Raw genomic sequence first — 47,959 nt, forward strand, 5'->3', positions numbered from 1 at the left:
GACAGGTCCCAGCCGATGAATTCCGGGCGACATTTGCCCAACCGAAGACGAATATTCCTTACGATTTAGGTGTGTAAGCTCTGAAAGCGATAATGGCCAAGACCCGCTTTCATAAAAAAGAAACCCGGCGTCCGGAAAGAACGCTGGGTCTCTCGATTCGCGCGCCCGCCTCGATGGCCGGCCGCTTTGATAGTCCATTCGGTTAAACGCCGTATTCGTCGTGCAGCCTCCACCACTGGTAGGGAGGGGTCTGCGGCCAACCCGCCGGAGAATCCTCCCAATCTTCTTGTCGGCCGTAAGGCGTGAGGTCTAGGAGATTGAAGTCGATTCGCAGTCTGTCGACGCCTCGAGACGTCGTGTAGTAGGTGCGATAGACGTCGTCGTCGTCGCGGAGGAAGACGCTAAGGCCGAATCCCCTGCCCGCGCCGCAGTCGTCATTGAAGCCGTCTCCGTTCGAGGAATACCAGGGTATCGTCCAGCCCATCCGTTCCTTGTAAGGTTGAATCTCCGACAGCGGCGCCGGAGATACCAGGACGAACGACGTATCGCGCGCGCGCAGATGGGCCAGATGTCCGATATTGTCTGCGAACGAAGAGCAGCCCCGGCAAAGGTGGCCGGATCCAGGCGCCAGCATGAAGTGATAGACGATGAGCTGGCGACGTCCGTCGAACAGATCCAGCAGATTAGCCTTGCCGTTCGCGTTCTCGAAAGCATAGTCCTTGCCGAACCGGACCATCGGCAGTCTACGGCGCTCCGCGGCCAACGCGTCCAGTTCGCAGGTGAGTTCCTTCTCTCGGATCAGCAGCCGTTCCCGGGCGATCCGCCACTCGTCTTCCGTGGCGATCGGGGGAAGCGCCGTCGGATCGGGTTTCATCTATATTCCTCCTTGCGTTATTGTCGAATTAATCCAAGAGGAGGCCGCCGTTCAAGTTGACGATCGCCCCGGTTATCGCGCCCGCGCGATCCGACGCCATGAATGCCGCCGTGTCCGCCACCTCCGCAAGCGTCGGGAGCCGCTTCAAGAGCGTCCCGCCCGCCGCGCCGCGCAGCCTCTCCTCGACCGTCATGCCTTCGCGCGAGGCAGCCATTTGAAAGACTTCCCTGGTATGGGAACCTTTCTCCACCGCCTCCGGAATCATATGCGGCCTGAGGCAGACGACGCGAATGCCGTTCGGCGCCAGCTCGCCCGCCAAATGGCGGGAGAAGCCTTCGATTCCCGCGCACGCGAAGTTATGCCCCATATATCCGGGACCGGGCATGCGCGAGACGGGCGTCGAGAGGGTGAAGATAACGCCGGCGCCCAACGGTGCCATATGCCTGGCCGCGGCCTTGGCGGTGATAAAGTTCGTTCGCGCAAAGGCGCTGACGGGGAAGAAATAGTCTTCCAAGCTCAGCTCCGCGATAGGCGTACCTTGGACGTGAACGAATCCGACGGCGTTCAGCGCAATATCGATGCCGCCCGTCCGTTCCGCCACCGATGCCGCATGCCGGTTCACGGCCTGTTCGTCGAGCGCATCGACTTGCGCGATCTCGGCGAAGCCTCCCTCGGCGGCGATCTCCCCGGCTACCGCGTCCAACTTGGCCGGCGTGCGGCCCGCGATGAACACCTTCGCGCCCTCTCGCGCGAAGGTGCGCGCGACCGCGCCGCCGATCGCGCCTCCCCCTCCATAAATGACGGCTGTTTTATCTTTTAGCAACATAAAGACCTGCCTCCTTTACTTCAAGGATAGCAGGTCCTGCCACGCGAGATTTCTTCTCGATTGCTATATACTGGAATCCGCTCCGTCTCGCATCCGTCCGCCGATCCCGACCGGCCTGCCCGTTCGCGCGGACGCGTTCGCGGCCAGCGTGACTTCGACCGTCCCCAGGGCGTCCTCGTAGGGAGACCGGACGAGCGAACGGTCGCCGGTCAAGATCGCGTCGATGAACGCGCTGTCCTGCTCGAACCTCGCGTCCTTCGTCTCGCCGACAGGCTGCGCAGTTGAATGCCGCAGCCGTCCGCAAGCTTCTAGATCCGTTCCGCCTCGGCGGCCGTCGTCTCCATCGCGAGCCCGACGCCGCCAGCTTCGTACAGGTTGAGCTCGACGGCGTCGTACCCGGCATCGCTGCTGACCCTGAAGATCTCCTCCAGGCCGGCTCCTTCCGGGAAGCACCATTGGTTGATTCCTTTGCGCATGCGGCAGCCCCTCTCTTCTTAATGCCTATCAGAGAAACAGAACCATCAGAACGTCGTCGTAATAGGTTCCGTCGATCTTGAGCGCGCTCGGATTGGTTCCGTACCTGCGGAAGCCGAGCGAATCGTACATTCGCTTGGCGGTGACGTTGCTCGAAGTCACGCTAAGATACACTTGCTCGACCCCTTTGACGGCTTTAGCCTTCGCGATGGCATGCTGCATCAATCGTTTGCCGATCCCGAACCCGCGCGACTCCGGACGAACGTACATCGCGACGATATTCGCCCGATGCTTCAGCTTGGCCCTGCTCTCCAGCACCAAGGAGACGATGCCGATCAGCTGCTCTTGGTCGAACGCCCCGAAGGTGAACGACTCCTTCGCTTCGAGCCGTTTCTCGAAGTCTTCGCTCGACAAGCCGACCTCTTCCTCGTAGCTGGAGCTGAAGGCTTCGGTATGATACTGCAACGCTTCCAACCGAATCTTGCGATAACGGGCCGCATGATGGGATTCCAGCTCTCTGATTTCCATGACTAGCCTCCTGGGTTACGTGTTGCACGCATCGGCTTGTTCTCTCGAACGCACGCCATACGGGTATGTAATTCCACGCCGGACAGGGACATTCCTGTTCCCCTGCCAGATAAACGATAGGACTGCCTGGTTTGAGGCGCCAGACAGTCCACCGTTTCCTCATTCAACCGAACGGGACGCGAACATGAAATACGTTAGATACGCCGCGCAAACCAGAGCCAAAAAGCCAAACCCGCCGAAAATGTCCAAGCGGGACGAAAAATAACCAAAGCCGACGCCCACCGCGCTGAGCGCTGCATTCTCTCCCAACGATTGAAAGGATCCGATGGTCGCCCGCATCGACGAATCGTCGATACGATGATGAAGATAGCCTCTAGCTAGCGGTTCCACCAAACCGGCGAACAAACAAACCAAGCCAAGCGCGGCCAACCCGCCGAACTTCGGCAGACAAGCGAGACCGGCAAATCCCGCCGCCAGCGCTGCGATCACGATCGACAGGAGCCTTCTTTCGCTGATTCGCGTCTTCAGCTTGTGAATGCACAGATTGCCGGGCAGCCGGAGGACGAAAATGCCAGCCGATGCTAAGCCAAAGTATAGAACAGGAATGCCCAAGCGATCCAAATAGGTCTGCCAGAACTCATCTACGAAGTTGATCGCGGCCCCGGTGACGATCCCGGACAACACGACAAGCCGTACGCCCGGATGGTCCCGAAAAAAACGGACGGAGGCCGTCAAGTATGCGCGAAGCGGGATCGGCCGATCCTGTATCGCCTCCGGCTCGCCATGACGCGTCGGATCGACCAACAGCAGGCTCAAGGCGAACGCGGCCAACATACTCACGAGCGAGATCCCGTAATTCAACGCATAATCGAATCGCTGCGCCAGAAAGCTGCCGCACAGCGCAGCGATCATAATCGAGACGATATCGAGCGCGTTCAAGCGGCCTAGGTACCGTTCGAACAACCGCTCCCTGCCGCTCGCCTTTAAGGAATCGTATAACAAGGCATCCTCCGCGCCGCTGCTGGCCGATCTCCCGATCGCCGCCAGAACGACGACAAGGGCGAAATGCCAAAAATCCGAGGCGAATAACAGAACGAGGAACTCTCCGCAACCCATGAGCGCCGACAAAACGATCATGCGCTTGCGGCCCCAGCGGTCAGCGATAATACCCGACGGCACTTCAAGCCCTACGATCGTGAATGCGAATATCATCTCCGCGTACACGACCATCTGTATGGTCATGCCCCTCTCTTCCCAGTAAAGCCGTTCAATGACGTAAGCCGGGATGAGATTGGAGAAGAAGCGAATGACAAAAAGTATTCGGACATTTTGCAAAGGACCGGCCATCGTGCGAACCCCTCTCTCGGGAATGGAATAGGAGAACCCATTCCGATTCGGAGGCGCACGCGAACGATGGCAAACGAAGGATTAGCAGGGCGGCCTTGCGTAGGTCATAACCGCTTACCCCCTTGGCACGTAATATTTCTATATTAACACCGAAAGGCCGACATCGGAGCCATATTGATTGTTTTTGCGTCGTTTGTTACACTGGCGTAATACCCATTTTGATGGGTCCTTTCTCTTAGGAGTGATTACATTGACGTTATCCGCATTCGAATCCTTTTTGGAGACGACCAAGCGAGAGCTAAGCCGCGACGAGAGATTCCTGGCCCTCCTGGCCGGGGGATCCCTGCTAAGCGGGACCATGGACGAATTCAGCGACTTGGATCTGATCCTCGTGTATGCCCCCGAGCACCGGGAAGCGATCATGGCCGACCGCCTCTCCATCGCCGGACGATTCGGCAGCCTCCTATCGGCGTTCACGGGCGAACATGTCGGGGAGCCGCGACTTGTCATCTGCTTATTCGGCCCCCCGGCGCTTCATGTCGATCTCAAATTCGTCACGCCCTCCGAACTGGAACGGCGGATCGAGAACCCTTCAGTCTTGTGGGAAAGAGGGGCGGAGATCGGTCGGGTGCTGGAGCGGACATCGCCTGCCTATCCAGCTCTCGATCGGCAAGCGATCGAGGATCGGTTCTGGGTGTGGGTGCACTACGCTGCAACCAAGCTGGGACGCGGAGAGCTCTTCGAATGCATGGATACGATTACCTTCATCCGAAGCCAAGTGCTCGGCCCCCTGCTCGCGATCGCGAACGGGCAGCCTCCGAGAGGCGTTAGGCGGGTGGAACAATGGGGAGGACCGGCGGTCGAGGAACTGGCCGAGACGATCCCTCTTAACAGCCGCGAGAGCTGTTATCGGGCGCTCCTCGCCTGCATCGGAATGTATGTGCGGCTGCGCGAGCCTTCCGGAGACCTTGTCGTCCGCCGGGAAGCGGAAGAGATCGCTCTAGCCTACCTGAATGACGTGTATGTCCGGGCGCAGGCCAACTAGTCGTATATCGTCGCCGAACGGAACTTGCAACATGAGGCACTCTCCCTCTCCGATGCCTAATTTGACCGCAAAGAGGCGAACACGCGCGATGTGACGTACGGGGTACGTCTCTTTGACCGCAAAGCGGCGAGCATGCGCAAAAGAGACGTACGGGGTACGTCTCTTAGGCTGCAAAGCGGCGAACGTGCGCGATGTAACGTACGGGGTACGTCTCTTAGGCTGCAAAGCGGCGAGCATGCGCAAAAGAGACGTACGGGGTACGTCTCTTTGACCGCAAAGCGGCGAACATGCGCAAAAGAGACGTACGGGGTACGTCTCTTCGACCGCATAGCGGCGAACACGCGCGGCTTGGAAGTTGTCCCGCCGGTCTTAACCCTTCTCGGACGGCATCTTTCTGCGTGCTAGTCCAACCAATCCTCGCAAGTATCGGCCAATTGCTGCAAGCCGTTCATGAACAAGCTGGCATGATAGCCGTCGCACACCGCATGGTGAACCTGCAGCGAGACGGGCAGCCACGTATTCCGGCCATCCTCGAAGTACTTGCCGCCCGTGACGATCGGGAGCAGATACTCGCCCTCATTGTACAACTGCAAATGAAAGCCCGTGAAGCTCGTCCAGGGAATGGACGAGATCGAGATCGCATTCGCGGGCATATCCGGTCGAGCCCACAATCCCTTCGCGCTGCCGAATCGCTCCTGATCCCGGACATAGTTGGCGTGGAATAATGCGAAGTCGTCATCGAATGCCGTCCAGGTCGCGGAGAAGGTCCGATCCTCGGGATGGAAGATTGTATAGCACGGCATCAGTCGATCCCAATAGCCGAGCCGCCCTTGGTCGTCGAAGCTCGTTCGGAAAGCGGGATCTCCGTGCGCCGTCCGGACGATCATATAGAGAAATGCGGGATAAAGCTTCATATTCCGGGCCCGAAGCCGTTCCAGCAAGGTCGTCGCGTTCAAGTTCGCCGTCATGCTGAACGTGCATTTGCTTTGTTGCATGTAATGCATAAAATAAGGCTCACGATTCCATCGTGCGCGATCGATCAACTGAAATGCCATATTGTTAACCTCCTAAAATGTTCAAATCAGAACTTTTTAGGAGGTTAACTTCACTGCGAGCTCCATCCACCTCATCCCTTTCCGTCCAATCTGGAATTTAGAGGGTCAACGTTGCCGCGACCGGATAATGATCGGACGGATAGCGGCCCTCGAACGATTGGCGATCGACCGCGATCTCCGCAACCCCGAACGCCGGCGTCACGAAGATATAATCGATCGTCGGCCCTTCCGTTCCGCCTTGGAAGTCGTGGAACGTAGCCCCGACCGGTCCGCTCGTCGCTGAGAACGCATCTTGAAGTCCGGAGCGCGCCCCGTCCAGCTCCAGCTCGCCGCGCAAGAATCGCATCGGCGCGTCCCCCGGCTCGCTGTTGAAGTCGCCCGTCAATACCGCCGGCAAGCCGTCCTCGCGGCTATCTGCCGCCATGCGCCGCACGAGCAGGCGGGCGCTCTCGAGCCGGGCTTGCTCCCCCATATGATCCAAGTGCGTATTGTAGAAGCGGAATTCGCGGCCAGCGTCGCGCTCGCGGAGCTTCGCCCAAGTGCAGATGCGCGGCAGACTGCTGTCCCAGCTCTTCGAGCCGGCTAGCTCGGGCCGCTCCGAGAGCCAGAACTGGCCTTGCTCCCGCAGCTCCAACCTGCCGGCATCGTAGAAGATCGCGCAGTGTTCGTCCGCTCGTCCGCCCTGCCTCCCCTCTCCGATCCAGGCATAGCCGGGCATCCGCCCGGACAACGCCTCCAGCATGGCTTGCAGCCCTTCTTGGGTGCCGACGATCAGGGGACGATGGCTTTGCAGCGTCGCGGCGACGCGCCCGATTCGGTGCGTCCAGCTGTTCTCGCCGTCGCGCGGCTCATCGTATCTCAGATTCAAAGACACGACTCGAAGATTCATGCGTGCACTTCCCTTTCCCGCTAGATTAACAGGATTGCAGCCTGTCAGGCGCATGAAAGCGCTCCATAACCTTGCGCTCGTATGGCCTATTCTATCCCCTTGCGCCCGCGGAAGCAAGCGTCGGACAGTACGCCGACAGACCGCCTCGACCATATCGGGCGGTTCATCTAACGATTCCTCTATGAATCTATCGGTCTCTGTCGAATATGAACGAATGCGCAGCGGCATACCCCGCTGCGCATTCGAGCTTCAGTCACCGCGATGGGTCTTCGTCGCTGCCGAAGAGGCGAACGATCCGCAGCGCATGGCCGCGGCTTCGCGCGTCCCGCTGCCGGCTGGGCCGTACCGAGACGCGCGAGACGGCACCCCCTTCCGGCAGCGCGAACGTCGCGATGACCGGACGATAGACGTTCATGCACCAGTCGTCGAACGGATTCAGCGGCGCGTAAGCTTCTCCGTTCACCGCGTACTCCAGCATGCCGGTGTCGGGTCCGCAGAACATCAGCAAGCCGGCGCTCCGGCCGCGAACATGCCAGACGATCTCGGCGCCCTCGGCGTCTCCGGAGACGAGATGCGCCCCCTCGTACCGCCAATTGATCATCGGACCCGGCTGCGTCTCGCGCCGTTCGAAGCCGCGGATCTCCGCGGCCGTTTCGAAGCCCCTCATCCAGACGCGAGAGAGACTGTCTTCGTCGAGCGGCTGCGACCGCTCCGGCACACCCGGATGAAACGCGGACGCCGACTCTCCCTCTCTCGGAGGCCGCAAGGCATCCTCCAGAAAGGTCCGGACGCAGGCCGCATAGAGCGCATAGCCGGCGTCGTTCGGATGGACGCGGTCCGGCGCCAGCTCCTCCCACCGGCAAGCCCCGGCCAGGATCCGGTCGCGCGCCGCCGCCGCGGCATGGATCGATGGGATGCCGTAGCGTTCGGCGACCTCCTCGTGCAGCGCGATCGTACAAGGCAGTCCTTCCGCCAGATTATCGTCGTCCGCCGTATAGACGAAGACGATCTCCGTCTCCGGCGACCGCTTCCGGCATTGCCGCACGATCCCTTCCATGCCCCGGATGGTCGCCGTCCGGTCTTCGTCGTCGTTAACGGCGAACTCGACGAACAGCAGGTCGATCGGTCCCCGGTCCAGCACCTGCTCCCCCAGCCGATAGGCGCCGAAGGTCGAGTTCGTGCCGCCTACGCCCGCGTTGACGGAGACGAAGCCCGCCGGGCTCGATTCCCGCAGATAAGCCTCGGTTAGCGCCCGCCAGCTGGTCGCGTCCGGCTCGGAGGCGCCGTAGCCTTCGGTGATCGAGCCCCCGAGGAACGCGGCCGCGATCGGCATGCCGGCGGACAGGCGCGCTCGCAGGCGAGGCAGCCCTCCGCGCGGGACCGCATAGCGCAGCCCTCCGGTCATGCCCGCGCCAGCCGGACCGTCTCGCCCTTTGCGGTCTCGAGCTCGATCAACGTCCCTTCCATTCGCAGCGTCTCTCCGTTCTCCCGAATCCATTCAACCGCCCCCTCGCCCCATGGATGATAGATTCGCAGCCGCTCCCCCGCCTCGCTGTAGATCTCGACGTCCGCCGCCTCGCCCGATCGGACGGAGGCGCTGACGAGGAATCCGCCGACCGCTCGCAGCGTGGAGAAGGAGGCGTCCCGGTCGGACGGCCAGTTGGGGAACAGCCGGATGATGCCGGTATAACTTTGTATCAAGCACTCGTTCAATACGGCGGGCAGCGCGAAGTTCTCGAACCAGATGCCCATCGGCGCCATGTAGTCGAACGCGGTCGTATCGGAATAGCGGCCGCCGGCCTGCAGCACTTTGTCCGTGCAGGTGCCGTTGGGCAGCATGCAGTACGCGATCTGCCGCTTGAAGCGTTCCAGGTCGAGCTGTCCCAGCCGCGCGCCCGCCATCGGGTAGAAGACGAGATCATTGCCGCCTTCGTTGCGATGATTGCGGTACGACCGCTCGGCGACGGCATACGTCTCCGGCGGGGAATGCAAGCCGTGATCTTCGCCCGGAAATACCGTCGCGACGCCGTTCGGAACGTTGTAGACGACCTCCGGGTCTTCGCCGGCGACGGACACGAACACCGTGCCGAGTCGCGACTCCGCGGTCGGATAGTCCGGGAACGCGCGCAGAATCTCTCGGGTCTCGGCGAGCAGCTCCGACTCTTCCGCTTGCCGGCCGAGCGCGGCGCACGCCTCGCCGAACGCTCGGAACAGGAATTTCGTCAGCGTCAGGTCGACGATGCAGTCGCGGTTGCGCCGGAAGCCCGGCGTGAGCTCGTACAGCTCCGGCACGACCGTCGGGAAGATATGGTAGCGGTCGTCCCCCCAAGCCTCCCCGCGCGCGTCAGGCCGCTTCATGTAGTCGACCATGAAGAGGACCGCATCCTTCATCGGGACGAACGCCCGGTCGGCGAGGAAGCCCCGCTCCATCGTATACAGATAGTGCCACCAGAGGCTCTGAACCGTCCATGGCGTCTCGCACACCTCCCATCCCCAATGCGGCACGGGATAGGGCATCATGCTCATCTCGACGGGATACGCCGAATGCGGGAAGTACGCGCCGCGCAAGCCGTAGTATTCCCGCGCCCACTGGCGGCTGACGGGCAAGACATGATCGACCATGTTCGCATAGGCGAGATGCTTGTCGGCGTGATTGCTGGAGAAGGCGACCCAGAATGGCTGCTGGGTGTTGTAGTTCATATGATAGTCCCCGTGCCATTCCGAGCCGATGCGGCCGTAGCTCCAGTTCGCGAACAATCCCGGGCAAGCCGCGTTCTCGGAGACGGCGCATTGGAAGAAATACAGGTTGCGATACCAGATCTTCTCCAGGAATTCGTCCCCGAGCGCGACGCCCGAGCGGGACCAATACGCCGCCCAGACGCGATCCGAAGCCTCGCGGGCGCGCGCGAAGGCAGCTTCGTCCGGACGCCCGGACTCCAGCGCGCCCTCATCGCCGTCGCTCGCCTTCGTCTCGCCCTGCGTTTCCGGCTCGGCGGCATCGGTCGCCGGCACTTCCGCGGCCGCCCCCTCCTCCAGCGCGGCGCAGACGACGAACGCGCCGGTCGCGGCGATTCGCGCCTCCAGCGCGTCGGCCGCGGGCCGTCCCCGAACGGCGGTCTCGGCGGAGCAGCACGCCGTCAGCCGGAACGCACGGTCCTGCGGCCCCGCGCCGTCGAGCGACCGCGGCAGCGACTGGCGGAAGCTCAGCCGCCGTCCGTCCGCGCTGCAGGCGGACGCATACGCCGGCAGCTCCTGCGGCGTGAGCGGATCCGGCAGGAGTTTGATCCGGTTGAACGGCGCGAGGGCAGCAGAGGAGCCGTCTGCCGCGTCTGCGCGCCATGCCGCCCACAGGCGGTCGCCGCGTTGATCTACGAACAGTTGCAGCACGGAGTGCCTGCCTTCCGTCAACAGCCGGATCTCGCACTGGCCGTCCGCTACGTCGAGCGTATGGCCAAGCACCTCCGTCGTCCGCGTATCGAAGCCCAGCAGCAGCGAGCCGCAAGGCATCGGACGCGGATAGGGCAAGCTGTAGTTCTCGCTGCTCATCTCCACGTAGGCGCGGTACCAGTCGTCGTCCATCAGCGATTCATGGCGTTCCGGTATGGCCCGGAGCCGTTCGAACACCGACTTGAAGGTGCCGATCTCCTGTCGATGATTCTCGGCGATCCGAATGTCCCATACGTTGTTGTGGCCGAAGTGAATGACCACCGCGTCGGGGCGGGTCGTGACGACCGCGCCCAATCTCCCGTTCCCGAGCAAGGCGCCTTCGAAGAAGTTCGCGGCCGGTCCTTCATGCCGAATGGCGTGTTTTCTTGCTTGCTGCTGCGTGTTCAAGATTCATGCCCCCCCGTGCTTTGTTCATCGATGTCGCGCAGCGCATGCTGCGCTCGGATCGGCGAAAGCGCTTGCCGTCCGATTCCATCTTAGAGAATTCCGCACCGTGGGCATAGGTACACTTGCTCCGCTTGGCGTACAGCTCTCCCGATCGGCGGGGCAATCGCGCGCCCGAAGGGCCACGCCCTCCGTTCGATGCTAGCGGGGGAACGGCAACAAGAAGTCGCGACACGCCGAGGGACCATCGGTTCCCGGTCTAGAACGAGCCAAGAACCGATCCCGCCCGCAGAACCGCCGCTCCCCGGACGCGTGTCAGGCGGTTACGGCGTCGACCTCGCCAGCCGATCGTCGTAAGCCCGCTGCATCGTCGCCACATATCGGTCCGCGCCGATGCGCTTCAGGCCTGCGACGTATTCGTCCCAATCCTTGGCCAGGTCCTTCGCGCCGGTAATGAACTGCAGCGCGCTCTGATCGATATAGCCCTTGATGATCGTCTGCAGGTTGTCGGCCTCGTCCGCCTGCGCGGCATCGATCCAAACGGACCAGAACGGATAAGGATCGTCCGGCTCGTGACCCTCGTACAGCTGCGTCGCTTTGTACAATCGCCGCTCGTAGCCGTCCGGAGAATAGATATCCATGCTTTGCACCCAGCTGTCCCGGTAGGTCTTGGGCATGTAGAAGTGACCCATTCCGCCCCAGCCCTGATTGCTCGGCGGCGCGCCCTCCCGCGCCGGGATACGCGCGAACGCCGGCGCCGCATCCGGTCCCAAGGCGTGTTCGCCCGGCGCGGGCTTGCGCCAATCGACGCCTTCCAGGCCCACTTCCGCGTTCGCCTGTCCCTCGGGGGTGAACATGTAATCGACCATCCGGATGAGCGCGATCCGCGCCGCTTCGCTCGCCTCGTTCGTAATGACGAACTTCGCCCCCGGCGAGATCCCGCCGCTGCCTTGATAGACGGAATTGTCCGCATGCGGCCCCTTCAGCGGCGGCACGGGACGGTAATCGCCGCCTCTCCGGTTATCCGCGCCCGTCCCGACGAAGATATCCGGATGCATCGCCGCCCCCGCGCCGAGAATCTGAGCGTCCGCGTTCTCTCCGATCTGCTTGAAGGCGTCCGCGTTCTGAGTGAACGCCCCCGGGTCGATGAGCCCTTCGTCATAGAGCGACTTAATATAAGCCAGCCCTTCCTTCCATTCCGGACGGTCGGCGACCAGGCCGGCCTTGCCGTCGGTCAGCCGCAGATAGGTGCGATCGTCGTCGTAGATAAAGCCGTTCATCAGGAAGGGGACGATACGAACGCCGAAGTCCTCGGTCGAACCGCTTAGCGACACTTCGTCGGCTTTCCCGTTTCCGTTCGGATCCCGGGTCTTGAACGCCCGCAGGACGTCCCGGAACGCCTCGGTCGTAGACGGCATGGCCAGATGCAGCCCGTCGAGCCACTTGGCGTTGATCCACATCTTGTACGGATAGGAGCAATGGAAGCATTCGCTGTAGTCGACGAGCCCGTAGATGTTGCCGTCCGGCGCGGTGCTTAAGGTCCGAAGCTCGGCGTTCTGCGCGAAGGCGTCCCGGATATGCGGGGCATCGCGTTCGATCAGATCGTTCAGCGGGTAGAGCAAGCCTTGCTGGCCGTAGCGGAGGACGTCCGCCTGCGAGAATTGGTCGATATAGGACGTCAAAATATACGCGTCGGCGTAGCGGTTGCCGGCCAGCGAAATCTGCCGCTTTTCCTTGGCGCCTTCGTAAGGCACCGTCAACCAGTCGAAGCGGACGTTGAACCGGTCCTCCAGCAGCTTCGAAAACCCGTTCGTCTTCAGATTCTGCGACGCGTCCTGCTGGGCGAAGATACGGATGACGAGCGGCTCCGGCTTCGCCGAACCTGGCGCGGACGACGCCGCGCATGCGGTCAGGAGCAGCAGATGGATGACGAGGATGGCAAGCCAAGGCCGCAAGTAACGCATCAAACTTTCTCCACTCCCTCTCATTCGTGCACGGTCTGCCTGTAAGCGCTCGGCGAGACGCCGGTGACGCGCTTGAACGCCCTGCGGAACGAGTGCGAGCTGTTGTAGCCGGTCGAGGCCGCGATATCGTCCACCGTTTGGTTGCTCTGCCGCAGCAGTTGCGAGGCGCGATCCATCCGGACGTGCTCCAGATGATCGGACAGGTTCGTGCCCGTGACTTCCTTAAACAGCTGCGAGATATATTTCTCCGGACGCTCGACCTGCTCGGCTACCCGGTACAAGGTGAGCTCCGGGTCCGAATAGCGCTCTTCGATGAACCGTTTGATCTGCTCCACGATGCGGATGTGCGCGTCGTTCTTGCGGCTGTTGATCCGTCCGCAGATCGCCGCGACGACTTCGTTCACTTCCGCCTGAACCGCTTCGAGCTTCTCCGTCTCCGGGATCTCGATGATTCGGTTCTTCGCCCGCTCGAACAACTCCGAATCCTGGAAAGCCTTCTGGTCCAGCAGCTTGAGCAGCGTCCCCTTCAGCTCTCCGACGAGCTGGTGCCTCATCTCCAGGGACAACTCCCGCCGCTCGGCGTTCTCCGCGACGATCGACTGCACGATCCGCTTGGCCTCCTCCAGTTCGCCCGCCCGGACCGTGCCGATCAAGCGGAGCTCGGTATCGAGCGGATAATAGTAGGTGCCGCTGTTGATGCGCGTCTCGCGATGCCACAGGATCCCGTTCCGGTTCCCGGCATGCGCGTATTCGAGCGTCTGCTTGGCCTGCTCGTAGGAGGCGCTGACCTCCGTATCCGTGCGGAAAGCGTCGCCCATCGCCACCGTCACGGAGATGCGATACGCTTCGAACACCGAATCCGAGAGCTCCTCCAAGAGACGGGCGATCGCTTGCCTCCCCGATTCGCCGTCCGCCGGCTCGTCGTCCGGGCGTACGAACAACAGCACGATCCTGTCCGAACCCAGGTCCGTCATATGGACGTCCTCCGTCCGCTCCGACAGCGCCCGCTTCAGGAGGAGCCGGGCCGCGCTCAGCTCGTTCAGGATCTCGACGCTGTCCATGCCGGAGTAACCGTCGATCTGCAGGATGCCCGCATATCCGGCTCCTCCGGCGAATCCGGCGCCCGCCTGCGAAGCCGCCGCCCGGATCTCGTCCCGCGACTGGAACTCGCCGGCGATCAACCGTTTGAGGAACGCGTCCCGAACGAGCGGCAGCTGCCGGTGCAGCTCCGTCTCGAGCCGCTTGTTGTTCACGATCATCTCGGATATGTTGCCATGAAGGAAGTCGTAGGCGTTGCGCTCCCGCTCGCCCTCCTGTCCGAACTGCTCCCGGACGACCGTAAGCAGCCGATGGATCGGCGCGCTGTTCCGGTACGAGAGCAGGAGGCCGACGATGAGACCGATCGCCAGCGCGGCACCGGTGACCGTCCAGGTGATGAATTTGATCTTGTTCGCGTTCTCCATCAGCACTTGCTTCGGGATTCCCGCCTGATAGATCCACCCGTTCGCGCCGGACGGGATGGTGATGACGAGATCTTCCTTGTAGAATTGGCTCTGACGCCGCTTGTCGAACGTATGGTCGGATGCGATGCGCGCGACTTCTTGCTCGCCGATCCCCTGCAGCGCGATCGTACGGCCTTCCGCGTCGCTGATGCGGACCCAACCGCCGTAGCGGTCCGTAATGCCGGACAAGAGGTTCGAGATCATCGAAGCGTCGATCATCACGACGACGGTCGCGGGCGACGTGTCGCCGAAGCTATCGAGCGGCAGCGACTGCATGTAGGTGACCACTTGCTTCTGCGCGCCCTTGTCCACGAACGGATGCATCGGCATAATCTCGCCCCGGTGGGTCCGGCCGAGCACCTGCCGCTGCCATTCCGCGAGCGTCATGTCCGCGTAACGGAAGTTCTCGTAGTAGTGCTCGGGGCGGAAATACGCGGACCCCGGCGACAGCACGACGTTGTAGTTGTTCAAATAGATGAAAAAATCCTGAAGGAAATCGTTCGTCTGCCCCATCGTCGAGACGCTCTTCATCATCTTCCAGATGCCGTACACGTTGGATTTGTCGCCTACGTTCTTCTCGTTCATGAGGACGGCCAGATCCTGGTTGATCGCCAGCTGCCTGGTAAAAGCCTGCACTTCGTCCATTCTCCGCTCCAGAATGTCCTGGCTCTTCTGCAGCTGCGTCACGCTGTTCTCGATCGAGACGGACCGCGTGACGGAGATCGAAGTCCGGTACGACATGTAGCCGGCGATGCTGGGGATGATCAGAATGAGGACGTACGAGAACATGAATCTCCGGAAAACGCTGGAATGTCTGGACACGAAAGGCCTCCCCTTATGACAGCGCTGTCAAAGCCGTATTCCTATTATCTACGAACGCGAACAAAAAGCAACAACCGGCATGCGGGATGCCGGCGTTGCTTGGGAGGAACGAGGACGGAATGACGATTACATCGCGAGAGGCGCGGCGACTACGATCGAACGGCAAGCAAGTCGGCGCCGAAGACATAAACCGCGCCGGGCGACAGCTCGAGCCGGATGGACGCGTCTCCGCAGCGCAAGACGGCGGAGCCCGCCGCGTGCGCCCGGATGACGGCCTCGGTCAGCCGGCCGCCCTTCCAGGCAAGGTCGACTCCCGCGCCGCCCTTCGCGCGCAGACCCGATGCCCTCCCCTCGGGCCAAGCGGCCGGGAGCGCGGGCAGCAGCTCGATCTCGCCGGGACGGCTGCGCAGCAGCATCTCGCCGATCGCGGCCGTGCCGCCGAAGTTGCCGTCGGCGACGAAGATGTTCGTCTCGGCCCCCGCGATGCCGGGCTTTGAATAAGTCAAGAGATTGTCGAAGCACAGCCGGCCGATCAGGTAGGTTAGGCTGCGCCATGCCTGTTCTCCGTCGCCCAGCCGGGCGAAGCTCGCCGCGAACTGCGCAAGCGTGAACTCGACGTCCTCCAGCCCTTCGCGCTGCATCCGGTTGGCCAGCGTCTTCCTCGCCGCATCGGCCAGCTCAGGCGTGCCGCGCGGCGTCACCTGATCGCCGGGGTACAGGGCGTACAGATGGGACAGATGCCGGTGATCGGGCTGGGCTTCGCCGTAATCCTCCAGCCACTCCTGCAGCTGTCCCCGGCTGCCGACCCGCAGTGTCGGCAGCCGGTCCAGCGCTTCCTCCAGCCGCGCCTGCAGCGCCGCATCCGTCTGGAGCAGCTCCGCCGACGACCGGCAGAAGGCGAACAAAGCGCGGATCAGCGCCTGGTCCATCGTAGGTCCCATCGACAGGGCGTGCGCCTTAGCCGCTCCGCTCCCCCCTTCTCTCCCCGGCGGGTAGAAGCTGTTCTCCGGCGAATTGGACGGCCCCGTGACGAGTTGACCCGTCTCCGGATGCGGCGTCATATAGTCGAGGAAAAAGATAGCCGCCGACCGGAGGACGGGATAGGCCGTATCCGCGAGGAAGCCGCGGTCCAGCGTGTATTCATAATGCTCTCGCAGCAGATCGGCGATCCACAGCCCTCCCGTGACGTTCATGCCCCAGGAGTAATGCCAGCCCGGATCGGTGAAGCCCCAAGCGTTCGTGAAGACGTGCGCGACCCATCCGTCGCAGCCGTAGAGTCCGCGGGCCGTCGCCTCGCCCGCCGCGGCCAGCCTCCGGACGAAGCGAGCGAGCGGCAGATGGCTCTCCGGCAGATTGGCCGCTTCCGTCGGGTAATAGTTCATCTGGGTGTTGACGTCCAGATGGTAGTCGCAGCTCCAGGCCATCCGATTGGCCTCGCCGTCGTTCCACAGCCCTTGCAGATTGAGCGGCAGCGGGGAATCTTCCCGCGAGCCCGCGATCGTCAGATAGCGGCCGTACTGGTAGAACAGCGCGTACAGCTGCGGATCGGCGTCCGGCTCGTCCGCGAGCAGGCGGACGCGCTCGTCGGTGGGCAGCGCCGCGCGAGTCGATTCGCCGAGCGATAGCCGTACCCGATCATAGAGCCGACGGTGATCGGCGACATGGTCCTCGCGGATGCGCGCGTAGCCTTTGGCAGCCGCGCGCGCCGCCCGGCCCTCGCCCTCGTCGGCCCAGCGCTCGTCAGCCGCCAGATAGTCGGTGTGCGCCGCGAAGAGGATCAGCGCCTCGTCAGCCCCGCGGACGATCAGGCAGCCGTCCGCGATGCGGACGCTGCCGCCGGTCGCGACCGCGCGAACGGCACCTTGGCACCGAACGCCGCACTCTCCGTCGCTATGAACGTCCTCCGTCGCTTGCCCCCGGAACGCGAGCGTATGCCCGTCCTTCGGGACGACCTCGAAGCGGTCCGTACGGCCCGCGAGCGTCAAGTCGAACGATACGCCGCCTGGCGCGGCGCCGCTTATCCGCGCGGCGATCACGCCGTCCGGGTGCGAAGCCAGCACTTCCCGGCTGAGGCGCAGCTCGCCGCCGGCCCGGACGTCGGTCCGGACGACGGCGCGATCCAGGCTTAGTTCGCGCTCGATTCCCGTCGCCTCCGCGTCCGGATCGCCGAAGCGGAGGCGCAATTCGCACAGCGTCAGGTGCGTGCCGAAGTTGCCTTTCTCCGGCTGCCAGAGCGCTTCGACCAGCGCCTCTCCGCGCGCGTAGTCTCCGGCGAAGAACGGCTCCCGGATCCGGGCCAGATCGTCCTTGCCCCGGGGCGGGTTGCGGCTCGGCTCCGTCCGGCCGGACCAATACGTGGACTCGGTCAGGCTCCAGGTCTCCTCGTCCGAGCCGCCGTAGACGACCGCGCCGAGCCGGCCGTTGCCGATCGGCAGTCCTTGCTGCCAGCCCGCGGCCGCGCGCGCGTAGCGAAGCATCATCTCGCTCGTCTGATGTACGTCATTCGTTGTCATCGTTCTTCCGCCTTTCGCTTGTCATCCGATTGCTCAGTTCGCCCAGCCCTTCGGTCTCGACCGTCACGACGTCTCCGTCCTTCAGATACGTCCGCTCCGCCTCCGGATTGCCGAGCATGACGCCTTCGGGCGTGCCGATGAGGATCAGGTCCCCTGGCTCCAGCGTCATGTAGCGGAAGATATAGCTCACCAGCTCGTCGCAACTGAAGATCATATCCGACGTGCGCGACTGCTGCCGGAGCTCGCCGTTCACGCGGCACCGGATGGCCTGATCGTTCGGGTCGGGAATCTCGTCCGCCGTAACCTCGGTTATCCAGCCACATGATGACGCCTCCTCGGTTGCCGAATGCTCCGCAAAGCTTCGAATCACTCTTCCGCTTTCGGTGCAATTATCGTATCATTTGTAGTGTTATTCGTATTTGATAACGCATCCATTCATTTGACGATTCATCCGGTTATTTCGTCGCATTGCATGCAAGAAGGAGGGGGATCCATGCGCCTTTTGAGCGAGATTACGCCGCACCTGGGGGATTCGATGCCTTATCTTTACGACGGCAGCGCCAACGAGAAATGGCGGGTCTGCAACGTCTACGCCCTCCATTTGTTCCCCGAAGGCCCGGGCGAGATGGAGATCGAAGGCAAGCGCTATCCGATCGATCGGCGGACGGTCGTCTTCCTCCGGCCCGAACAGCCTCACGCGTTCCATATCGACGCGTCGCACCCGCTCGCCTCGTACAATCTCTATTTCGATCTGTGGGACCGCGTTGATCCGATCTCGGTCAACCGGACCTTCATCTACGCGCCCGAGCCCTATCTTTTCCGCACGTCCTCGCCCGTTTTCCCTTGCGGAGAGCTGGACGCGCTGCCCGGGATCTTCTCCCTTCAACCCCACCCGCAGCTGTACGACGCGCTCGTCGCGGTCGCGAAGACTTACGTCGATTCGCTCTACTACCGAGACGAAGCCGTCAACAGCCTCCTCTACGCCTGGTTTTTGGGCTGGCACAACGCGATCCGCAACCGTCAGCCGAGCGATTATCGCATCGTACGGCTGCTGACGTATCTGGACTTTCATCTGGACCGGCGGGAACCGGTAGAGACCTGGTCGAAGATGTGCGGCCTTAAGCGGACGTACTTCCACGAGCTGTTCCTCCGGGAGACGGGGATGACGCCCAAGGCCTACCATCACAAGCTCCGGATGCGGCGCGCCGCTCATCTGCTCCAGGAGAGCGACCTCAGCGTCACGGCGATCGCCGAGAAGCTCGGTTACCTCTCTATCCACCCGTTCACCCGTCACTTCAGCGCGTATTACGGCGCCAGCCCCAAGCGCTATAGACTAGGACCGCCGACCGGCCCTTAAGCGGAAGTCGACAACAAAAAAGAGGCCGTCTCCAAGGTCATGAAACGGACCAGGGAGACAGCCTCTTGGGCGATGCTGCGGCGAAAACGCGACATGCGGCGAATTGGCTCCATGTGGCGTATTGGGTACGTCACTTGAGCTCATCTATGGCGAATTGGCTCCATGTGGCGTACCGGGTACGTCACTTGCGCTCATCTGCGCCGAATTGGCTCCATGTAGCGTACTGGGTACGTCACTTGCGCTCTGATGCAGCGAGATTGCACAATGTGTTGTACGAGGTACATCACATGAGCTCTGCAAGATTCAGAGACGCTCGGGCTCAGTATAATCTCTTGACGTAGCCTTCCTCCAAACGAAGAGCGATCGCCTCGGGCGTCATCCCGTCCAGCTTGGCATGATCGGACAAGATGCGCGCCGCCGAAGGCCGCTTCTCCGGCGCCGGCCAAGTCGCGGGATCCCACAGGCCCGATCTGCGCATCGCCTTGGCACAGTGGAGATAGCATTCTTCGACGGCGACGACGATGGCGACGGGCGGCATCTTCCCCTGGACGGCCATCGGCGCAAGCAGCCGCTCTTCCTTCGTGACGACGGCCCGGCCGTTGACGCGCAGCGTCTCGCCCATACCGGGCAGCAGGAAGAGCAGCCCGATCTCCGGATTGAGCATCAGGTTCCGCAGCGAGTCGATCCGCTTGTTCCCCGGCCGTTCCGGAATCGCGAGATGGCCATCGTCCAGCACGCGGACGAACCCCGCCGCATCCCTCTCGGCGATACGTCGCATTTGCCCGCCGCATCCGAGGTCGACAAAAGCACGAAGGGAGATAACGCGATGAAATCCCTGCAATGCCGATCAAGATGCGCGATAACCTTGCTGCGGACCAGCTCGCCCGGATAGCCGATCAGCGCGCGGAGCTCCTCCTCCGACGTGACGATACCCCGTTCATCTAGAGTCGTCATCCCGTCCCCCCTTGATCTCCGCATCCTTCCAAGCCCGCTCTCCCCTTCTCCATCCTCAATCGGCATGTCCATGGGCTAAGATATTAACGAGCTTGCCGAACGGATCACGGACGTAGAACCGCCGGACGCCCCAGGGCTCGTCCGCCGGTCCGTACACGATCTCGAACCCGGCGCTCCGCATGCGAGAAAGTGCTTCGTCGACGTCGTCGACTTCGATCGACAGATCCGGGGTCGCCGTGCCGGAGCCGCCTTCCAGGGATACGATGAAGGTCAATCGGATCGTCGCCAATATTGACGCGAGGAATGTCGCCGTAGCCCGGCGATTCTATGAGGAAGCGTTGGGTCTCGACCGGATCATGGATCACGGCTGGATCGTAACGTATGGCTCGGAAGCGAACATGGGGGTCCAGACGTAATCGTCCGATGGTCTCGCCTTGCCGACCCGGACGCGTACTCCCGATGATGATCGCGATATTGGCCATCGCGTTTTCCTCCTCGAAGATCGATGGATTGTGTTACTTGCAAGCTCATTATGTTGTATATAATAAAAGATGGGAAGTAGGCACAATAATGTGGTGTAGGATCAAATAGGGTACTGTCAATGAGGAGGCGACCCCGTGAGTCAACAACCGGCTACCTGTCAATACGTGCGGCTATGGACACGATCGTAGGCAAATGGAAGCTCGGCATTCTTCATTATTTGTTGCGGCATGAAACGCTGCGGTTCAATGAGATTCGCAGATTAATCCCAGATTAATCCCAGATATCACGCAGAGGGTGCTCACGCTCCAACTGCGCGACCTGGAGGAGCAGGATATCGTTCGGCGCGTAGTCTATCCGCAGATCCCGCCCAAGGTGGAATATTCGATCACGGAATACGGCAAAAGCCTAACGCCGATCCTCGCAGCCATGCATCAATGGGGAGACGCCCATCTCGAACATATGAAGAGCAAAGCGGTGCGGACGGATGAGCAAGCGAGGACGGACTGACAGGCTTCCGGACTCTCGCATCTTTCCGGTTCTGGAAAGCGAAAAGTCCGTTCTGCATGGCAGAACGGACTAGTGTGCTGGACCGTTTTTCGTAGCATCGACGCTTAGACCGTCCCGAGCACGACGATCACGATCATCCCCGTCAGGATGATCGCGGATGCGGTCAGTCTTCTGCGCCCTTGCCTCTCCTTCAGCAGGAACAGGCCGAACAGCGCGCCGAACACGATGCCAACTTCCCGCAGCGGCGCGATACTGGAGACCGGCGCGTGCTGCATCGCGAACAAGAAAAGCAAATACGACCCAGGGGACAGCACCGCCCCGGCGATCAGCACTTTCCAGTGCAACCGCACGGCCAGGCGGATGCGCGTCAGCGGCAGCGCTGCGCGCGTGATCCCCAACATGAACCCGATATTGGCGATGCCGAGCAGCGACAACGGCGACAAGTAATCCAGGAACAACTTGTCGATTAGTGTGTAGGTGGTCGTGCAGAGTCCGACGGACAAGGCCAACGCCACCGGCCTTAGCTCCATGTCCCTCCGTCCGCCGACCGGATTCCATCCGCTCATCAAGGCGAATCCGACGAGCATACAGCCGATACCAGCCCATCCCCAAACGTGGAGAGACTCCGACATGAACGCCACGCCGATCACGGGGACGAGCAGCGTAGATGTCCCTCTCATGATCGGGTAGACTAGCGAGAGATCCCCTTGCGTATATGTATATGCCAACAATTTGGCGTAGAGCCCCTGAACGGCCATCGATAGCAGCGCCAAAACGATGCCTTGCCAAGGCAGCCCCTTTCGCGCAATCTCTACGATGGCGTAGACGAGGAGGATCGCGTTGCTCGGGACGAGGATGGTCCAGAGAAAGACCGCCTTCTCTTCGCTCCTCTTGGCCAAGAAATTCCACACGGCGTGCGCCAAACCCGAACAAAATACCAACAATAATGACAAGGCCAGCAAAAGAGGTCACTTCCCTATGTGCGTCTTTGACAATCTGTTAACGCTGCATCTTCGCGCGATTGCCAGCTTGGCAGTTTGCCTGTTTCGACATTCGCTAGACGAATCCCACAGAACATCCTACGTCCAAAACGCACACAAGTCAACACAAATACCACTAATAACAACTGAATTTCAATGAAACCTTAATTATTAATGCCATTAAACGAAATGAAAAACACATAAAATCACCCTTTTACAAATCAAGCGCGAGCCCAGTCGCCGCGTAATATGGCCAGAAAAAATGGCTAAGGAGGATCAAATGAGAACAGACATCCATAATTGGCAACCGATTACGGTCTCCGAAGCGTGCGCGATATTCTCTGCTGTTCCCGTTCAATGGTGTATGGCGGGAGGCTGGGCTTTGGATTTGCACATGGGCAAGCAGTCCAGGCCGCATGACGATATCGATATCTTAATAAGACGAGATGAACAGTTAACGGCATACGATCATTTATCAAAAGAATGGACGTTATATAAAGCGGAAAACGGCAAATTGGATCGTTGGGAAAAAGGAGAATTCCTCATAACCACAGATGATATATGGGTAAGCAAGGATGATCATTCGCCTTGGGCTTATCAAATCATGTTAGCCGATACGGATCATGAATCCTGGATCTACAAGAGAGAACGATCGATTCGGAGAGATTGGGAAGATGTAATCTCACATACGCAAGAAGGAATTCCCTACTTAAAACCGGAAATCCAACTGCTTTATAAAGGCGGAAGTTCGGCCATTCGCGAAAAGGACCAGAAGGATTTCCTGCAATTGCTGCCCCTCTTACATCCGCAGTCAAGAGAGTGGCTTCGAACTGCATTGAAAAAGCAATTCCCAATCGGGCACCTATGGGTGGAGCAGATCAAAAAGATGGAAGTCTAAAGACATCCCCCTGCTTCCGACCAAACGTTAAAAGGACAGCACGGTGGCTGTCCATTCTTTATCATTCAGAATTTATAAGTTTAGCACCTATTCAATTCCGAATGATCTCCGATAAAAACGTATCGCCCTCTAATGAGGACGGCGAAGCCGTTTTTTTTGGGGATCCGGCCCGCTTTTAATCGGGTTCGATTCCAAGCACGTCCGTATTCGGCGGAATATAGCCCATCTGGCGCGCCATCGTGACTACTTGACCTTTGTGATGGTATTCGTGCGTTACGGTGTGCAGGAGCAATTGGACGGGCGTTCGAACCACTACTTCGTCTTCGTTGCGCCAAGGAATCTTCCTTCGGATCGGCTCGTTCATTCGCTCTCCGAACGTCTCGAACAAAGTATTCACGATCGCATCGGCCTCCGCGAAGCGGTCCGAGACCTCTTCCAGACCCTAGGCTGATGTCCGATGGAAGCATGTCTTTCATCCCCGGGCTTGACGGCGAGTTGTCTCCTCCGGTCGCGCTCCGACCGCCTCGCTAACTCATCGCGCTTTGGGCGAGCGCCAGGCACTTCTCGACCGCGCGGGCAACGACCGAGCTTTGCAGCGGTTTGCTGATATATTCGTTCATGCCCGCCTCCAAGTACCGTTCGCGGTCGCCGACCAAGGCATTGGCCGTGACGGCGACGATATAAGGGCTCTCTTCCCGCCGCACGGACTGGAGGATCCGCTTCGTCGCTTCCATTCCGTTCATGACCGGCATCTGAATATCCATGAAGATCATATCGAAGCGGTCCCGCTTGACCGCTTCGATCGCTTCTTCGCCGTTGCGGACGGTGACGGGGCGGTAGCCGAGTTTCTCCAGCATGCGGATCAGCACCTTCTGATTCACCTCGTTGTCTTCCGCGATCAGAATGCGCAGGGCGCCCGGCGGCTGAACCGTCTCCGCCGACTGCGGCTGCGAAGGCGCCGCGCCCGGCGGATCCTCGGCCCGCAGCATCAGATGGAACAAGAATACGGAGCCGCCGTCGGGATTCGGCTCGTAGCGGATATCGCCGCCCATGAGTTGCACCAGCTTCTTCGTAATGGCCAGTCCGAGGCCGGTCCCTTCGGCCTTCCGTACCATGAAGTGATCGACTTGATAGAACGGCTCGAACAGGTTGCCGACCTTCTCTTCCGGGATGCCGATGCCCGTATCCCGGATCGCGAAGCGGAGCCGGACTTGATCCTCCTTCACGCCGGCCAGGTCGACCGCGATGGAGATCGATCCGGCCGGCGTGAACTTAATGGCGTTGTTCGTCAAGTTCATTAGCACTTGCTTGAGCTTCAGCGCGTCCCCGATCACCGCCTGCGGCACGCCGGAGCTGATGGATACGTTGATGTCGAGATTTTTCTCGAGCGCTTTGGACATCAAGGTATCCAGCGTCTCGGCGATCGCGAAGTTCAGACCGAACGGCTCCTCGACGAGCTCGGCATTGCCGGATTCGACTTTGGAGAAATCGAGGATGTCGTTGATGATAGCGAGGAGCGTGTCGCCGCTCTTCTGGATGATCGATACGTATTCCCGCTGCTCCTTGTCCAGATTCGTGTCGAGCAGAAGATCCGTCATCCCGATCACCCCGTTCATCGGCGTCCGGATCTCATGGCTCATCATGGCGAGAAATTCGCTTTTCGCTTCGTTCGTCTTCTCCGCGGCTTCCTTCTCGATGAGCAGCTTTTTCTGCTCGGTAATGTCTTTGACGAGGAGATAGAAGCCGATATTGCGGCGGTTGACGATGATCGGCGCGATCGTGACCAGCACGTCCGCCGTATGGCCGTCGTTGTGCGCAATGCGGTTGATCGCGCCTTCGATCTCCGCATACTGCTCGTTGTCGGCCAAGATGCGCTCCAGATTGTCCTCGCCGATGAAATTCGCGATATTGGTACCGATCAGCTCCGGCACCTTTTTCCCCGTCAGGCGCTCCGCCATGACGTTGGCATTCATGATGCGGCCCTGCAGATCAAAGGAGATAATGGCGTCGTGATTGTACTTCTTTAGCGAGGTATAGCGTTCGACCGTCTCCTGCAGCTTCTGCTCGGCCAGCTTGTTCGGGGTGATATCGATGATCTGCATAACGAAGTACGGCGGCCGATCTCCCGCCTCGTCCCGGTAGAGCGTCACGTGCGTGGCGGTCCAGATCAGCGAGCCGTTTTTATGTAGATAACGCTTCTCCATGACGAAGCTTGACCGCTTTCCCGCTAGCAAGTCTTCGCAGGTCTCCGCGATCGGGTCTTGATCGTCGGGATAGGTGATGTCCCCCACTTTGAGGCGTAACAGCTCCTCCCGGTCGTACCCGAGCATGCGGCCGATCGCCGGATTCGCGTCCAACCACATGCCATCCAAGGCGACCAGCGCGATTCCGGTCGGGGTATGATTGAATACGTGCTCGAACAAGGCGTTCGAATTGAACTGGGCTTGCTCCATGCCTTCCTATCCCTCCTCTACTCGCATTCATCGCTATCATACAACAAGAGATCTGACGAGCATAGACATACCCGGTAACGTCGGATTTGAAACAGGGGAGCGCAAAAAACACGCATGACCTTACCAGGTCACAGGCTATAATGAAAAATGCGATAGGCTCTAAAAGGATCGCACAGCGGCGAATCCGGCCTTTACGAGCTGCAACGATAAAATCCACCTGGCCTATCTGATTCATATTTGGTGGTTAGCGGACATTCTGACATTCTAAGCACCTAGTGTTCCGTCATCATAGATTTGTCAGACCTCCGGACCTCCAGACCTCCAGATCTCCAGACCGCCAGACCTCCAGATCTCCAGACCTCCAGATCTCCAGACCTCCAGACCTCCAGACCTCCAGACCTTCAGACCTCCAGACCGCCAGACCTCCAACGCCGACCGNNAAGTAAATGCCTCTTCTCCGCCGATAGGGGCCAAATATGTTGTATGAATACAATTTATTGGGGAGCAGGCACCACGAGAAAGCGCCACGAGAAAGAACCACCATCAAGCACCATGACGCACCACGGCGAGCACCACCGACAAGCACCGCCGGACAGGCCCCAGCCGATTCCGGGCGACCTTTGCCCAGACGAAGACGAATATTCCGTACGATTATTAGGCGTGTAAGCCCTGAAAGCGATAATGGCCAAGCCCCATTTTCATAAAAAAAGAAGACCTCCGCGAAAATCCATTTCCGCAAAAGTCCTCCCGCCGGACGAACCGGCTTCGATCAATCTTCCAACTCGACGTTGTGATAGACTTGCTGAACGTCTTCCGAATCTTCCAGCAGGTCGATCATCTTCTCGAATTGCGCTTGGGAATCCTCCTCGAGCGTCACGTACGTCTGAGGGATCATGGTCAGCTCCGCCACGGTGAATTCGGTGACGCCGGCGTTCTTGAACGCCTCTTGAATGGCGTGGAATTGTTCCGGGTCGGCATAGACGATGACCGCGTCCTCTTCCTCGACGACATCTCGAACGTCGACGTCCGCTTCGATCAGAATCTCGATCGCCTCGTCCACCGTCTTGCCCGTCAAGCCGATGACGGCGGTCGCGTCGAACATATAAGCCACCGAGCCGTTGACGCCCATATTCCCGCCGTTTTTGTTGAAGACGGCGCGCACCGCGGCGGCCGTGCGGTTCACGTTGTTCGTGAGCGCGTCTACGATGACCATGGATCCGTTCGGGCCGAAGCCCTCATAGCGCAGCTCGGAGTAGGTCTCCTCCGAAGAGCCTTTGGCTTTCTCCAGGGCCCGGTCGATGATCGCCTTCGGCACGTTGTACGTCTTCGCGCGTTCGAGAACCACCTTCAGCGCGCGGTTCGCTTCCGGATCGGGCTCGCCTTTCTTGGCGGCTACGTAGATCTCTACGCCGAACTTCGCGTAGATGCGGCTTGTGTTGGCGTCTTTGGATGCTTTCTTCTCTTTAATGTTGTTCCATTTGCGTCCCACTCTAAGATCCTGCCTTCTTTATGTATTTTATCGCTTATTCCATTTTTCGGCGTTCCTCCTCGTATTTTATCAAATGATGCGAAAGAATGCTATTTGCAGCCTTTTATTTGCCGAAGAACCCTGCGGCCGAATAAACGGCGAAGCCGCCGCGCAACCTACCTTTGCCAAAGATGACCAATCGAGGAGGGATCAAAGTGAAGGATCTCCAAAAAACGGAGCTTGAAGATCAGACGGCCTACATGATCGCAGGCATCCCTACGCCCCCGGACCAGCAGGATATCGCGGCGACGGACATGCTGAGCGAAGCGGTCGGAGAACTGACGGACGAGCTGCAGCACGCTTTTGAAGGCAAACCGAACGAAGAGGTGTGAATCCCGCGTCCGCTTGCCGGCCGATACGCGCTGCCTCCCCATGCATACCAGAGCTTGCTGCGCGTCAATTATGCCCAGACGCAGCTCGCGCGGCGCCGTCCCATCGCCGAGGCGGCGGCCGAGGCCGGCTTCTACGACCAGAGCCATTTCACCAAGGCGTTCGCCGGCTTCGTGGGTGCCACTCCGCTCAAGTACGCCGCTTCCGCGCTCGGTTAAGTTCTGCGAACCACGCAATTTTGGCCTCGGCGGCGCTCACGTGATGTACCTAGTACGTCTCTTCGCGTTTCTGCGCCGCATCGACTTTTCTTAAAGCGCTTCGATGATGTCGCCCGCAACGAGGGACGAGGAGGTCGGACGTCCGGCCGCCGCGCGGTCTCCCGCGGCTCCGTGCAGCCAGACACCGAACGCGGCCGCCTGATCCGGCGTGCGTCCTTGCGCCAGCAGGCTGCCGACCAATCCCGCCAGCACGTCGCCGGCACCGCCGGTTGCCATCCCCGGGTTCCCGGTGGCGTTGACGTATACGTCGCCTTCCGGCGTCGCCACGACCGTCCGGGCGCCCTTCAGTACGAGTGTCACGGCATGCTGCGTCGCATACCGGCGCGCGGCCTCTATCCGGTCCCGCTGAATATCGGGCACCGCGAAGCCGGCCAGCCGGGCCATCTCGCCCGGATGCGGCGTCAGGACCGCCCTTCGACCGCATAGCTGCGCGGACGCCTCCGGCATGTCCGCTAAGATGTTCAGCGAGTCTGCATCGAGGACGATCGGCAGAGCGGGATCGAGGCCTGCAAGCAGCTCGCGGAGCCAATCGCCGTCTCCCGCCCATCGGCCGAGCCCGGGACCGAGTACAAGCGCATCCTTGCCGACCGTCAGCTGCGACAGCGCCGCAGGCGCAACCCCGCTCCAGTCGCCTCGCTCTTCATCCGGCAAGCCGTAGATCATCGCCTCCGGGACGCGTCCGGCCAGCGGTTCGACCAGCCGATCCGGCACCGCCCAGGTGACGAGTCCGCAGCCGCCGCGCAAGGCCGCTCGGGCGCTTAGCAAGCCTGCGCCGCTCATCGGCCTGCTGCCGGCGGCGATCAGCGCGTGGCCATAGGTCCCTTTGTGCGTATCGGCCTCGCGCGCCCGCGCCGGATCGACGCCCAATCGCTCCCGGAGCGTCCGCTCGTCCAACGCAAACGTACGCACGCCGATCTGCTCCGCCAGCCGGGCCGGTATGCCGATCGCCCGCACGACGACTTCGCCAGCGGCGCCGGCGCCCGGATACTGCACGAGCCCGCGCTTGGCATAGGCGAGCGCGACCGTCCGCGCCGCCCGGATGCAGGGATCGTGCAAGTTCCCGGTATCGGCGTCGAGCCCGCTCGGAGTGTCGATCGCGACGATGGGCAATCCGCTCGCGTTCGCTTCCCGGATGAGCGCGGCGTAGACGCCGGCCGGCGCGCCTCTGCTGCCGGTGCCGAGCAGCGCGTCGACGATGCCGTCATACCGCGTCCAATAGATCGGGTCGCCCTCGCTCCCGGCGTAGACGACCGCCGGGAGGCCGAGGTTCGCGGCGATGTCCCGCTGCACGGCCGCTTCTCCCCGGAACCCGGCGGGGTCGGCCGCATATGCGATGCCGACCTCGCAGCCCGCCTCCAGCAGATGTCTGGCCGCGACGAGGCCGTCGGCCCCGTTGTTCCCTTTGCCCGCGAGCACCAGCCAGCGCTTCGCCGGGCCGCCGTGCGCCTGCGCCGTTAGGCGCATCGCTTCCTCCGCGACAGCGCGTCCCGCGTTCTCCATCAGGACGAGCGCGGGGATGCCGATTCGTTCGATGGCGGCCTTGTCGATGTTCCGCATCTCTTCCGAGGTCACGATTCGCATGCGGACCCTCCTTCTCGCGTTCATTTTTCCCGGTTGGCCCGGTTGGGTGGTCCGCTCGCTCGCCGCCCGCCTGCAGCTTATAGCCAGAGATATAGCATCATAGCCGCCGAGAACCAGATGACCACAGCGGACACGCGGTTCAGCACCCGGAGCAGCTTGCCCGTCCGGTCCAGCGAGCCGACCATCCGCCCCGCCCAGGCCAACGCGACGAACCACAGCCACGAGACGAGAATGCAAGCACAGGCGAACATCCATTTCTCGGCGCCCGCATAGTTGAGCGAGCTCGTCCCGATGACGCCGACGGTATCCATGATCGCGTGCGGGTTCAACAGCGAGACGGACATCGTGTAGGCGATTTGCTTGCGGACGGGATAGGCGCCCGTCTGCCGGGTCTTGCCTTCCTCCGCACTGCTCCGCCACGTCGTCCAGCCCATATACAGCAAGAAAAGGATGCCTCCGGCAAGCAGGAAGCCCTTCAAGACGGGAATGCCGAAGATCAGGACGGAGACGCCCAAGACAGCGAGCGCCAGCAAACAGGTGTCGCACAGGGCGGCCGTGACGACCGCCGGCAGCGTGCGCCGGAACTGCGCGTTCCGCGCGCCCAGGTTAAAGATAAAAGCGTTCTGCGCCCCTAACGGCAAGATGAGGCCAAGGGCTAAGAGGAATCCGTGCAGCGCAGAAGTAAGCATACCTACCACAACCATTCTCCGTTCAATCGTCGGCGAATCTCTCTATCCGATGGACAGCAATCTGCGATAGACCTTGATCATGCTGATGTGCATGCCTTCATGATAAAGATTGAAGCTCAAAAACTGCTCGGGCGAAGCCAGCCGCATGCCGGCCGACGTCCGGTAAGGAGGATCGATCGTCTCTTCCAGCCGATGACCCAGCGTCTCGCGGATGCGCTCGATCTGGCCGCGGAGCAGCGTCTCCAGCTCGGGCAGCGTCGGTACGCGCGCGGAAGACGGCGCATCCAAGGGGGAGGTGCCGTATTCGAACAGCTCCTTGAAGCCGTTCGGGCGATGCAGCGGAAGCCCGAGGGATTGGAATGCAAAGCGTTCAAGCACGACGTATATATGACCGAATTGCCAGCGCAGCGAATTCCGGAAGCCTTCCGGGATTCGGTCCGCTTCGTCTTCGGATATCCCCTCCATGAACTTCAGGGTTTGTCCTCTCACGAAGTGCAACTGGTCGAACAGATAGGAGCCCATGCCGTATCCTCCTTTGAGATCGGATTTGGAATAGAATATCACATTGCGCCGCTCCCGCACAGCCTGGGAAAGCGAGGTTTGCCGCGCCGCATTTCACAGGAAAAACTGGGTTTGCCGGGACTTTGATCACGTTGTCTCCAAGATCCCGGCGGCGAGGTTCCCGAACGTCCGGATATCCCGCAGGTAATCGTAGCCGTTCGGATTGGCCAATTGATTGTACATCCGCACCGCCACCGCGTCATAAGCAGGCATGACCAGGCAAGCACAGCCCGTAATGCCCAAGATTTGACAAGAACGCTCCGGCACCTGCTCTCCGATCTCGTTCATCGGGGACTCGCTTTGCAGCCACCAGATCATGCCGTTCCTCGGCCTGGACGTCGGGAGCGAAACCGGCGTCTGCTGCGCGACGACCCGTTCGAAGACGCGAGCCGGCACCGGCTGCCCGTCCTCCGTCCGGCCTTGCCGCAAATGGATGTACCCCAGCGGGCCAAATCCCCGACGCTCGCGAACAGGTTGCTCTGGTCGCCATCGGGACTTTCGTTCGGACCGACCCAGCCGGCTTGACCGTCACAGATATTGTAGATCAGATGCGGATGATGCGCCGTTCGCCAGCCGGTATGCCGCAGCCGATACGGCTCGAAGAAGAATCGCTCCGCGTATTCGCGCAGCGTCAGCCCCGACAGGCGGCGGACAAGCGCGATCGGCATCGCGATGCCGGGGCTACGGTACGCCCAACTAGCGCCGGGAGCGAACTCCCGGATATAGACCCCATCCGCCTCTCTTAATCCGTGGGTATGGGCGAGCAGATGCCGCAGCGCGCAAGGCTGCTTGATTCCTCTTCTCGTTCATCCGTCATCCGTCTCCTTCGTTTAAGCTTGCATGCCGCATCCGGCGCTCAAGCTAAAAGAAAAGACCGCAAGGCCGTTCCCCTGCAGTCCCGTTCGTTATCCGTTCATTGTTCGCCCCGGAGATCGAAGCGCCAGGCATTGCAGTGCATGAAGCTCCCTTTCGGATATTCGAACGCCGTCTCGCCCAGGAAGACGAAGCCGAGCTTCCGGCAGATCGCGTTGGACGCCGGATTGTCCGTCGACGGGAAGGCGTGAAGATACCGATGCCTGCCCGCTTCGCGAACGCGCGCGATGACGGCGCTCACGGCTGCCGCCGCGATACCTCTGCCTCGGTACGGCGGGAAGGCGCCCCATCCGGTCTCGCAGATCGTCTCGTCCTGCCAGACATTCTCCCAATAACCGGTCGTGCCGACCGCTTCGCCGCCCGGCTGCAGGACGATGCTGAACATTTGTCCGTCGTCTCTGCCGTTTAACGCGACATATCGCCGATGGCGGTCCTTCACTTGCTCCTCGGTCTCCGGCCCGCCAAGATGCTCTACCATCTCCGGTGCGTTACTGAGATGCAGCAGAGGCAGGTCCGCCTCGGTCCATATCGCAATCGCAACTTGCATCGTAACGATCCGTTCGCTCACGGGCGACCCTCCATTCCGGCACTTCTATCATCCTTAACGCAGGATTCGGCTTTTCACCATCCTCGCTCCTCTTCGCTGCCGCAACGCTACAACTTGCATCGGGCCGGTTGTTTCACAGTATGGCTCTACACCAGACTTGAACCAATCGGATTATTTCCTTTTTTCAATATAATTCAGCAGCGTGAGAATGAACATACCGAAGGCGAAGAGGACTGAAAAAATTTGAAATAAATCCATCATACAGTCTCCTCCTTTCAAGAAGAGCTGCCCGCCCGATACAAGTTGTCTATTAAACATAGTCCTATCTGGGTAATAATGGAAGTGTAATCCTGACTAATTATTCTACAATCTCCGCGAATTGGATCACGGTCCCAGCCGCCGCATCGTAGAGTGTTTGCCGCCGCTTATTCCACAACGGACCTACCAAATACAGCAGCGCCAAGCCGTAGACGACCGCCAGCAGCGTGTACAGGACCGCATCGGGATAAGAGGGGGACAGCGTCATATGCCAGATCGTGAAGTGTGCCAGCTCCCAAGGCAAGAACTTGAGCGCGGAACGGCCAAGCGATGCGCCCATTCCGATCGGCTGTCCCCGCACGCCGGCCACGACGATGCCGGTCTTGCGCTTGCCCCAAGTCGCGTGCCGCCTGGAGCCCTCACTTATCGCGAAATAAAGATAAACCGGCAGCGTCAGAAAGAGAAATCCGGTCAGCTCCGCCCGAAGCGGACCGGCCTGGAACAATGGCGCCAGGACTGGCCGCGCCAGCGAAGCGACGCCGATCAGCAGCACGAGAAAGCCGCAGATCAGCAGATAGTCCCACAGGAACGCGACGATCCGAACGCGCATCGGCACCGGTCTCCCCGTCGCGGGCTTCAAGTCTTCCATCATCGGCCTACTCCTCTCGGAAATGCCATGCATGCGAATAGCGGATGCCCAGCGTCCGCTAAAGTGCAGTTTGGCTCATGTCGCGTCATCCGGGCAGCCAGTCGGCCGCCTAACGCTTGACCCAATAGCGGCTGCCGTCCGGGAGCCGGTCCATGAAGCCGTATCCGATCAGATATCGGCGCAGCGTCACATAGTCGGCGAAGCGCGCTTTGAGCAGCGCGTTAACTTCCTTCTCCGTATACTGCCGGTTCTCTTCGAATTGGCGGGACAGATGTCGCAGGATGGCGATCTTCCGCTTCTCCTTGCGGGGGAACTCGCTCAGCGGACCGTCCGGCCCCTCCTTGAAATAGGCCTTCAAGATCTCTTCGTTCTCCTGCTCCGTGATGGCGTAACGTTCGTCCACCATCGTCGCGGTCCGGTGCGCCGTGATCAGCCGATGCTGGCGGCTCGTGCGGTCGTTCGCGAGCTCCATGATCGCGAGGAATACCTTCGCCTGCTTCATCCGCTCCCGCAGCGTGAAGCGGTGGTTGCGGATCGTCGAGGTGCTGCCGCCCTCCAGCTCCGTTACGATCTCGCTGTCCGACAGGCCCTCGTGGAACCATTGCAGCAGACGCTTCTGCAGGTCGGTAAGTCCGGTCAGCTTCTTGTCCAATCCGAGAAGGTAGGCGAACATGGAGCCGTGCGCCCGCTCGACATGGATGCGCGCGAACTTCTCGGCTTCGTAGAACACGCCGTCCAGCGGGTAGATGACGCCCTGCGCGTAGCGTTCGCCGCAGGCGAGGCAGACGTACGTCTCTTCTTCCCCGAAGTAGGTGTAACCTCGCTTCAGCTCCTCGAGCGGTACTTCCCAGAACAACTCGGTAACTTGCATTCGCTTGATCTACTCCCTTGTACGTTCGCTTTCGTTACCGTCAGTTTAGGGGGAGCGCCCCGCTAAGTCAACAGGTATGCTAGACAATATAAAGTTTCGTCTATCGCGAACAGGACGATAGCAGCTTCCCGCTCAAGGCCGCCGCGATGCCATTCGCCCCTTCGGCCATGACGTGACGCCGACGTCCCGCCACCGTTCCATATAAAGGAAGCCGTTGACGCGTCCCCAGATTTGCGCGATGTCGGTTTCGAAGTCCCCATTCGTCTCGAAGTTGTACGTGTACGGGTTGATCAGTTCGCTTCCCTCTTTTAAAAACGTATGAACCCGGCGGGCATGCAGACAAACGGGGAGCGAGGTCTGAATCGGACCTCGGCTCCCCGTTCCGTCTTTTTCCCGTTAACCCGCGATCTGCCTCAACGACTCCAGGGAGACGCGCTCGACGAATTTGCCGAACTTCTCTTTGGCTTTGGCATGCGTCTTGTAATGCGCGATGATGGCGGTCAGCACGGGAACGAGCCGTTCCTCCGGCAGCCCCTGCGCCAGCAGCTTGGCGAACGTCGTCTTAAGCCCTCTCGGTTCTCCGCCCACGTAGAGATCGAACCGGTCCCGCATCTTGACGATCCCGATATCCTTGAGCAGCGGTTCGCTCGTGCCGAGCGCGCAGCCGGCGTATCCGATCCGCAGCGGCGCCGGCGTCTCGATGCCGGCGATCGCCCGATTGACGATCCGCGCGGTCTCGAGTCCCGCTTCTTCCTCGCCTTTGCAGAAGTTGCACGCGATTAAGCTTTTGGCGACGGCGCCCGTCGGGTAGACTTCCAATCCGGCTTGCTCCAGCTCCTCCCGAATGGCGTCCCGCCGGCTAAGCGGCACCTCTACGTAGACTTGCCGGAACGGCGTCATCTCGATGCCGCCATCCGGCCCGGCCGCCGCGGCGACCGTCGCCAGCTGCTCAGGCTTCCATAAGGCGCCTCCGCGTTGAATGGCGGGGGCTGCCGCGATCTTGACCTTCTCTTGCATGACCCTTCTCCTTCCGATCGGGTTGACGTTCCCCTCCGTATCTCGTTCCGTTAAGCGCGTACCTTGACGCGCTGCAGCCGCAGGGCGTTCAGGACGACGGAGACCGAGCTGAGCGCCATGGCCGCGCCGGCTACCCAGGGGGCGAGCAGGCCGACGGCGGCGATAGGGATGCCCAGCGTATTGTAACCGAGCGCCCAGAACAAGTTCATCTTGATATTGCCCATCGTCTTGCGGCTCATATAGATCGCGTCAGGGATGCTCGCCAGATCGCCCCGCATGAGCGTGACGTCGGCCGCTTCCATGGCGACATCCGTGCCGGTGCCGATGGCCATTCCGATGTCCGCCGTAGCCAGCGCCGGCGCGTCGTTAATGCCGTCTCCAACCATGGCGACGATCTTGCCTGCCGCTTGCAGCTTTTTCACTTCTTCGGCTTTCCCCTCGGGCAGCACTTCCGCGCGGACATGGTCGATGCCGACTTGCGCGGCGATAGCTTTGGCGGTACGCTCGTTGTCGCCGGTGATCATGATGACTTGAATGCCCATCTCTTTGAGCCGGGCGACCGCGGCTTTGGAGGTCTCCTTCACCGTATCCGCCACGGCAACCATCCCCGCGTAGCGTCCGTCGATCGCGACCAGCATCGCCGTCTTGCCAGACTCCTCCAAGCGAGCCATCGCTTCGTGAGCGCGGCTGGCGTCCACTTCATACTTCTCCATCAGTCGGCGCGTGCCGATCAGCAGCCGTCTGCCTTCTACTTGCGCCTGAATACCGAATCCCGGGACCGCCTCGAACGAAGTCGTGCCGGGGAGCTCGATGCCTCTAGCCTTGACGCCCGCTACGATCGCTTCCGCCAGAGGATGCTCCGAGTTTTTCTCGGCCGAGCCTACCAGCCTTAACAGTTCGGTCTCATCGTCCTCCGCCGCGACATCCGTAAGCTCGGGCTTCCCTTTGGTGACCGTGCCCGTCTTGTCGAGGATGATCGCATCGATCTTGTGCGTGCGCTCCAGATGCTCCCCGCCTTTGAACAGGACGCCGAGTTCGGCCGCGCGGCCGGAACCCGCCATAATCGACGTGGGCGTCGCCAATCCCAACGCGCAAGGGCAAGCGATGACCAGGATCGCGATCGCTTTCTCCAGCGCTTCGGCGACGTCCCCCGGGGTGACAAAGAAATACCAGACGAGGAAGGCGGCCACGGCAATCCCGACGACGATCGGGACGAAGATGCCCGAGATGACGTCCGCGACCCGTTGGATCGGCGCCTTGGAGCCTTGCGCCTCCTCGACGACTTTGATGATCTGGGCCAGCGCCGTGTCTCTGCCGACCTTCGTCGCTTGAATCCGAAGCATGCCGTTCTTGTTGATCGTCGCGCCGATGACGGCGTCTCCCGCTTGCTTCTCCACCGGAAGGCTCTCGCCGGTGAGCATCGATTCGTCGATCGACGAGACGCCCTCCAGCACCAGACCGTCTACCGGCACTTTATCGCCGGGGCGGACGAGCACGATGTCACCGGCCAGCACTTCTTCTACCGGAATCGTGAGTTCTTGGCCGTCGCGGACGACGAGCGCCGTCTTCGCCTGCAGACCCATCAGCGACTTGATCGCTTCGGAGGTCCTCCCTTTGGCGAGCGATTCGAACAGCTTCCCCATGATGACCAAGGTGATGAGGATGGCGCTCGTCTCGTAATACATCGAAGGTCCGTGGTGCATGCCGGCGCCCCGGGCATACCAGTCCAGCGTCAGGTACAGACTGTAGAAGAACGCGGCGGAAGTGCCGAGGGAGACCAGCACATCCATGTTGGCGCTGCCGTTGCGAAGCGCCTTGTAAGCCCCGACGTAGAACTGTCTGCCTACGTAAAATTGCACGGGCATCGCCAAGATCAACTGAAACCACGGATTCATGAGAATGTCCGGCGCATAGATCCACGAAGTGAATGAGAAGTGCGCAACCATGCTCCACAGCAACGGGAACGAGAGGATCGCCGAAGCGATGAGCTTCCGTTTTTGATTCCGCAATTCCTTGACGCGATGGTCTACAGCGCCGTCCTTCTCTTGTTCGGAGATCGCCTTGTAGCCCAGCTGCTTCACCTTGTTCTGCATGTCGGCGACCGTGACGTCCGCCGGAGCGTATTCGACGCGCGCCGTCTCCATCGCGAAGTTGACGGAAGCGCTCGTTACGCCGGGCAGCTTGGCGAGGCCCTTCTCGATCCGATTCGCGCATGCGGCGCAGGTCATGCCCTCCAGCTTGAAGTTCGCCACTTCCTTGGCGGTATCGTAACCGAGCTTGCGGATCGTCTGCTCCAGAGAATCGACGCCGACCTTGGCCGGATCGTAGGTGACGCTCGCTTTTTCAAGCGCGAAGTTGACGTTGGCGGACGAGACGCCTTCAATCTTGCTTAAACCTTTTTCGATCCGGTTCGCGCAGGCCGCGCAGGTCATGCCGGTGATCTGCAAGTTCGATTGCTTGTGATCGGGGGTAGTCGTATTCATATCGATTCGCTCCTTCGAATAGCGGCAGGTTCTTCGGTGTCGCTTTGCCAACTTGTTCCTTGATTGAAGTATACCCCACCACCCTATATTTCGTCAATTCATTTTTTACGATACCCCCGAACCCTATATGAAAAACGAATCTGGACTTGCTCTTTCCCATTCTTTATAGGATGTCACGGAAGAAATCCTTTCAACCGCCGCGCGCCTGCTCGGCCAGGCCCTATGCCGCTTATGCGGAAGCCGAGGCGCCCGTCTTCTCTCTCTTCGGCGAGCGGATGAACAGCAGCGACAGCAAGGCGCCGGCGAACGCCACCATCCCGGACCAGAAGAACGCTTGGTGGAAGCCCGCGTTCAATGCCGCGGCGGGCGTTCCGCCGCCATGCGAGGCAGTTGCGGCAGCGGCGATCGCCGTCATGACGGCCAGGCTGATCGCGGAGCCGATCTGATAGCTCGTATTCGCCAGCCCCGAGGCGAGCCCCGCCTCTTCCGGCTTGGCTCCCGACATCGCGGCCATCGTAGCGGGGATATAAGCCAGCGACATGCCGAGTCCGCCGAGCAGCGATGCCGGAAGCACATTCGCCGCGAAGCTGCCGTCCGTCGGCGTGTTGCCGGAGAAGAGCAGCATGGAAGCGCCGAGCGCCGTCAGTCCGATCACGATATTGGCCTTCAACCCGAATCGGGCGATCAGCTTGCCGGTGATGAACATCATGCTGACCGCGATGAGCAAGGTCGTGGGCAGTAAGCCGACGCCGCCCGCAAAGGCGGAGAACTTCAATACTTGCTGCATGTAGAGGTTGAGGAAGTACCATAGCGGAATCCAACCGCCGGCCAGCAAGAGCAGCGCGAGATTGCCCGCGGCCAGATTTGGGGTCTTGAAGACGCGAAGCGGCACGAGCGGTTCCTGCCTGACGATCTGAACCCCGAGGAACAGAACGAACAATGCCGCACCCGCCGCCAGCGTTCCGATCGTCGAGACCGAACCCCAGCCATGCTGCTCCGCGGTGACGATCCCGTATACGATCGACACCAATGCCGCTGTGACGAGCAGCGCGCCCCACAGATCGATACCGCCTTTTCTTCGTACGCCTCTTGCCAGCCATCTCGGCGCGAAGAGCAGCGCGAGCAGGCCGACGGGAACGTTAATCAAGAACGTCCATTGCCAATTCAGCCATTCGGTGATGACGCCGCCGAGGAATACCCCCGCCGATCCGCCGGCCGCCGCGGAAGCCCCCCAGAACCCGAGCGCTTTGCCCAGTTCTCTCGGATTGCCGCTGAACAGCATCATGACGATCGTCAGCGCCGAAGGCGCGATCAGAGCCGAGCCGAAGCCTTGGAGCGCGCGGCCAACGTTCAACGACGCCTCGCTCCAGGCCAATCCCGCGAGTAGCGATGACAGCGTCAGCACCGCAAACCCCCACATGAAGATCCGGCGTTGCCCGAACAGGTCGGACATCCGTCCGCCCAACAAGAGCAGACCGCCAAAGAAAATGACGTAAGCATTGAATACCCATTGCAGGCTCTCTTGCGTATAGCCCAGCGCATGCTGGATGGCCGGCAGTGCCACGCCGATGATCGACGTGTCCATGATGACCATAAAGTTCGCCAAGCATAACAGGGCAAGCGCCATCCAGCGTCTCGGATCGGCTTGCGGCGTTAAGGATGCGGGTTGGGACATGCGAATCTCCTCCTTTATCTTGAACTGCCGGTTCCCCAGGCCCCTCGGATCGCACGCGCGACGGCCGTCTCCAAACGAGGTCGATGCAAGCGGGCTTTACGGGATTTTTTACCGGCGTTTCTTCTACATGGTATAGTCCCCTACCCTATATTGTCAATCCTCGTTTTTCTCCGCCGCAAAATAATGATGAAGTAGGCAGCCATCCACGAGTCTTCCGGTCAGAAGCGCTTCATACTCGCTCGACCGGATCTACAAGCTGATACCGCATCCTGCGCTTAGCAATCCGCAAAAGACGAACAGCCCTGCCTCCGGCAGGGCTGTTCGTCTTTTTCCTTGTTTTTCAACGCCTATCCTGACGATCAATGCGGCCGTTCCGCGTCGGAGATGCTGCTCGCCGCCGGCGCATCCGTCGCGAGTAGAAAGAGCCGTTCGATGCAACCTCGCATGGTTAATGCCATTAAACAAATGGGCTATAACGATTACCGCTTCCCCAAGACGACATGGATGGCCTTCCCGATCTCCTCATAGCTCGTACAGCGGCAGATGTTGGACTGCATCCAGTCCTGGATCGTCCCTTCGTCCGCTTGGGGTTCCAGACGACTCAGGGCCACGATGTTCATGATGAACCCGGGCGTGCAGTAGCCGCATTGAAAAGCGAACTGCTCGACGAACGCCCGCTGCGCCGCCTCGTCCTGCAAGCCTTCGATCGTCGTCACCGCCTGTCCGGCGCTCTCCACGGCCAACATCAGGCAAGACTTCATCGGCCGGTCGTCCACCAGCACCGTGCAAGCCCCGCAGTCCCCGTTCCGGCATCCGGGCTTCGCGCCCGTCAGTCCGAACGACTCGCGCAGCACGTCCAAGAGCAAGTCCGCCGGGCGGGCGACCGCCGTCCTCCGCTCTCCGTTCACATGCAGTTCAAGCTGTACGACATGCTCCGCCTTCATCCGATAGCCACCCCCTTCTCCAGCCTCTCCAGCGTCTCTCCCAGCGTGACCTTCAAGACATACTCCCGGTAGAGCGCCGACCCTTTAATGTCATTAAGAATCGGCGCGGGCAATCGGGCGATCGCCGTCGCGATGCGTTCCTCCGCCGGCACTTCCCGTCGGTTCAGGATAAGCTCCATCTCCGTCGACCGGAACGGGAAGGCGCACACGCCGCTGAATGCAAGCCGGATCCCTTCCTCCGCCCGGATCGCGGCCACCGTCAAGAGCGGATAGTCGATGGCCGATCCTTTGCGCCGCTTGTCCGTCACATAAGGGAACGCCGCATAGCGCACATCCGTCATCGCCTGGACGAGCAGCTCTCCTCTCCCTAACCGCAGCGTACGATCGAACAGCTGTCCGATCGGCGCCGTCCGTTCCCCGCCAGGGCCCGCGATCCGCAGCGGACTATCGGTCAGCAGCAAGGGCAGCACGGCTTCCTTGTAGATGAACCGCCCGCAGACGTTGCCTCCCAGCGTGATCTTGTTCCGCGAGGTACGATCGGCGACGCCCGCTCCGGTCTCTCCAAGCAGCGGGAACAGCCTCGCGTCGTGGATCTCCGAGAGCGTGAGCGCCGCCCCCCAGACGAACGCGCCCGATCGCCGGCCGATCTCCCGGCAATCCGGGATGCGCTTCACGTCGATGACCGCTTCGGTATATACCTCGTTGATTCGCCCGAGGGTGATGATCTCGGTGCCTCCGGAGAAGTACAGCGGCTGCTTGCCCCGGGCATCCAGGTCGACGAAAAGCGCCACCGCTTCCCCGACGGTCGCGGGCTGATAGTAGTCAAACGGATACGGTATCATCGGCATACCCCATTCTCGCTCTCCAGATGCGTTCCGGAAATAGCGGCAGTCGGTTCAACCGGACGCCGGCCGCGCGGGACAGCGCGCTCGCGAGCGCCGCCGGCATGCCGATGAGACCGTGCTCGCCGAGCGCGCGGGCCCCATACGGGCCGTCCAGACAGGGTCGTTCGACGAAGTCGACGACGTACGCCGGATTCTCGCCATAGCGGAAGACGCTGTAGTCGCGCAGCGTCGGATTCTGGATGCGGCCCTCCGCGTCGAACAGGAACGTCTCCCGATTGGCGAAGCTGAGTCCCATCGCGATAGCGCCTTTGATCTGACCCAGGGCGCCCATCCGATTCATCACCCGGCCCGCGTCGTTCACCGAAACGGCCTTCAGGATGCGGTACGAGCAGTCTCGCGTATCGAGCTCGACCTCCACCGCCTGGGCGCCGACGTTCCACTCGGGACCGGGCGTCCCTTCGCCGGTCTCGGGGTTCATGGGATTCATCCGCCGCTGCGTATAGGTGCCGCGCCCGATGATCTGCCCACCGATCGTGTTGCCGTTCGGGAAGCTGTAGCCGTAGCAGATCTCCTTCACGTCGATCTGAACGCTCGGATCGGCGCGTACGAACACCTTTTCGCAGTCCAGCTCCAGATCGTCCGGGTCCGCCCGCAGGACGCAAGCCGCGATCGACAGCAGTTGCCGGATCGCGTCGTCCGCCGCATGCAGAACGGCGCGCCCGGCCATGAACGTCCCCCGGCTCGCCACCGTCTTCCAATGCTCCGGCGAGATGCCCGTATCCACCGTGAAGCGCACATGAATCCGCTCCGTGCGCATCCTCATCCGTTCGGCGAGGATCTGGGCGAGCACCGTCTTCGTTCCCGTCCCGATCTCGACGACGCCGGTCTCGAGGTTCAGGCTGCCGTCCGGGTTGAAGGAGACGATCGCGCCGGAACTGGCATTCGGGTCGATCGAGGAGTTTTTCCAGAAGCAGCTGATCCCCTTCGCGCGGACTCGGTGGTCATCCACTTGAACCAAGTTCCAGTCGTCCCACTCCGCCAGACGCTTCATGCGTTCCATACAAGCCGGCAGATCCCCCAGATTGCTCGGCGTGAGCAGATCGCGGGTAGGCGCGATATCGCCGGGCACGACGATATTTTTCATCCGCAGCGCCCACGGGTCCATCTGCAGCTCCTCCGCCAGGGCGTCGATCGCGCGCTCCACTGCGAACGTGAGTTCCGCATGTCCATACCCCCGGAACGCCGAGGGATAGGGATGATTGGTATAGATCGTCAAGCATTCGCCATGCATATGCTCGATCGCGTAAGGCCCGCTGCAGTCCCCGGCTGCCGCCCGGGCGATATCGCTCGACTTGTCGTCGTACGCGCCGCCGTCGAAGCGGTAGATCAGATGGGCGGCCTTGATCTTCCCCTCCTTCGTGCTGCCGAGGCGTACCGTCGCTTCCAGGCCGATATGGCCGGGCGCCGTCACCATGTCTTCCTCGCGGGTATATAACACCTTCACCGGTCTGCCGCCGATCGCCCGGGACGCCAAAAAAGCGATCAGCTCCGGCTGGATCGCCGCTTTGCCGCCGTAGGCGCCTCCGACCAACGGCGCCTCGACCGTGACGAAGCCGACGTCGACCCCGAAGTACTTGCCCAGGTATTGCTTGACGGCAAACGGCGCCTGAGTGGAGGAGACGATATGGACGCGCCCGTCCGGCTTGATCTCCGCGATCGCGCTGCGCGTCTCCATCGCGGCATGGTCGGAAGGCTTGAATGCGACGGCATTCTCTACGACGGTCTCGCTTTGCTCCCAGCCTTGGCTCATGTCGCCCAGCCGGACATGGATGACGCTCGCGACGTTCGTGCCGGGCACGGAGACGACGCCTTCCCCTTTCTCGTACTCGCCCAGCCGCTCGTGCAGCACCGGCGCATCCGACCGCAACGCATCGGTCGGCGAGAGGACGACCGGCAGCGGATCGTAGCGAACCTTGATCAGGTCGGCCGCCTGCTTGGCCTGCACCTCGGTATCCGCCACCGCGACCGCCACGACCTCGCCGTAGTGGCGTACCCGATCCTTGGCGATGATCGGTCGGTCCCGGATCTCCTCGCCGGTCAGCACGCCGCAGTCGTCGCCGGTGAGGATCGCCCTGACGCCGGGCGCGGTCCGAGCCGCCGTCGCATCGATCCCGAGAATGCGGGCATGCGCGTAAGGACTGATTTTCATTCGAGCATGGTGTATTCGAGCCTCGACCGCGTCGCCGGTGTAGTGGCCCGCTCCCGTCACTTTGTCGTAAGACTCCTTCTTGGGCACGCTTCTCCCGATCTCCGCCAGCGTACATCCCCCGCTTTCGCTTGGACGTTCCCCTTTTCCGAACCGCGCTTCGACGGATTCATTATACGAGCGGGCGTGCGGGCATATGCCACCGTCAAGCGAAAACGGCTTCGCGCCCTTCGATGAAGGGGCGAAGCCGTTAAGCGCCTAGATCGTCAGCCAGGCTTTCAAGGACGTTTGCGCGACCGGTTGCAGGGCGATCCAAAACCTTCAAACGCCGCGCTAGATCGCCTTCAAATCTTCCAGGAGCTCGTTCGTGTCCAGCAGCAAGGCGGATAAGTAGAGCGGCGTATTCTCGCTCCTCGCCAATCGAACGAGCGGTTCCAACGACGGCGACGCGATCAACGACTGCCCCCAGCAGCCGCCGAGCTTGTCGAATTGCTCCTGCCACGCGCTGCGCTCCGACTCGTTCAGCGGCGCCGCGGCCGCGCCTCTGCGCAGGCGCGCCTCCGTCTTCTCCAGATAGTTGATCCCTCTGCGGAGCTTCTCCAGCCAATCGGCGTTCTGCTGCTGCCTGCGTTCGCTCTTGCGCCTGAACGGATTGTACCGCAAGCCGTCGGCCGCCTGCTGCAACGTCTTGCTGGCGTTCTGCCAATCCTGGCGCAGCGTCTTTATCTCCGTCCGAAGAGCCTGCTCTTGCTCTTGCCCGCAGCCGCCCCCCGTCCATGCCGCCAACTGCCCGAACAGACGGGTCACTCGATCCGCGAGCGGCTGCAGCGCGCGCTCGGCCGTCCGCGTCTCGTTCGGAGGCAGGACGAAGGCCATGACGATCATCGCGACGGCGACGCCGATCGCGGTGTCACGCAGCCGATCGACGGCATAGTGTTCGGAATGCCTCTGCAGCTCGAACACCAAAGCGCCGCTTAAAGCCGTTTCGCGAAGCCAGATCTCGTTGCGTTCGACGAGGAGCGCGATGCAGGAGATCCCCGCGAGCAGCGCGGCCAGCGTCCACCCGTTCAGCGGCATCGCCTTGACGGCGAGCATCGTCAGACCTACGCCAAGGATCGTTCCCCCCAGCCGGCGGTAAGAGAACAGAAGCGACTGCAGCACCGTCGTCTGCATGCAGAGAATAACGGAGACGGGCGCGAGGAACGGATGCTTGGATCCCGCCCAGTGCGCAAGCGCCCAAGCCAGACCCGAAGCGAAGGAGAGCTTGCCGATGATGCCGGACCACTTCGCGAACGCGTCTCTGCCCGCCTCTTTGCGCGCGGTTAATCCGCCGTTCATGCTCCTTCCCCCTTCCCGCATCTACAGCCATTATCTGTGCAACATCGACGATTCTATACGTCCTCCCTTACGGTAGCATGACGGACGGCTTATGATTTGCGCCGGCGATCCTCATCCCTTGACGGCCCCGGATGCCAGTCCCTCGATGAAATAACGCTGCAAGAAGAGATAAACGACGACCATCGGCAGCGCAGCGAGCAGCGAACCTGCCGCGACCCAGCCGATATTGCTGGAGAATTGCGAGAAGAAGCTGGCAAGCGCGACGGTAATCGTTCTCGTCTCGACATGCTGCAGGAAAAAGACCGAGAACGTATAATCGTTCCAGACGGCTACGCCGCTCAGTATAATGACCGTTGCCGTGATCGGTTTCAGCAGCGGGAGCAAGATGCGGTAGAAGAGGCTGAACCTGCTGGCGCCGTCGATCATGGCCGCTTCGTCCAGCTCTCTGGGGATCGTACTGATGAACCCGGTGTATAGGAAGATCGTCGTCGGCAGATTAAACGTTACGTGCAGCAGGATAATGCCCCAATACCGGTTCATGCCGCCGATATCGACCATGAACTTGTACAATGGAACGAGGATCGTCAGCGCAGGCACGATGAGGGCCGATACGAATAGCGCGTAGATAAACTGATTCCACCGCGTCTGGCGCCTGGACAACGGATAGGCCGCGATCGAACCGACGACGACGATGAGGAAGACGGCGCAGACGGTCACGATCAGGTTGCTCTTGAAGGCGGACGCCAGATTCGCCTCCCGCCATGCGTTCGTAAAGTTGTCGAGGTAGAGGTAGCCGGGGAAGATCCACTTGGAGCTCAGATCGTCATCCGCTTTGAAGGTGGTCGTCAACAACACGTAGAAAGGCAGGATATGGATCAGACAGATGACGAGCGACAGCAAGGTCATCCAGGTCCGGCGCGACTTGCTCAGGACGGCGTTCATGCCTGCACCTCTCTTCTGCGGAGCCAGACCAGCGCGAGCAAGCTGACGATCGAGATCATGACGAACATGAGAATGCCGACCGTAGCGGCGTAACCAGCGTCTTCGCGGCCGAAGTAGAGCAGATACATGAACGATGACATCGAAGCGGACGCGTAGCCCGGGCCGCTGTTCGTCATGGCGACGATCACTTCGAACAGCTTCAGGCCGCCGGTTAGATTCAACACCATGCTCACGGTGAACGCCGGGGCGAGCAAAGGCCAGGTGACATGGAAGAATCGCGTCCATGCGCCCGCGCCGTCGATGGTGGCGGCTTCGTAATAGTCGCGCGGAATCGACTGCAGGCCGGCCAGGAAGAGCACCATCGCGATCCCGAGGTATTGGTACGTATTGACGAAGGTGATGATCCAGACGTTCGCGTTCGGACTGCCGAGCAGGTTGGCGGGCTCGTTCGTGAACAGCAGAATGAGATCGTTAATCGCGCCTCCGTCATACTGGAAGAAGAAGTACCAGATGTAGCCCATGATGAGTCCGCTGATGATGACGGGCAAATAAATAACCGTTCGGACGATGCCTCGGGTACGGATGCTCTGGGTGAGGAAGAGCGCGTACAGCAGACCGATCAGGTTCTGGAATACCGCGCTTCCGATGCCGTAAATGGCGGTATTGCGAACGATCTTGCCCATGTCGGGATCGCTGAAGATCCGTTTGTAATTCTCGAGCCCGATCCATTTGTAATGCTGATTATAGCCGTCCCAGTTCGTGAACGAGATCTGGATGCCCCTCAGGAACGGGTAGAAGATGAAGACGAGAAACAGCAGCAAAGCGGGTACGTACATCAGATTCAGCCACGCTCCGCGCCTCGCCGCCTTTTTGACGCTGGCGGTCCCGGCACGGATGGTCGGTTCCTTCGGATCGGTCATGTGCTCCCTCCTAATAGGTTGTGGAGCTAAGCTGCTTCGAATTCAATTCGCAACAAAACTCGCTTCGGAAGCATGGTTCTTCGGTTAGCGGATTGCGTTCGTCGAGCGAATCCGGCTACGTCTTCATTGGCGCGAACCTTATCCCTCATGAACGATGGAAAAAGGGAGAGCGGACGCTCTCCCAGTCCGGCTTATGCCTGCTTGCGCAGTCGCACGTATTCCTGCTTCATCTTCTCGGAGAACTGCGCGGGCGTCGTCTGACCCGAGACGAGCGAGGTGCCCGTCTTGCACATGACGTCCCACATGCCGTTCGGCAAGTAGACGCGGTCGAAGTAAGGGAACACCCGAACGTCCTTGAACTGATCGTAATAAGGGGAGAATTCATGCTGCGAAGCGATGTCCTTCAGCCCGGGAGGCAGCTTCGTCGCGTTGGCGATCGTGGACATGTTCTCCGGCTTAGCGAAGAAGGCGATCAGCTTCTTCGATGCTTCCAGATGCTTGCCGTCCTTCCAAGCGCCCATCGTATACCGCTCGCCGCCCGAGAAGGTCGGCGTATCGCCGTCGACCATCGTCGTCAACGGCATGATGCCGATCTTCGCGTTCGGGTTCACTTTGTACACGTCGTCCGCGAACGAGGGCGCGCCGAAGACGAAGGCGATCTTACCTTGCGCGAAGCGCTTAGGCATATCCGTATACTTGGCCGTCAGGGCGTCTTTGTTGATATAGCCCTTCTTCTGCATATCGAGCAGCTTCGCCGCCAGCGGCGTCCAGTTGTTCCAATCGAACGAGCCGTCCAGCAGCGCATCCGCTTGATTCTGCTGGGGGCTGATGTACATGGAGGTCGCATAGAGATCCAGGAAGCCGCCGATCATGCCGTTGTCGATGCCGGACATGAAGAACGGCGTGACCTGGCCCTTGCTGTCCGTCTTGATCTTGTCCGCGGCGGCCATCAGCTCTTCGAACGTCGCGGGCGGCTGAATGCCGTATTGTGCGAGCAATTCCGCATTATACGAGATTCCGTCCTTGGCCTCGCTCAGGACAAGAGCCTCTACCTTGCCGGATTTGTCGGTGACGACCGGCTTAATCGTGTCCGTCAAGTTGGGCGCCCACGACTCGTCGCGCAGGTCGGCCAAGTAATTGCCGTAACGGATGACCGCCCAGCCATGCGTATCGAAGACGTCCGGCAGGTCGTTGGCCGCCATTTTAACTTTTAGGATATTTTCGTACTCCGCCCCGGGGAATTGGAACTCCACCGTAATATTCGGATTTTCTTGGGTAAAGGCGGCGCCGATCGACTTCATCATCTCTTGATTTTTCAGCTCGCCGATGGTGCTGTATACGGTGAGCCGCACTTTTTCCCCGCTGCCGGCGTCCGGCGTGCTCGTACTCGCGCTCCCGCTGTCCGCCGGCGTTGCGGTCGCCGTGCCGGATGGCTCGGCGGGACTGCCGCTAGGTTTGGCATTGTCGTCGCCCCCGCCGGATCGCTGCGAACAACCAACAAGCACCAGCAGCAGCATGAGTATCACAGCGTGCGTGCTTAATCCCCACTTTCGCATCGCGAATTCCTCCCTTGTCCTGATTAGGTATGCCGCTCGTCATCATGTTAGCGCTTACCCATGTATCCCACTCTATGCGCTCGCGCAGCGAACTTGACCTATTTTTCGCTGCCGAATCGGGATAGATAGGCTTCAAGCGCGATGAAGAGAATCCCATTCGGAAAATGAATCCGGAAAAGTTGAAATAACCAAAGAAACGACCGAAGGTGTTGGAGAACATGGCTCGTTCGTACGGATTGCGGGGCGGCGCAAGCGATGAAAACGAGAAAGAGACGGAGCCGCGTCTCGGCGAAGACTTGCAAAGGGGCTGTCTCAACAGGTCATAAACGGACCTAGGGACAGCCCCTTAAGCCTTGCTGGAGGATAAGCAAACGACCTGCATTGGCGGTCGGGGGGCTGGAGCGACAGATGTGCGTATGTAAACGACCTACATTGGCGGTCGGTTGGCCGGGGCGGCGAATGTGCGTATGTAAACTACCTACATTGGCGGTCGGCGGGCTGGGGCGGCGAATGTGCGTATGTAAACTACCTACATTGGCGATTGGCGGGTTGAAGCGACGGATGTG

43 protein-coding genes and 3 pseudogenes are annotated in these 47,959 nt (G+C 60.9%); 7 read left to right on the top strand and 39 right to left on the bottom strand.

Features of this window, described 5'->3' with window-relative positions:
• Positions 1–202 precede the first annotated feature (202 nt).
• The 6 genes from H7C19_RS28755 to H7C19_RS28775 form a co-directional block, all read right to left on the bottom strand.
• Positions 203–874 carry a DUF899 domain-containing protein gene (locus tag H7C19_RS28755; RefSeq protein WP_185672540.1) on the bottom strand — a complete coding sequence of 224 codons (672 nt, stop codon included), beginning with the start codon at positions 872–874 and terminating at the stop codon, positions 203–205.
• 28 nt (positions 875–902) lie between these two features.
• Complete coding sequence (locus H7C19_RS28760) at positions 903–1,700, bottom strand: SDR family NAD(P)-dependent oxidoreductase (RefSeq protein WP_185672541.1); 798 nt, start codon at positions 1,698–1,700, stop codon at positions 903–905.
• 63 nt (positions 1,701–1,763) lie between these two features.
• Positions 1,764–1,913 (bottom strand): hypothetical protein, encoded by a 150-nt coding sequence (locus tag H7C19_RS34485; protein ID WP_246469883.1) that lies wholly within the window; start codon positions 1,911–1,913, stop codon positions 1,764–1,766.
• A gap of 95 nt (positions 1,914–2,008) precedes the next feature.
• Positions 2,009–2,176, bottom strand: coding sequence for a hypothetical protein (locus H7C19_RS28765; RefSeq protein ID WP_185672542.1), 168 nt, complete (start codon positions 2,174–2,176; stop codon positions 2,009–2,011).
• A 28-nt stretch (positions 2,177–2,204) separates the two neighbouring features.
• The gene (locus tag H7C19_RS28770) at positions 2,205–2,702 is read right to left on the bottom strand and encodes a GNAT family N-acetyltransferase (RefSeq protein WP_185672543.1); all 498 of its coding nucleotides are present in this window, start codon (positions 2,700–2,702) and stop codon (positions 2,205–2,207) included.
• Positions 2,703–2,861: 159 nt separating this feature from the next.
• Positions 2,862–4,049 (bottom strand): MFS transporter, encoded by a 1,188-nt coding sequence (locus H7C19_RS28775; protein ID WP_185672544.1) that lies wholly within the window; start codon positions 4,047–4,049, stop codon positions 2,862–2,864.
• Between the two features lie 250 nt (positions 4,050–4,299).
• Here H7C19_RS28775 and H7C19_RS28780 point away from each other — a divergent pair, with 250 nt between their 5' ends.
• A complete protein-coding gene (locus H7C19_RS28780) occupies positions 4,300–5,094 on the top strand; it encodes an oxalate:formate antiporter (protein WP_185672545.1) in 795 nt (264 codons plus the stop codon).
• A 401-nt stretch (positions 5,095–5,495) separates the two neighbouring features.
• Here the strand turns inward: H7C19_RS28780 and H7C19_RS28785 are convergent, their stop codons facing one another.
• The 8 genes and pseudogenes from H7C19_RS28785 to H7C19_RS28820 form a co-directional block, all read right to left on the bottom strand.
• Positions 5,496–6,149 (bottom strand): CatA-like O-acetyltransferase, encoded by a 654-nt coding sequence (locus tag H7C19_RS28785; RefSeq protein ID WP_185672546.1) that lies wholly within the window; start codon positions 6,147–6,149, stop codon positions 5,496–5,498.
• A gap of 97 nt (positions 6,150–6,246) precedes the next feature.
• Positions 6,247–7,038, bottom strand: a complete 792-nt coding sequence (locus H7C19_RS28790; protein WP_185672547.1) for an endonuclease/exonuclease/phosphatase family protein — start codon at positions 7,036–7,038, stop codon at positions 6,247–6,249.
• Positions 7,039–7,291: 253 nt separating this feature from the next.
• Positions 7,292–8,443 (bottom strand): SGNH/GDSL hydrolase family protein, encoded by a 1,152-nt coding sequence (locus tag H7C19_RS28795; RefSeq protein WP_185672548.1) that lies wholly within the window; start codon positions 8,441–8,443, stop codon positions 7,292–7,294.
• Positions 8,440–10,872 (bottom strand): glycosyl hydrolase family 95 catalytic domain-containing protein, encoded by a 2,433-nt coding sequence (locus H7C19_RS28800; protein WP_185672549.1) that lies wholly within the window; start codon positions 10,870–10,872, stop codon positions 8,440–8,442. The genes H7C19_RS28795 and H7C19_RS28800 overlap by 4 nt, the downstream gene beginning before the upstream one ends.
• A gap of 320 nt (positions 10,873–11,192) precedes the next feature.
• Positions 11,193–12,833, bottom strand: a complete 1,641-nt coding sequence (locus tag H7C19_RS28805; RefSeq protein ID WP_185672550.1) for a type 2 periplasmic-binding domain-containing protein — start codon at positions 12,831–12,833, stop codon at positions 11,193–11,195.
• A gap of 20 nt (positions 12,834–12,853) precedes the next feature.
• Positions 12,854–15,157, bottom strand: coding sequence for a helix-turn-helix domain-containing protein (locus H7C19_RS28810; protein ID WP_185672551.1), 2,304 nt, complete (start codon positions 15,155–15,157; stop codon positions 12,854–12,856).
• A 149-nt stretch (positions 15,158–15,306) separates the two neighbouring features.
• Positions 15,307–17,670: a glycoside hydrolase family 95 protein gene (locus H7C19_RS28815; protein WP_246469884.1), complete on the bottom strand. Its 2,364-nt coding sequence runs from the start codon at positions 17,668–17,670 to the stop codon at positions 15,307–15,309.
• Positions 17,657–17,974 (bottom strand): annotated as a pseudogene (locus tag H7C19_RS28820) (fumarylacetoacetate hydrolase family protein); the annotation flags it as partial. The gene H7C19_RS28815 and the pseudogene H7C19_RS28820, both read right to left, overlap by 14 nt.
• 189 nt (positions 17,975–18,163) lie before the next feature.
• On the opposite strand from H7C19_RS28820, the gene H7C19_RS28825 reads away from it, so the two are divergent.
• The gene (locus H7C19_RS28825; protein WP_185672553.1) at positions 18,164–19,027 is read left to right on the top strand and encodes a helix-turn-helix domain-containing protein; all 864 of its coding nucleotides are present in this window, start codon (positions 18,164–18,166) and stop codon (positions 19,025–19,027) included.
• A gap of 319 nt (positions 19,028–19,346) precedes the next feature.
• Here the strand turns inward: H7C19_RS28825 and H7C19_RS28830 are convergent.
• Together H7C19_RS28830 and H7C19_RS28835 are read right to left on the bottom strand one after the other, a co-directional pair.
• Positions 19,347–19,981: pseudogene (locus H7C19_RS28830) on the bottom strand (pyridoxamine 5'-phosphate oxidase family protein).
• Positions 19,982–20,036: 55 nt separating this feature from the next.
• A pseudogene (locus H7C19_RS28835) lies at positions 20,037–20,234 on the bottom strand (VOC family protein); the annotation flags it as partial.
• A 10-nt stretch (positions 20,235–20,244) separates the two neighbouring features.
• Between H7C19_RS28835 and H7C19_RS28840 the strand changes: the two are divergent.
• Together H7C19_RS28840 and H7C19_RS35810 are read left to right on the top strand one after the other, a co-directional pair.
• Positions 20,245–20,397, top strand: coding sequence for a VOC family protein (locus H7C19_RS28840; protein ID WP_185672554.1), 153 nt, complete (start codon positions 20,245–20,247; stop codon positions 20,395–20,397).
• A 361-nt stretch (positions 20,398–20,758) separates the two neighbouring features.
• Positions 20,759–20,971, top strand: a complete 213-nt coding sequence (locus tag H7C19_RS35810; RefSeq protein WP_376775455.1) for a winged helix-turn-helix transcriptional regulator — start codon at positions 20,759–20,761, stop codon at positions 20,969–20,971.
• 104 nt (positions 20,972–21,075) lie between these two features.
• Here H7C19_RS35810 and H7C19_RS28850 read toward each other — a convergent pair whose 3' ends face one another.
• Positions 21,076–21,924: an EamA family transporter gene (locus H7C19_RS28850; protein WP_246469885.1), complete on the bottom strand. Its 849-nt coding sequence runs from the start codon at positions 21,922–21,924 to the stop codon at positions 21,076–21,078.
• Between the two features lie 307 nt (positions 21,925–22,231).
• On the opposite strand from H7C19_RS28850, the gene H7C19_RS28855 reads away from it, so the two are divergent.
• Positions 22,232–22,849, top strand: a complete 618-nt coding sequence (locus H7C19_RS28855) for a nucleotidyltransferase domain-containing protein (RefSeq protein ID WP_185672556.1) — start codon at positions 22,232–22,234, stop codon at positions 22,847–22,849.
• Between the two features lie 175 nt (positions 22,850–23,024).
• Here the strand turns inward: H7C19_RS28855 and H7C19_RS28860 are convergent, their stop codons facing one another.
• The 3 genes from H7C19_RS28860 to H7C19_RS28870 all read right to left on the bottom strand — a co-directional run bounded on the left by H7C19_RS28860 (position 23,025) and on the right by H7C19_RS28870 (position 26,791).
• Positions 23,025–23,288, bottom strand: a complete 264-nt coding sequence (locus tag H7C19_RS28860; protein WP_221469542.1) for a DinB family protein — start codon at positions 23,286–23,288, stop codon at positions 23,025–23,027.
• 88 nt (positions 23,289–23,376) lie between these two features.
• Positions 23,377–25,302: a PAS domain S-box protein gene (locus H7C19_RS28865; protein ID WP_185672557.1), complete on the bottom strand. Its 1,926-nt coding sequence runs from the start codon at positions 25,300–25,302 to the stop codon at positions 23,377–23,379.
• 769 nt (positions 25,303–26,071) lie between these two features.
• A complete protein-coding gene (locus H7C19_RS28870) occupies positions 26,072–26,791 on the bottom strand; it encodes a YebC/PmpR family DNA-binding transcriptional regulator (protein WP_185672558.1) in 720 nt (239 codons plus the stop codon).
• 194 nt (positions 26,792–26,985) lie between these two features.
• Between H7C19_RS28870 and H7C19_RS28875 the strand changes: the two genes are divergently transcribed.
• Positions 26,986–27,162 carry a hypothetical protein gene (locus H7C19_RS28875; RefSeq protein ID WP_185672559.1) on the top strand — a complete coding sequence of 59 codons (177 nt, stop codon included), beginning with the start codon at positions 26,986–26,988 and terminating at the stop codon, positions 27,160–27,162.
• Between the two features lie 30 nt (positions 27,163–27,192).
• Complete coding sequence (locus tag H7C19_RS28880) at positions 27,193–27,378, top strand: helix-turn-helix domain-containing protein (protein ID WP_221469543.1); 186 nt, start codon at positions 27,193–27,195, stop codon at positions 27,376–27,378.
• A gap of 90 nt (positions 27,379–27,468) precedes the next feature.
• On the opposite strand, the gene H7C19_RS28885 is transcribed toward H7C19_RS28880, so the two are convergent.
• From H7C19_RS28885 to H7C19_RS28970, 19 genes are all read right to left on the bottom strand, one after another.
• Positions 27,469–29,019: an NAD(P)H-hydrate dehydratase gene (locus H7C19_RS28885; RefSeq protein ID WP_185672560.1), complete on the bottom strand. Its 1,551-nt coding sequence runs from the start codon at positions 29,017–29,019 to the stop codon at positions 27,469–27,471.
• Positions 29,020–29,096: 77 nt separating this feature from the next.
• Positions 29,097–29,723, bottom strand: a complete 627-nt coding sequence (locus H7C19_RS28890) for a LysE/ArgO family amino acid transporter (RefSeq protein WP_246469887.1) — start codon at positions 29,721–29,723, stop codon at positions 29,097–29,099.
• A 27-nt stretch (positions 29,724–29,750) separates the two neighbouring features.
• Positions 29,751–30,230 (bottom strand): DinB family protein, encoded by a 480-nt coding sequence (locus H7C19_RS28895; protein ID WP_185672561.1) that lies wholly within the window; start codon positions 30,228–30,230, stop codon positions 29,751–29,753.
• A 126-nt stretch (positions 30,231–30,356) separates the two neighbouring features.
• Positions 30,357–30,557: a hypothetical protein gene (locus tag H7C19_RS34490; protein WP_221469539.1), complete on the bottom strand. Its 201-nt coding sequence runs from the start codon at positions 30,555–30,557 to the stop codon at positions 30,357–30,359.
• A 26-nt stretch (positions 30,558–30,583) separates the two neighbouring features.
• Positions 30,584–31,063, bottom strand: coding sequence for a serine hydrolase (locus H7C19_RS28905; RefSeq protein ID WP_185672582.1), 480 nt, complete (start codon positions 31,061–31,063; stop codon positions 30,584–30,586).
• 119 nt (positions 31,064–31,182) lie between these two features.
• Entirely contained in the window at positions 31,183–31,710 is a 528-nt protein-coding gene (locus H7C19_RS28910) for a GNAT family N-acetyltransferase (protein WP_376775457.1), read from the bottom strand.
• A 150-nt stretch (positions 31,711–31,860) separates the two neighbouring features.
• Positions 31,861–32,007, bottom strand: a complete 147-nt coding sequence (locus tag H7C19_RS35815; protein WP_376775458.1) for a putative holin-like toxin — start codon at positions 32,005–32,007, stop codon at positions 31,861–31,863.
• A gap of 40 nt (positions 32,008–32,047) precedes the next feature.
• Positions 32,048–32,596: an RDD family protein gene (locus H7C19_RS28915; protein ID WP_246469889.1), complete on the bottom strand. Its 549-nt coding sequence runs from the start codon at positions 32,594–32,596 to the stop codon at positions 32,048–32,050.
• Between the two features lie 109 nt (positions 32,597–32,705).
• Entirely contained in the window at positions 32,706–33,467 is a 762-nt protein-coding gene (locus H7C19_RS28920) for a DUF2087 domain-containing protein (RefSeq protein ID WP_185672564.1), read from the bottom strand.
• Positions 33,468–33,863: 396 nt separating this feature from the next.
• Positions 33,864–34,484, bottom strand: coding sequence for a nitrite reductase (locus tag H7C19_RS28925; RefSeq protein ID WP_185672565.1), 621 nt, complete (start codon positions 34,482–34,484; stop codon positions 33,864–33,866).
• Between the two features lie 50 nt (positions 34,485–34,534).
• Positions 34,535–36,967 (bottom strand): heavy metal translocating P-type ATPase, encoded by a 2,433-nt coding sequence (locus H7C19_RS28930; RefSeq protein ID WP_185672566.1) that lies wholly within the window; start codon positions 36,965–36,967, stop codon positions 34,535–34,537.
• Positions 36,968–37,196: 229 nt separating this feature from the next.
• Complete coding sequence (locus H7C19_RS28935) at positions 37,197–38,642, bottom strand: MFS transporter (protein ID WP_185672567.1); 1,446 nt, start codon at positions 38,640–38,642, stop codon at positions 37,197–37,199.
• A gap of 479 nt (positions 38,643–39,121) precedes the next feature.
• The gene (locus tag H7C19_RS28940) at positions 39,122–39,586 is read right to left on the bottom strand and encodes a (2Fe-2S)-binding protein (protein ID WP_185672568.1); all 465 of its coding nucleotides are present in this window, start codon (positions 39,584–39,586) and stop codon (positions 39,122–39,124) included.
• Complete coding sequence (locus H7C19_RS28945; RefSeq protein ID WP_185672569.1) at positions 39,583–40,428, bottom strand: FAD binding domain-containing protein; 846 nt, start codon at positions 40,426–40,428, stop codon at positions 39,583–39,585. The genes H7C19_RS28940 and H7C19_RS28945 overlap by 4 nt, the downstream gene beginning before the upstream one ends.
• The gene (locus H7C19_RS28950; RefSeq protein ID WP_313732039.1) at positions 40,409–42,727 is read right to left on the bottom strand and encodes a xanthine dehydrogenase family protein molybdopterin-binding subunit; all 2,319 of its coding nucleotides are present in this window, start codon (positions 42,725–42,727) and stop codon (positions 40,409–40,411) included. The genes H7C19_RS28945 and H7C19_RS28950 overlap by 20 nt, the downstream gene beginning before the upstream one ends.
• 243 nt (positions 42,728–42,970) lie before the next feature.
• The gene (locus tag H7C19_RS28955) at positions 42,971–43,975 is read right to left on the bottom strand and encodes an FUSC family protein (protein WP_185672570.1); all 1,005 of its coding nucleotides are present in this window, start codon (positions 43,973–43,975) and stop codon (positions 42,971–42,973) included.
• A 111-nt stretch (positions 43,976–44,086) separates the two neighbouring features.
• Positions 44,087–44,917, bottom strand: coding sequence for a carbohydrate ABC transporter permease (locus tag H7C19_RS28960; protein WP_185672571.1), 831 nt, complete (start codon positions 44,915–44,917; stop codon positions 44,087–44,089).
• The gene (locus H7C19_RS28965; RefSeq protein WP_185672572.1) at positions 44,914–45,837 is read right to left on the bottom strand and encodes a carbohydrate ABC transporter permease; all 924 of its coding nucleotides are present in this window, start codon (positions 45,835–45,837) and stop codon (positions 44,914–44,916) included. The genes H7C19_RS28960 and H7C19_RS28965 overlap by 4 nt, the downstream gene beginning before the upstream one ends.
• Before the next feature lie 191 nt (positions 45,838–46,028).
• Positions 46,029–47,393, bottom strand: a complete 1,365-nt coding sequence (locus tag H7C19_RS28970) for an extracellular solute-binding protein (RefSeq protein WP_185672573.1) — start codon at positions 47,391–47,393, stop codon at positions 46,029–46,031.
• Positions 47,394–47,959: the final 566 nt, after the last annotated feature.

The organism is Cohnella nanjingensis, assembly GCF_014212125.1.
Classification (GTDB): domain Bacteria; phylum Bacillota; class Bacilli; order Paenibacillales; family Paenibacillaceae; genus Cohnella; species Cohnella nanjingensis.

Coding starts and splice junctions, on each gene's coding strand:
- H7C19_RS28755 (WP_185672540.1), bottom strand. CDS start 874: ATGAAACCCGATCCGACGGCGCTTCCCCCGATCGCCACGGAAGACGAG.
- H7C19_RS28760 (WP_185672541.1), bottom strand. CDS start 1,700: ATGTTGCTAAAAGATAAAACAGCCGTCATTTATGGAGGGGGAGGCGCG.
- H7C19_RS28765 (WP_185672542.1), bottom strand. CDS start 2,176: ATGCGCAAAGGAATCAACCAATGGTGCTTCCCGGAAGGAGCCGGCCTG.
- H7C19_RS28770 (WP_185672543.1), bottom strand. CDS start 2,702: ATGGAAATCAGAGAGCTGGAATCCCATCATGCGGCCCGTTATCGCAAG.
- H7C19_RS28775 (WP_185672544.1), bottom strand. CDS start 4,049: ATGGCCGGTCCTTTGCAAAATGTCCGAATACTTTTTGTCATTCGCTTC.
- H7C19_RS28785 (WP_185672546.1), bottom strand. CDS start 6,149: ATGGCATTTCAGTTGATCGATCGCGCACGATGGAATCGTGAGCCTTAT.
- H7C19_RS28790 (WP_185672547.1), bottom strand. CDS start 7,038: ATGAATCTTCGAGTCGTGTCTTTGAATCTGAGATACGATGAGCCGCGC.
- H7C19_RS28795 (WP_185672548.1), bottom strand. CDS start 8,443: ATGACCGGAGGGCTGCGCTATGCGGTCCCGCGCGGAGGGCTGCCTCGC.
- H7C19_RS28805 (WP_185672550.1), bottom strand. CDS start 12,833: ATGCGTTACTTGCGGCCTTGGCTTGCCATCCTCGTCATCCATCTGCTG.
- H7C19_RS28815 (WP_246469884.1), bottom strand. CDS start 17,670: ATGACAACGAATGACGTACATCAGACGAGCGAGATGATGCTTCGCTAC.
- H7C19_RS28825 (WP_185672553.1), top strand. CDS start 18,164: ATGCGCCTTTTGAGCGAGATTACGCCGCACCTGGGGGATTCGATGCCT.
- H7C19_RS28840 (WP_185672554.1), top strand. CDS start 20,245: ATGAAGGTCAATCGGATCGTCGCCAATATTGACGCGAGGAATGTCGCC.
- H7C19_RS28855 (WP_185672556.1), top strand. CDS start 22,232: ATGAGAACAGACATCCATAATTGGCAACCGATTACGGTCTCCGAAGCG.
- H7C19_RS28865 (WP_185672557.1), bottom strand. CDS start 25,302: ATGGAGCAAGCCCAGTTCAATTCGAACGCCTTGTTCGAGCACGTATTC.
- H7C19_RS28885 (WP_185672560.1), bottom strand. CDS start 29,019: ATGCGAATCGTGACCTCGGAAGAGATGCGGAACATCGACAAGGCCGCC.
- H7C19_RS28890 (WP_246469887.1), bottom strand. CDS start 29,723: ATGGTTGTGGTAGGTATGCTTACTTCTGCGCTGCACGGATTCCTCTTA.
- H7C19_RS28895 (WP_185672561.1), bottom strand. CDS start 30,230: ATGGGCTCCTATCTGTTCGACCAGTTGCACTTCGTGAGAGGACAAACC.
- H7C19_RS34490 (WP_221469539.1), bottom strand. CDS start 30,557: ATGAACGAGATCGGAGAGCAGGTGCCGGAGCGTTCTTGTCAAATCTTG.
- H7C19_RS35815 (WP_376775458.1), bottom strand. CDS start 32,007: ATGTTTAATAGACAACTTGTATCGGGCGGGCAGCTCTTCTTGAAAGGA.
- H7C19_RS28915 (WP_246469889.1), bottom strand. CDS start 32,596: ATGGAAGACTTGAAGCCCGCGACGGGGAGACCGGTGCCGATGCGCGTT.
- H7C19_RS28920 (WP_185672564.1), bottom strand. CDS start 33,467: ATGCAAGTTACCGAGTTGTTCTGGGAAGTACCGCTCGAGGAGCTGAAG.
- H7C19_RS28925 (WP_185672565.1), bottom strand. CDS start 34,484: ATGCAAGAGAAGGTCAAGATCGCGGCAGCCCCCGCCATTCAACGCGGA.
- H7C19_RS28930 (WP_185672566.1), bottom strand. CDS start 36,967: ATGAATACGACTACCCCCGATCACAAGCAATCGAACTTGCAGATCACC.
- H7C19_RS28935 (WP_185672567.1), bottom strand. CDS start 38,642: ATGTCCCAACCCGCATCCTTAACGCCGCAAGCCGATCCGAGACGCTGG.
- H7C19_RS28940 (WP_185672568.1), bottom strand. CDS start 39,586: ATGAAGGCGGAGCATGTCGTACAGCTTGAACTGCATGTGAACGGAGAG.
- H7C19_RS28945 (WP_185672569.1), bottom strand. CDS start 40,428: ATGATACCGTATCCGTTTGACTACTATCAGCCCGCGACCGTCGGGGAA.
- H7C19_RS28955 (WP_185672570.1), bottom strand. CDS start 43,975: ATGAACGGCGGATTAACCGCGCGCAAAGAGGCGGGCAGAGACGCGTTC.
- H7C19_RS28960 (WP_185672571.1), bottom strand. CDS start 44,917: ATGAACGCCGTCCTGAGCAAGTCGCGCCGGACCTGGATGACCTTGCTG.
- H7C19_RS28965 (WP_185672572.1), bottom strand. CDS start 45,837: ATGACCGATCCGAAGGAACCGACCATCCGTGCCGGGACCGCCAGCGTC.
- H7C19_RS28970 (WP_185672573.1), bottom strand. CDS start 47,393: ATGCGAAAGTGGGGATTAAGCACGCACGCTGTGATACTCATGCTGCTG.